The organism is Bacillus cereus group sp. BfR-BA-01311 (genome assembly GCF_022664295.1).
In the GTDB taxonomy this organism is placed as follows: domain Bacteria; phylum Bacillota; class Bacilli; order Bacillales; family Bacillaceae_G; genus Bacillus_A; species Bacillus_A cereus.
In genome coordinates, this window is record NZ_JAKUHC010000009.1 from 1 (window position 1) to 57671 (window position 57671).

Genomic DNA, 57671 nt, shown 5'->3' on the forward strand with positions numbered 1-57671 from the left:
ATGATTGTCCTTTTCTTGCCATAAAAAAATCCCCTCCAGATAAAACAGTATTGAGTCCATCATATCAGATGGACTCTTTTTTTACTGTCTACCTATAGGGGATAATACCAAGTTGGTCCTCTTTTTTAATGTAAATTCGTAATGTTTTGCAATTGCTCTTGCATTTCACGGAGCTGAACTTTTTCAGCAGTTGAAGAGTTTGCGTAAGCGGATTGCAAAGCATTTTTTGCTCTATACACGAGATCTTGTTGCTCAGTACCGCTTGAACAAGATACGGCATTTTCAACAGCGTCTCTAGCTTGTTGGAATAGTAAGTTCCCCATTTAAACCCCTCCAAAAGAAGAGTTACTTCTTGCTTTTTCTGCCTCAGCTAATGTACCTCTGTACGGGAATCTTGCATCATGCTTCATAACAGCATCGGCTCCTTGTTGGATAAAACGTTTTGATTTGTTCTTTTTACCCATTCGAAAAACCCCCTTTATTTAGCTGAAAACAATCGACGCAATGTCTCATGCGTCTACTTATAGTATGGACATTTGGCAGGAAACTATAAGTAGGGAATTTTTAGATTACAACCCAAGAACCTCTTCTAAATATAAAGCAATACCATCTTCTTCGTTCGTTAACGTCGTATGGTTTGCGAGTGATTTTAATTCAGGGATGGCATTTCCCATTGCGATGCCGTGACCAGCAAATTCAATCATTTCAAAATCATTATCTTCATCACCGAAAGCGATAATGCGCTCTTGTGGAATGTTGTAATGACTAGAAATTTTTTGTAATCCAACTGCTTTATTTAATCCGCTTTTCACAATTTCAATAATCGGCCAAGGTGCGCCCCATTTTCTATGGTCGATTACTTCCGCATGCATATCGGTTAAATGTTGACGAATTGCAGTAGAATGCTCGTCATGTGCGTCAATTAATAAGCAAGTTGGATGATCGTTTAAAATATTTAATAAGTCTCCCGTAAAAATCTTAGGAGAGCCGAATTCGAAAATATGTTTTTTATCTTCATCAATTTCACGAACATACACATCGTCCATTACTTCCGCGTATATATTTTTTACGCCAAAATCAAAGCAAGCTCGGACAATTTCTTGCGCTGTTGCTAGCTCAAGAGGAGAGTGATGTGTTCCCCAGTTTGAATCAAGAGGATGATGTACGTAAGCGCCGTTAAAGTTTACGATAGGTGTGTTAAGATCAAGTTCTTTATAGTAATCATAACTAGCACGGAATGGACGTCCTGTTGAAATAACGACAATATGTCCCTGTTCCTTTGCTTTTGCAATTGTATGTTTCGTTCGAGTGGAAATTATTTTGTTGTCTGTTAATAAAGTGCCGTCTAAGTCTAATGCGATTAAATGTTGTTTGTTCATAATTTCACCTCTTATAATAATTTTTTTGTATCTATCTGTATTTCCGTTTTTAATATGCAGAAATAAGAGGTTAGACTCGGTGAAATCACCATAGATGGAAATTTCACTATATATCCATCTTACGTCTCAAAGTGCTGTGGTGTCTACTATTTATCGTTGGAAATTAAGAAAAGTCAACATCTTTTTAGAAAGTTCAAACAATGTTTCTTTCATTATGTACAAATTGTGAAAAGGGTTACATTGCTCGTGTGATGAGGCATATAATGAACATGTAATCTTCTCGTATATGTTTGACTCTCCTTTGAAACTAGCCTAGAGTAGGTTGGTTTCTTTTTTTTCTACAGGTAGGAAAGAAATCCCTGCTTACGCTTGTGTCATTCATATATATGTACAAGAATGAGATGTAGTACTGTTTCCTAAACATGACAGAAAAGCTTTCTTTTAAAATGGATATACTAATGAGGCAAGACGTCATGGAAGGAGAATGAAGATGGGACAAAATCGCAGGTTTCGTTCTGGACAAAAAGCGCCGAATGATGGCATTTACGTAGAAATTGGTGAAACGGGAAGTATGGTGAAAGATCCGCAAATGGTGAAATTAACTGCCGGTGAAAAGTTTCCGGATAACACGAATCATAACCGCCAGTGGACATATAAAAGAAAACCGTAACAGAAGCCGCAATCATTATTGCGGCTTTTTTGTCGTTACACATTGTAATTTCATTTACCGTATTTTTTAGCAGTATAATGAATGCTCTCTTTTTCTTTTTCAAATAATAAGTTTGAAAATACATAGGCAAAATTATTGTATAAAAAAGTCAGTTGGCGTATAATCAAATAAAAGGTCAAAGAAAGTCAAACTTTTGGAGGGCTGTAAAGATGGACTTAAATCAAATGACAACAAAAACACAAGAGGCGATTATGAGTGCCCAATCTTTAGCGGTATCTCATCATCACCAAGAGGTGGATACTGTTCATCTATTACTTGCATTATTAGAAGAGCAGGATGGATTAGCAGTACGTATATTTCAAAAAATGAATGTTGATATAGAAGCATTAAAGCAAGGTGCTGAAAGTTTAATTAAAAAGAAACCTTCTGTAACGGGGAGCGGTGCAGAAGTTGGAAAATTGTATGTAACGAGCGCTCTGCAACAACTTCTTGTAAGAGCAGGAAAAGAAGCAGAAAAACTGCAGGATGATTACATTTCAGTAGAACATGTATTGCTTGCTTTTTCTGAAGAAAAAGGCGATATAAATCAATTGTTTACAAGATTGCATATTACGAAAGATAACTTATTACAGTCTTTAATGACAGTTCGGGGGAATCAAAGAGTGACGAGTCAAAATCCAGAAGCAACTTATGAAGCGTTAGAAAAATATGGTCGTGATTTAGTGGCGGAAGTGAGAGCAGGGAAAATTGATCCTGTAATCGGCCGTGATAGTGAAATACGACGTGTAATCCGTATTCTTTCACGTAAAACGAAAAACAATCCTGTTTTAATTGGGGAGCCAGGTGTTGGTAAAACAGCAATCGTTGAAGGGCTAGCACAGCGTATCGTGAAAAAGGATGTACCTGAAGGATTGAAAGATAGAACGATTTTTGCGTTAGATATGAGTGCACTCGTAGCTGGTGCGAAATTCCGTGGTGAGTTCGAAGAGCGTCTGCAAGCTGTATTAAATGAAATTAAAAAGAGTGAAGGACGCATTTTATTATTCATTGATGAACTTCATACAATAGTTGGAGCTGGTAAAACAGAAGGAGCCATGGATGCAGGAAATATGTTAAAACCGATGCTTGCGCGCGGTGAACTGCATTGTATCGGGGCGACGACGCTCGATGAATATCGCAAATATATTGAGAAAGATCCAGCGCTAGAAAGACGTTTCCAACAAGTATTAGCAGAAGAACCAACTGTTGAAGATACAATTTCCATTTTACGTGGATTAAAAGAACGCTTTGAAATTTATCACGGTGTAAATATTCATGACCGTGCGATTGTAGCAGCGTCAGTTTTATCAGATCGATATATTTCAGATCGCTTCTTACCTGATAAAGCAATTGACCTTGTTGATGAAGCGTGTGCAACAATTCGTACAGAAATTGATTCTATGCCAACAGAATTAGATGAAGTAACGCGCCGCATTATGCAGCTGGAAATTGAAGAAGCGGCTCTTGGGAAAGAAACGGATCGTGGTAGCCAAGAGCGTCTAAAAACATTGCAACGTGAATTATCGGATTTAAAAGAAGTTGCAAGTGGCATGAGAGCGAAATGGGAGAAAGAAAAAGAAGACATTCACAAAGTTCGTGACTTACGTGAACATTTAGAACGTTTGCGTCGTGAATTAGAAGAAGCAGAAGGCAATTACGATTTAAATAAAGCAGCCGAACTTCGTCACGGGAAAATTCCCGCAATTGAAAAAGAGTTAAAAGAAGCGGAAGAAATGGGCGCGCATAATAAACAAGAAACTCGTTTATTACGTGAGGAAGTAAGTGAAGAAGAAATTGCAGATATTGTTTCACGCTGGACTGGTATTCCTGTTGCGAAACTCGTGGAAGGTGAACGCGAGAAATTATTACGCTTAGAGCAAATCTTATCAGAGCGTGTCATCGGACAAGAGGAAGCAGTAAGCTTAGTGTCAGACGCAGTTCTTCGTGCTCGCGCTGGTATTAAAGATCCGAACCGCCCGATTGGTTCTTTCATCTTCTTAGGACCAACAGGTGTTGGTAAAACAGAACTTGCAAAAACGTTAGCCCAGTCTTTATTCGATAGTGAAGAGCAAATGATTCGCATTGACATGTCTGAGTATATGGAAAAACACGCCGTGTCACGCTTAATTGGTGCACCTCCTGGATATGTAGGATATGAAGAAGGCGGTCAATTAACAGAAGCGGTAAGACGTAAACCATATTCCGTTGTTTTATTAGATGAAATTGAAAAAGCACATCCAGAAGTATTCAACATTTTATTACAAATGTTAGATGATGGACGCATTACAGATTCACAGGGCCGTACAGTGGACTTTAAAAATACAGTTATTATTATGACTTCAAATATTGGATCTGCTCATTTACTAGATGGATTAGAAGAAGATGGTTCCATTAAAGAGGAATCAAGAGACCTTGTAATGGGGCAATTAAGAGGACATTTCCGCCCTGAATTTTTAAACCGTGTGGATGAAATTATTTTATTCAAACCTCTTACAACGAATGAAATTAAAGGCATTGTTGATAAAATTGTAAAAGAACTACAAGGTCGTCTAGCTGACCGTCACATTACAGTAGAATTAACAGATGCAGCAAAAGAATTTGTTGTGGAAGCCGGTTTCGACCCAATGTACGGAGCTCGTCCATTAAAACGATACGTACAGCGTCAAGTGGAAACGAAATTAGCACGAGAATTAATTGCAGGAACAATTACTGATAATAGTCACGTAGTTGTTGATGTAGAAAATAACGAATTAGTCGTTCATGTGAAATAAAAATAAAAAAGAGTTCGGATAAAATCCGGACTCTTTTTTTAGTGTTGTTCTACTGGCTCGTTTGGAATTGCAGCTGAAATTGCTAGTACTAACACAGCAAGAACAACTGAGAAAATAGACGCTTGGTTAAAGTCGTATGTACCGCCAGTCATAGAGCCGATTACATAGCTCATCATATGTACAAGTAAGAACGACCAAATTAATGCCCAAATGAAACGCATATTTTACACCTCTATTCGTTCAATCTGTCCTTATTGTAACACAATTGAAAAAAGAATATAGAAAAATATTTGTAGATTTTTCAACGCAAATTTGCATTCCGTTCATACATTATAAAAGAGTGGTTTTATATGTTTAGAAAATAAGGCGGGGGAAAAATGAGTATTACGGAACGTTTTTTTTACTTAGAAAAAGAACCATGTGTCATTTATTTACCGGAGAAGCCAAATGGATTTTCTGTTATGCTCCTCGGTGATTATAACTACTTTATTGAGAATGGTACAAGTTTATGGACACAGCATGCGGGTAGATCTTATTTTTTACATGGCCTTATTGAGCAAGGCTACACAGTCTTTTCTTCTAATTTATACGGAAGACATTGGGGAAACGACCAATCTGTTCGTCTAGCGAAACGTTTATATGACGTTGTGTTGAGAAAAGAGACATTGAATGCGAAAATGCACATTATGGCAGATGGTATGGGAGCACTTGTAGCACTCGAAATGATGAACAAATACCCTGAGTGTATACGCTCTGTCATTATGTTAAATCCGTGTTTAGATTTACCAGAATATGTGGAGTTTGAGAAAGAGCATAAGTTTTTTTACAAGAGACTCGTGAAGGAATTAAGTTTGGCGTATGATGCCAAAGAAGAAGAATTAGAATCAAAAATAAATAAGAAATCATTTACGCTTCTTCCATCTTGTGTACCTGTTAAAATTTTCGTATCAACACAAGAAAAAAGAGGAAGAAAACAGCAGTTGCGTAGATATGAGAAAATGAGGCAACTAAATCAATGTGATACTTCTGTCTTGTTCCATCTGCAAGATGTGAAATATAAAATGGTTAGGCAAACGACCGATTTCTTTAAAAAATATGAAGAAGAATTATGAAGCTCCCATATACATAAATGAGGAGCTATTTGTTTCAGAGGGAAAGGGTTGGTGGTATGGAACGCGTGCTAATTGTAGGTGCACTTACGTTTGTAGGTTATCACCTTGTAAATAAAATGATTGAAGAAGAAGTGGAAGTGTATGGTCTTGATTTTGATGAATTCGATAGTATGACGAAAATTAATGAAGAGAAGTTATTATTAATTGGGCGAAATGCGTTATTTACGTATTATTCGATAAGAGATGAAGATGGATGGAGATCGGTTGAGGAAGAGAGATTCGATACTGTTTACTTTTGCTTATATGAGCCAAATCAGCAAAGTGGATTTCGGAATGAAAGAGTCATATTACAATATTTAAAGCGAATTATAAGAATGTGTGAAGAACAAAAAGTGAAGTTAAACTTAATTTCTTCTATTGAGGTAGGCAGTACAGATGAATCCGAAAATAAGCGCCTATTTTTGAAAGTAGAAGAAGGATTGAAAAAAGGGAGTTTACAATATAGTGTATTTCGAGTTCCAACATTATATGGACCGTGGCAACCGTCCTTTATGATGTTTCATCAGCTTATTTTATCAGAATTAGGTGAAAAAGAGTGCCGTTGTACGATTGAGGAAAAGGGGAATGATTTACTTTACGTTGAAGATGTATGTGAATACTTATGGGAAAATGGAAAGAACGGGGCGCATCTTGGTATATACAATTTACTTAGTGGTAAACAGTCATTATGGGAGAAAGGTATGAATCTTTTACGCGCGGATGATAAAGTAAATAAAAATAATAACGAAGTAAGAGATGAGGCTATCGAGGTAATTTCAATAAAAAGAAATACTCCGTTAGAATACGGTTTAAATAAGCAACTGGCACACATGAAAAAATATAAAGAGTTATACGAAGGGTAGTACGCGTGTTACACTATTGTATGTGAAAGTTTTAATGGAGAGGAAGAGCATAATATGAACGAAAAAAGCATGCAGTTTTTACAAATCGCAATGAAGCATTTACCGGAAGCAAAGGCAATTTTAGATGATAATGGAATTGCACTTGATATGGAGAAGGCACAGCCGGTGTTAGAGTTGTTAATGAAAGTTATGAACGAGGCCTATGAGCTCGGGAAAGCAGATAAAGAATAAAAAGAATAAAAAGAATAAAAAGCATCTTTTTAAGATGGAAGAGAGGCCCGAACCGTGGATAGAAGCGGTCAGGGCCTTTTTTATTCTCGCCTGGGGGAAAACCAGAGATATGAAGAGGATAAAGGAAAAGTAGTGAGGAGAACTCTCTAGTTTAGAAGGAAAGCAGATGAAGAATAAAAAGCATCTTTTAAGATGGAAGAGAGGCCCGAACCGTGGATAGAAGCGGTCAGGGCCTTTTTTATTCTTGCCTGGGGGAAAACCAGAGATATGAAGAGGATAAAGGAAAAGTAGTGAGGAGAACTCTCTAGTTTAGAAGGAGAGCAGATAAAGAATAAAAAGCATCTTTTTAGATGAAAGAGAGGATCGAACCGTAAATAGAAGCGGTTTGAGTCTTTTTATATTTGAGAGGTATGTTTCTGTTTCTTTTAATGAAAAATAACGTGAATAATGCGTTAGCTTTCTGTTTTATGCGAAATATATTCTAGACAAAAATACATTTATGTTTTAAAATTAGTACCAAGTCATAATAATTGATATAAAACGGAGGGCTGCGATGTGAACGTGGGCATTTTAGGGATCGGAAGATATGTGCCAGAAAAAGTAGTCACAAATCACGATTTAGAGAAAATAATGGAAACATCCGATGAATGGATTCGTACGAGAACGGGAATTGCAGAAAGACGCATTGCCGATGATACAATAGATACTTCATATATGGCCGTAGAGGCTTCTAAAAAAGCACTTGAAGATGCAGGAATTAGCGGAGAGGATATCGATCTTATTTTAGTAGCAACAGTAACACCAGATCGTGCTTTTCCAGCAGTTGCTTGTGTAATTCAAGAAGCAATAGGAGCGAAACATGCAGCTGCAATGGATTTAAGTGCAGCATGTGCTGGTTTTATGTACGGAATGATTACAGCGCAGCAATTTATTCAAACAGGAACGTATAAAAATGTATTAGTAGTTGGTAGTGATAAACTATCTAAAATTGTAGACTGGAACGATCGAAATACAGCAGTACTATTTGGAGACGGAGCCGGTGCTGTCGTAATGGGAGCTGTTTCAGAAGGTAAAGGCGTTCTATCTTTTGAATTAGGAGCAGACGGAAGTGGCGGCAAGCACCTTTATCAAGACGAGTATGTTATGATGAATGGCAGAGAAGTGTTTAAATTTGCCGTTCGTCAACTTGGTGATTCTTGTCTTCGCGTTTTAGATAAAGCTGGTCTTACGAAAGAAGATGTGGATTTCTTAGTACCGCATCAAGCAAACATTCGTATTATGGAATCTGCAAGAGAGAGGTTAAATTTACCACAAGAAAAAATGAGTATGACGATTGAGAAGTTCGGTAATACATCAGCTTCTTCCATTCCGATTGCAATGGTAGAGGAATTGCAAAACGGACGTATTCAAGACGGTGATTTAATTATACTTGTTGGTTTTGGCGGCGGATTAACATGGGGAGCAGTCGCTCTTCGTTGGGGTAAATAAGGACTGAGAGAAAAAAAGGAGTGTATTTTGTATGGAAAAAAAGAGGGTCGTAATTACAGGACTAGGAGCTGTTACACCGGTCGGAACAGATGTTGAAACAGCGTGGGAAAACATTAAAAAGGGTGTATCTGGAATCGGGCGACTTACAAGAATTGATCCAGAACTATTTCCAGCAAAAGTAGCAGCGGAAATTAACGACTTTGAAGTCGAGAAATATATTGATAAAAAAGAAGCGCGCCGTATGGATCGCTTTACACAATATGCAGTAGCGGCAGCGAAAATGGCAGTTGCAGATGCAAAGCTTGAAATTACAGAAGAAAACGGACCTCGAATTGGTGTATGGATTGGATCTGGTATTGGCGGTATGGAAACATACGAAGAACAATTTAAGATTTTTACTGAGAAAGGCCCACGCCGCGTGAGCCCATTCTTCGTGCCGATGATGATTCCAGATATGGCAGCAGGTCAAGTATCGATCGCAACAGGAGCAAAAGGAATTAACACTTGTTCTGTAACGGCTTGTGCATCTGGTGCAAACTCAATTGGTGATGCATTTAAAGCAATTCAGCGTGGTGATGCTGATGCAATGATTACAGGCGGAGCAGAAGCACCGCTAACAAGTATGGCATTCGCAGGATTTAGCTCAGCGAAAGCATTAACATTTAATGAAGACCCAGCAACGGCTTGCCGTCCATTTGATAAAAACCGTAGCGGTTTCGTAATGGGTGAAGGTTCAGGTATTCTAATTCTTGAAGAATTAGAGCACGCATTAGCACGCGGTGCTCACATTTACGCGGAAATTGCTGGTTATGGTGCAACTGGAGATGCGTTCCATATTACAATGCCTGCTCCTGGTGGGGAAGGCGGAGTGCGTGCAATGCGTCAAGCTTTAGCTGATGCAGGCCTACAGCCAGAAGATATTGATTACATTAATGCGCACGGTACAAGTACTGATGCGAATGAAAAATATGAAACGATGGCAATTAAAGAAACTTTCGGCGAGCACGCGTATAAAGTAGCGATTAGCTCAACCAAATCAATGACAGGTCACTTATTAGGAGCAGCTGGTGCTGTTGAAGCGATTTTCTCTATTAAATCAATTACAGACGGAGTAATTCCTCCAACAATTAACTATGAGACACCAGATCCAGAATGTGACTTAGATTACGTACCAAATCAAGCGAGACACCAAGAAGTAAATGCAGTATTAAGTAACTCATTAGGATTCGGTGGTCATAACGCAGTGTTAGTATTTAAATCGTATAAATAATCGATGAAATAAGGAGTTTTTTCGCAATAGATTGCGAAAAAACTCCTTATTTATTTTTACGCCTTTTTCTCCTGTAGCATATACATAAGAAAAAGGAGGGATAAAGATGGGGATTGTTGAAACAGCTGAATGGCTACATTTATATTATGGACGGCCAGAAAAACTTTGTGAGAAATTTACGAAGTATATTCCGTTGCCAAAAGAAAGGTTGTATCGCTTTTTAATTTCAAAAGGGATGTATCGCCCGATCATGCGCGGAGAAAAGGAAATTAAAGAATTAGAGGAAAAGGAAATTTGGAAAGAATTGAGCCTGGAGTATGATAAACTGAAAAATTGGTTAAAAGGTCCAGATGTCCCTGTCTTTATTTTATTATCAGATTCCTATAATCGAACTGTACAAGAAGAGTATAACGGTAGGGCTGGATTATCTATGCGTCATGTTATTTTCTTATTCGTATGTGGGCGGAATTCGGTAGAAGAATTAAAAGTGTTATTGGCGCATGAATATCATCACATATGCAGGTTACATCAAATTGAGACGAAAGAAACAGAATATACATTACTTGATACGATGATTATGGAAGGGCTAGCGGAACAAGCAGTAACAGAAAGGTATACAGAAAAAAACAATGCACCGTGGACGGCGTATCTTTCAAAAGAAGAGGCTGTTTATTATTGGAAAAATGTTGTACATGAAAGAATAAGTATAAAACGAGGAACAAGGGAACATGACATCTTATTAAATGGCTTTCACTCTTATCCGAAGATGCTTGGCTATGCGCTTGGATTTCATATTGTCAAAGATTGTGTAACTTTGGAAGGAGAAGATACACTTTCTTTATTATCTATAGATGCAAAAGAAATATTGAATAAAGCAAATACATTTCATATATAAAAAAACAGGAATTCTATTTCCTGTTTTTTTAGTATTAATAGAAGAAAAAATAATAATTAGAATATATTTCCTCAAGTGGAATAAAGTTAAGCAAAAATGAACATAATGATTGGTACAAACAGTAGTGAAGTGAGGGGTAGTGAATGTTATATCTACATGATGTATGGGTAAATTGGTTTGAAGGTGAAGAAAATGGGTATAACGTTTGTCATTTTTACGAATGGCGGAAAGATGATACGATTGAGCTATTAGATCAAGTGCCATTATTAAAAGTAGATGCCACATTATATCATTACATCGAGAACGAATTGTTAGAGCTTCCGCAAAAAATGCTGGAAGACGTACATCATAAGGCTTATATTCGTAAAAATCATGAACGTTTGCAGCAAGAGTATTGCTTTGTTGTTACAGATGGGAAAGGCATTATTGCCATTGACACAATTGGTTACAATGTACCAATTCGCAAAAGTAGACTTATACCACGCCAAGAGCAAATGGTATATGAGATGGTAGAAAACGTACAAGCAGAAAAGTATGAGTTCCAAGTAGAAGAAACAGAAAAAGAACATCACATTTTATCACCATCGCCTTTCATTATGAATGGCTTGACTCGTAAAGAAAGACAGCTAAAACAATTATTATTTATGGCGTTAGATCAATTACATACAACGAAAAATACAGCAGAAATTCGCTATTGGTTCACAGAGTGGGATCCATCAGCATATGGAATGGTTCAACATATGGAATTTGAAGATATTTGGGCTAAGCTGTATGATGAAGCGAAAACAGGCTGGTCTGATAAGCACGAACAATTATGCGAGCGTCTCGTAAAAGGACAGCCATTTTTTGAAAAGTTATGGGAAATGGAAAATGAGCAAAAGGTAAATTAAAAAACCGCCAATTGGCGGTTTTTTAATTTTGTAGTAATCTAGTTCCAGCGGCAAGCTCTTCTTGTCTAAGAACCTTCCGCATAAGAAGACAAAAAGCGTCTTCTATGCGAAAGAACCTTATCCAGTCAGAGCTGAACGAGCCGCCTCCGCTTTTTGTAGAAATCCAGCTCCGGCAGCGAGCTCTTCTTGTCTAAGAACCTTCCGCATAAGAAGACAAAAAGCGTCTTCTATGCGAAAGAACCTTATCCAGTCAGAGCTGAACGAGCCGCCTCCGCTTTTTGTAGAAATCCAGCTCCGGCAGCGAGCTCTTCTTGTCTAAGAACCTTCCGCATAAGAAGACAAAAAGCGTCTTCTATGCGAAAGAACCTTATCCAGTCAGAGCTGAACGAGCTGCCTCCGCTTTATATGTAATCTAGCTCCGGCTCCTAACCCTTCGCGTCTAAGAACCTTCCCCACAAGAAGGTAAAAAGCACCTTCTGTGGGAAAGAACCTTAGCCGTCAGGGCTAAGCAGTCGCCTCCGCTTTATATGTTACCTACGTTTTCTGCTTAGTCCCATTGCGTTTTCTACTTTGCGTAGTTGTTTGAATGCAACGCGGTTTGCTTTTTCTGCACCTTTGTCTAGGATTTCGTCTAGTTCTGGTGAGTTGATTAGTTCGTTATATTTGTCTTGGATTGGACGAATTGCTTCTACGACTACTTGCGCTAGGTCGCCTTTGAAGTCGCCGTATCCTTTTCCTTCGTACATTGCTTCGATTTCTTCAACTGTTTTTCCAGAGAATGAAGAGTAGATTGTTAATAAATTAGAGATACCAGGTTTGTTTTCCTTATCAAATTTCACAATACCTTCAGAGTCAGTTACAGCACTCTTAATTTTCTTTTCGATTGTTTTTGGCTCATCAAGCATACTAATCATTGATTTTGGATTCGGATCAGATTTACTCATTTTTTTCGTAGGCTCTGTTAATGACATAACGCGAGCTCCTACTTTTGGAATGCGAATTTCAGGCATTGTGAAGATTTCGCGGTAACGTTTGTTGAAACGCTCTGCTAAATCACGTGTTAATTCGATATGTTGCTTTTGGTCATCACCAACCGGCACGATTTCAGTGTTGTAAAGTAAAATATCAGCAGCCATTAATGGTGGATACGTAAGTAATCCAGCTGGAACTGAATCTCTACCAGAAGCTTTATCTTTATATTGCGTCATACGTTCTAATTCTCCAACGTAAGCAACAGATTGCATGATCCATCCTAGTTGAGCGTGTGCTGGTACTTCTGATTGTACAAATAAAGTAGCTTTTTCAGGATCGATGCCGCATGCTACATAAAGTGCAGCAAGACTGCGGATGTTTTTACGAAGCCCGACGGGATCTTGAGGTACTGTAATCGCATGTTGGTTTACAATACAGAAATAACAGTCGTGTTCATTTTGAAGCTCTGTAAACTGCTTCATTGCTCCTAAATAGTTTCCAAGTGTAATCGTTCCACTTGGTTGAATACCAGAAAAGATAACTGACATAAGTAATTCCTCCTAAAATAGAATGCGTGATGTGGGGAAGAGAAGGCAAACAAAAAAGCCCATTCATCCCAAAAACTATAGGGACGAATGGACCGTGGTACCACCCTAATTATTTCACTACTGTGAAATCTCTCTAATCCATAATAACGTTTGGATATAACGCCAAAGCCTACTACTTTCGGTTCGGTTTGGTGCTCAAAAGCCCATTCCATACTGTACAATTACTTGTTCACACCAACCACAAGCTCTCTGAAATTGCCTCAATATGTACTCTTCTTTATCATCGCATACATATAAATTTATTTATTGTTACTTGAGCTCTTTTAATATGAAAGAACTAAAGTTTTATAACAAAATGTTTTGCTGATTATTATATCATATGGGATAGTGTTTGCAAACTACATCAAAATAGTAAAGCTAATGAGGGTCGAGAACAACCCAAGGAAGATACCTGTAATACAAATTGGATATGTCCATTTGAATGAATATGTTTTATAAATACGTTCTTTCTTATCTGTAGGTTCCTCGACTTCTTCAATTAAAGAGTCAATCTTTTTGTTCGTACCAAATACTCTTTGGAATGCGTAAATGGTTACATTGAAAAAACCATTTTGAAATATGTATAAAAACCCGCCGATCAGAATAAAAAACAGTGCAATATAAAACAAAATGTTGACAAAGTTCAACAAAAATTGAGATGAAATGAGGAATGCACCAATACTAGAAGCAATCATCGCTATAAAAATTAGTATACAAGTATGAAAAAAAACTTTATTCAAAATATTCCCCTCCGTCAAAATATTACTAGAATTATTATACTATAAAAGCTATAATAAGTACTAGGATTAATTTTTTGAAAATTATACGCAATTAAAGGTCTGATTTTAAGATGATGGTAGCAATGTTAATGTATCCCTTTACGAAAAATTAAAAATATAAATATTTTATTAAAAATTTTAACAAAAAAACAAAAAACTATATTCACAATTGTTATATTATATGTATAATGAAAATTGTAGAAACTTGGAGATTATTCTTTCAATTCTACTTTTTAACAAGTGAGGGTACAGGAAGTGCAATTAGGGGAGGCAACACAACATGAAGAAAAAGATACCGTTATTACTTGCATCAACTTTAACTGCAAGTATGTTGCTTAGCGCGTGTAGCTACCAAAAAGATGACGCAAAAGCAAAAGGGAAAGAGAACGCTACGAGTAGTAGTAACGGAAAACAGATTCTTAATTTAACAGAGTTATCTGAAATTCCGTCAATGGATGCATCATTAGCATCTGATTCTTCATCTTCTACAGCATTAAATAATACGATGGAAGGTTTATATCGTATTGGCAAAGATCAAAAGAGAATGCCTGGAGTTGCAGAAGATGTCGAAAAGCTAGATGATGGGAAGAAATACATATTTAAATTAAGAAAAGATGCGAAATGGTCGAATGGGGAACCTGTAACAGCTAAAGATTTTGTGTATTCATGGAAAAGAGCAGTAAATCCAGATACAAAAGCAACGTATTCGTACATTATGTTCGATATTAAAAATGCAGAGAAAATTCATAAAAAAGAATTACCTGCTGACCAATTAGGTGTAAAAGCGATTGATGATTATACATTAGAAGTAGAATTAGACAATCCCGTTCCTTACTTTATCGATTTAACAGTTTATCCAGTATTTTACCCACTAAATGAAAACTTTGTAAAAGCACAAGGTGATAAATTTGGTTTAGAGGCAAATACAACATTATATAACGGTCCATTCGTTATGAGTGATTGGAAACATGAACAAAGTTTCCAATTCAAGAAGAATCCTTCATATTGGGATAATAAAACGGTTAAAATCGAAGAAATCAACTTTAATATTGTAAAAAATACAGCAACTGATGTAAATTTATATGAGACAAACGCGATTGACCGGGCGGCTTTAACGTCTGAATTTGTTGATAAGTTTAGAAAAAGCCCAGAGTTCCAAACAAGAAAAGAAGCAGGGGTTGCTTACTTAAGATTTAATCAAAGTAATCAGTACTTAAGTAATAAAAACTTAAGAAAAGCAATTTCAATGTCCTTTGACCGTGATAACATTGCAAAAGTTATTTTAAATAACGGTGCAATTGGAGCTTACGGATTTGTTGGAAAAGATTTCGCTGAAGGTCCGAATAAAAAAGATTTCCGAGCTGAAAATGGAAAGCTAGTTGAAACAAATCCAAAAGAAGCGAAAAAGCTTTGGGAAACAGCGAAGAAAGAGCTTGGAACTGATAAAATCGAACTAGAATTCTTAAACTTTGATAATGAAGATGCTAAAAAAGTTGGGGAATTCTTAAAAGGTGAGATGGAAAAGAACTTACCAGGTTTATCAATTAAAATTAAACAGCAACCATTCGCACAAAAAAATAAATTAGAAGATTCTCAGCAATATGATATTGCGTTTGGTATTTGGGGACCAGATTTCCCAGATCCAATCTCATATTTAGATATGTTTGTTACGAATGGTTCTCAAAATAAAACAGGGTATTCTAATCAGAAATATGATGAGTTAATCCTAAAAGCTAAAACAGATACAAAAGATTTACAAGCTCGCTGGGACAACCTTCTAGAAGTAGAGAAGATGTTAATTAAAGAGGATGCAGTTATCACTCCAATCTTCCAAAAAGGTTCAGCGTATGTAGTAAAAGGTGCCGTAAAAGATATTATCCCAATTAACTATGGTGGTAAATTAACTTACAAATGGGCATCTGTTGAACAAAAATAATCTTTTTTTTCCATCGTTTACAAGGGTATATGCCTATGATGGGCATATGCTCTTATTTTAAAAAAATAAAAGTAAGAATATTTTAAACTATCTTATTGCTTTTGAGAAAAACGGGGAGGTGCTTGATATGGGACGTTATGTATTAAAACGTTTCGTGTACATGGCTTTGACATTATTTTTAATTACTACACTGACTTTCTTTTTGATGAAATTACTTCCGGGTTCTCCGCTTAAAAACCAGGAGAAGCTATCACCGGCACAAAAAGAAATCATTCTTGAAAAATACGGATTGAATGATCCGGTACCAGTTCAATACGCACGTTACTTAGGTAACCTAGCAAAAGGTGATTTAGGGGTATCATTCCAATATGATAACCGCCCAGTAACAGACATGATTGTGGATCGTATTGGACCATCAGCCCAATTAGGTTTACAAGCGATTATATTAGGAACATTTATCGGTTTAATTTTAGGTATTGTTGCCGCACTTCGTAATAATACGTGGGTAGATTATAGTGCAACAGTTATTTCGGTACTCGGAATGTCGGTACCATCATTCGTATTCGCCGCATTACTGCAATATTTCGTAGGGGTAAAACTTGGCTGGTTCCCAGTAGCATTCTGGAAAGGACCAGAGTTTACTGTAATGCCTACAATTGCATTATCGATGGGAGTTATCGCAACAATCGCACGTTTCTCTCGTGCAGAATTAATTGAAGTTATGCAAGCCGATTACATTTTAACAGCGAAAGCGAAAGGAATTAGCCAAGGCGTTATTATTGTCAAACATGCACTTCGTAACGCGTTAATTCCAGTTGTAACAATTTTAGGACCAATGGTTGCGGCATTAATTACAGGAACACTTGTTATCGAGCAAATTTATGCTGTACCAGGACTTGGGGAACAATTCGTTAAATCGATTACTTTAAATGACTATACAGTTATTATGGGAACTACGATTTTCTATAGTGCAATCTTCATTTTAGTTATTTTCATTGTCGATATTTTATACGGAATTATTGATCCTCGTATTCGTTTAGCGGGAGGGAAAAAATGATGAAAGATGTACAAAAATTATCTCCAGATTTATTTCAACAAGCCAATCAAAATAATGTTGATAATGAAGTCATTGCCCGTCCAAGCCTAACGTTTTGGCAAGATGTAAGAAGACGTTTATTCCAACATAAAGGTGCGATGCTTGGCCTTGTATTATTAGTTATCATTGCACTATTAGCGATTTTTGGACCGATGGTAAGTAAACACTCGTATAAAGAGCAAGATTTAGGTCGAGCGAAATTACCACCAAAAATTCCAGTTATTGAAAATGTTCATTGGTTACCATTTGACGGTACAGATCAATATGGTGTTGACCAATATGAAAAACGTGATATTAAAGAGTACTTCTGGTTTGGTACAGATGATCTTGGCCGTGACTTATGGACAAGAACATGGGAAGGTACACGCGTATCATTATATATCGCTCTTTTAGCGGCAGCAATTGACTTAGTAATTGGGGTTGCATACGGAGGTATTTCAGCATTCTACGGCGGTAGAGTAGATAATATTATGCAACGTATTATGGAGATTATTAACGGTATTCCATACTTAATCATCGTTATTTTAATGGTAATCATTATGGGATCTGGTATTTGGTCAATTACACTCGCGATGGCGATTACAGGTTGGATAGGGATGTCGCGAATTGTTCGTGGACAAATCTTAAAGTTAAAAAACCAAGAATATGTATTAGCATCTCGTACATTAGGTGCAACAAATACACAATTAATTGTGAAACATTTAATTCCAAACGTAATGGGACCTATTATCGTAATGACAATGTTTACAATTCCATCAGCGGTGTTTGGTGAAGCGTTCTTAAGTTTCATCGGTTTAGGAATTCAGCCACCATTTGCGTCACTTGGTTCTCTTGTAAATGATGGTTATAAATCTATTCAAACGTATCCGCATATGATGTTCATCCCTGCGGTTGTCATCAGTATATTAATTTTAGCGTTTAACTTAATGGCAGACGGATTACGCGACGCGTTAGATCCAAAAATGCGTAAGTAAAAGAGGGGAGAGGCAAAGATGAAAACATTGTTAGAGGTAAAAGATTTACAAGTCTCCTTTGATACACATGCAGGTGAAGTACAAGCTGTACGCGGCGTTACTTTTGATTTGAAAAAAGGAGAAACATTGGCGATTGTAGGAGAATCTGGTTCAGGGAAATCAGTTACTTCTAAAGCGTTAATGGGATTAATTCCGAATCCTCCTGGACGCATTAAAAATGGTGAAATCGTATTTGAAGGTCGTGACTTAACGAAATTAACAGAAAAAGAAATGCAGCAAGTACGCGGTAAAGATATTGCGATGATTTTCCAAGATCCAATGACATCATTAAATCCAACGATGACAATTGGAAATCAAATTATGGAAGGTCTAATTAAACACCAAGGGATGAGTAAAGCAGATGCACGTAAAGTTGCTTTAGAATTAATTGACCTTGTAGGTATTCCAAATCCAGAAGCTCGTTTAAAACAATATCCTCACCAATTCTCAGGTGGTATGAGACAGCGTGTAGTTATTGCGATGGCGTTAGCTTGTAACCCAAAATTATTAATTGCCGATGAGCCGACAACAGCGCTAGACGTTACGATTCAGGCGCAAATTTTAGAACTTATGAAAGACATTCAGCAAAAAACAGAAGCAGCAATCATTTTCATTACGCATGACTTAGGTGTAGTAGCAAACGTTGCGGACCGAGTGGCAGTTATGTACGCTGGTAAAGTTGTTGAAATTGGAACTGTAGATGAAATTTTCTACAATCCGAAACATCCATATACTTGGGGTTTAATCGCATCTATGCCAAGTTTAGATGGTTCAGAAGAAGAGTTATATGCAATCCCTGGAACGCCTCCAGATTTATTGAAGCCGCCGAAGGGAGATGCTTTTGCACCACGTAACCCACAGGCACTGAAAATTGACTTTGAAATGGACCCACCTTTATTTAAAGTAAGTGATACGCACTATGCGGCAACTTGGTTACTTCACGAGCAAGCTCCAGAAGTAAAACCGCCGGCAGTCGTTGAAAGACGCATTCTTCAAATGAAAGCAGGTGAACAACATGACTAAACAACGTGAGAAATTAATTGAAGTAAAAAATGTAAAGCAACACTTCGACGTGAGTGGTGGTGTTGTCAAAGCGGTTAATGATATTTCATTTGATATTTACCGCGGAGAAACATTTGGTCTTGTAGGAGAATCGGGTTGTGGTAAATCGACAACTGGAAGAACGATTATTCGTTTATATGATGCAACTGCTGGTGAAGTATTGTTCGATGGTGAAAATGTACATGGTAAGAAATCACGCGCAGAACTGAAGAAATTCAACCGTAAAATGCAAATGATTTTCCAAGATCCATACGCATCATTAAATCCTCGTATGACAGTAGGGGATATTATCGCAGAAGGTATTGATATTCACGGATTAGCGAAAAGTAAAAAAGAGCGCATGGACCGTGTTCATGAACTATTAAACACAGTTGGTTTAAATAAAGAGCACGCAAACCGTTTCCCACACGAATTCTCAGGTGGACAACGTCAGCGTATCGGTATCGCTCGAGCGCTTGCTGTAGACCCAGAATTTATCATTGCCGATGAGCCGATCTCAGCACTTGACGTATCGATTCAGGCGCAAGTTGTAAACTTACTGAAAAAGTTACAAAAAGAAAAAGGTTTAACATACTTATTCATCGCCCATGATTTATCAATGGTAAAATACATTAGTGATCGTATTGGTGTAATGTACCGTGGCCAAATCGTTGAGTTAACAACAAGTGATGAATTATATGCGAATCCAATTCATCCATATACGAAATCACTATTATCAGCGATTCCACTTCCAGATCCAGATTATGAGCGCAATCGTAAACGTATCGTATATGATCCATCACAGCATAATTATGGTAGTGAGGCACCAACAATGCGTGAAATTCGCCCAGGACATTTCGTACTATGTTCGGAAGCGGAGTACAAGAAATATAAAGAGATTTATCAATAAGAAAAAGAGCCATTCTTCTGTTATGGAAGGATGGCTCTTTTTCTACTATATAAAAGAATTGTATACATTTGTCGGTCAGTCGATATATTTAAAGAATCGCCGATATAAATCTCATGTATCATTAGTGATATCCATATGCAAAATTACTGAACTTGAACAGAAACATTCTCCTCTTGTTCTTCAGGTTTAACAAGTGCATAACGCTCCCATGCTCTACTTTTCCAGCGGAAGAACATAATAATGGCACGTGTCCATTCGTCGATGGCGATTGCTAGCCAAATACCAACGAGCCCCATATCTAAATGAAAGGCGAAAAAGTAACCTAGTGGTAAACTCATTAACACCATAGAGAATGCACCGATTAAAACAGGATATTTTGCATCACCAGCTGCACGAAGCGAATTAATGATGACGATATTCATCGTACGTCCCGTTTCAAGTAGTACACTTAGTAAAAGAACACTTGCGCCTAACCCGATAATGTACGGATTATCTGTAAACAGTCCCATTAATTGTGTACGGAATGTAATAACGAGAGCGACCATACATAAAGTTACACCAATCGCCCATTTTACACTTTTCCACAAGCGTTCGTATGCTTCATCTTTTTCGCCACCACCAACGAGGCGGCCAATAATAATAGCTGTTCCCATACCAATTGCAATAGCGAATAAATAAGTGAACATAGAAATGTTCGTAGCGTATTGTCTAGCCGCTAACGATTCCGTTCCTAAATATGTTGCATAGTATAAGAAGACAATTTGACAAGCTTGATACATAACTTGCTCAAAAGCAGATGGAATCCCGATTTTTAAAATTTTCCCGATATATTCTTTTGATAAGGTGAAATAATATTGTAATTTTACACGATATTCCATAACGCGGTATAGTAACCAGAAGAAAACAATAAGCGCTATAAGTCGGCTGACAGCAGAAGAAATGGCAGCCCCTTGTACACCGAGCTCAGGGAAACCAAATTTCCCGAAAATGAGTACATAGTTTCCAGCGATATGAATCATATTCATTCCGAGTGAAATAAACATCGCTTGCTTTGTAAAACCGTGTACACGGATAATTGCGGCTAATGAGTTAATAATAGCTTGTAGGAAGATGGCTCCTCCGACGATAGATAAGTAGTTTTGCGCATACGTTAGTACATCGCCTTGTAAGTTCATTGCGAGCATCATATGTTTCGAAAATAAAAGAAAACCAGCGCTTATAACGAGCCCAACTATTAAATTTAATGTGACGGCTAATGCTGATATTTTAGATGCTTCCATAAAGCGTTTGGAACCGAGGTATTGAGATACGACGATAGCTGCGCCGTTCCCGATGACTTCTAGTACCAAAATAGCGATATGGAGGTATTGATTCGCTGCACCAACCCCAGATACAGCATCGTCTGATAATGCACTTAACATGAAAGTATCAGCGATCCCCATTAACATAAAAAGAAAAACTTCTAGAAAAATAGGCCATGTTAATAAGAATAAACTTAATTTCTTAGTAGGCCCGTTTTTTGCCTGAATTGCTGCCATGTCCGTCCCCTCTTTACCGATATCTATTTTTAGCAAAATGTATCGTAACATACTTTCTTAACCTTTGCACTCATTTTAGCCTACATATTTTTATTATGAAGAGAGTGCTATTTTATGATAAAAACAAAAGGATAATTATACATAAAGTATTATGAGATATAAAATTCATTTTTCTCTGATAATTTAGAAAAGTATAAAAAATATTGTTTTTAACACTTTAGTAAGAATAATCAGCAATATGAAACGTTTACAAAGATTTATTTTTTAACAGGAAATTTTAATGAAATAGAAATATAAATATACAAAAAATATATTTGTGTGTATAATATGAATTATTAGAACATATATATATTTCTTTCTGTTTGAAAATGAAAGGGCTAACATTTTTGTGGAGGGTGGAAGTATGAAAAAAAAGATGCCAGTTTTTGTAGTATCAACAGTAGCAATGAGCATGATGTTAGGGGCATGTAGCTACCAAAAAGATGAACCGCAAGCGAACGCAAAAGGGGATAGCGGGAAAAGCGGTGCGAAGCAAGTTATTAACTTAATTGAAACGCAAGAAATTCCAACGATGGATCCAGCGTTATCAGCTGATGCAGTTTCTTCAAGAGTAATGGGTAATACGATGGAAGGCTTATACAGTTTAGGAAAAGATGATAAGCTAGTTCCTGGTGTAGCGAAGGAATTCCAAAAATCAGAAGATGGTAAAAAATATACATTTAAATTACGTGAAGACGCAAAATGGTCAAATGGTGATCCTGTGACGGCAAAAGATTTCGTATACGCATGGCAAAGAGCGATTAACCCAGATACAGCTGCGAAATCAGCGTACATTATGTATGATATAAAAAATGCAGAGAAAATTAATAAAAAAGAGATGAGTCCGGATCAATTAGGGGTAAAGGCGATTGATGATTATACATTAGAAGTGGAATTAGATAATTCAATTCCATACCTTGTAGATTTAATGGTATATCCAATCTTCTATCCTGTGAATGAAAAGTTTGTGAAAGAGCAAGGTACGAAGTTTGGTTTGGAAGCGAATACAACGCTTTATAACGGCCCATTTACATTAAGTGATTGGCAACATGAACGTAGCTTTAAAATGACAAAGAGCGCGTCATATTGGGACAATAAAGAAGTGAAGATTGAAGAAGTAAACTTTAATATTGTAAAAGATACATCTACGCCAATTAACTTATATGAAACAAATGCAATTGATCGAGCGTCGTTATTAGCGGAGTTTATTGATAAATATAAAGGAAAACCAGATTTCCAAACAGTAGAAGATACATCTGTATTCTTCCTTCGTTTAAATCAAAAAGATCCAGCTTTAGCAAATAAAAATATTCGTAAAGCAATTTCACTTGCTTTTGACCGTAAGCCATTCGTGGATACATTATTAAATAACGGTTCTAAGCCAGCAACAGGATTAATTCCTGATAACTTCATTAAAGGACCAGATAAAAAAGATTTCCGTGCTGTAAACGGGGATATTGTAAAACCAAACGTGAAAGAAGCGAAGAAATATTGGGAAGCTGGTAAAAAAGAACTTGGTAAAAATGAAATCGAATTAGAATTATTAAATGAGGATGTAGAGTTATCAAAGAAAACTGGTGAATATTTAAAAGGTGAATTAGAAAAGAATTTACCAGGTTTAACAGTAAAAATTAAACAACAACCATTCGCACAAAAACTAAAATTAGAAGATGCGGGCGATTATGTCATGTCATTCTCTGGATGGAGTGCGGACTTCCCAGATCCAATTACATATCTTGATATGTTTGTAACAGATGGGTCACAAAATAAGATGAAGTACTCTAATCCAAAATACGATGAAATCATTATGAAGGCGAAAAAAGATGGAAGCGATGTAAATGCTCGTTGGAAGAACTTATTAGAAGCTGAAAAAATGTTACTTGATGATGCTGCGATCGTTCCAGTATATCAACGTGGTAGAGCATATTTACAAAGAGATTCAATTAAAAATATGTATAACCATAAATATGGCGGCGATTTAAGCTTTAAATGGGCGTCAGTAGAGAAATAAGAAAAAAAGCAGGTGATCGCCTGCTTTTTTTTAATACGTTCGTTTCTTATAAATGCCTTTTCCGCCAACTTGGTTCCAGCCAGATTGTACACCCAAACTTTTGTTAACAAACTTCATTTTTTCTTTTCCACCAAAGAGCTTTTCGCCGATGCTATTTGTAATGACACCAATCAATGCTGTTATTCCGATGATGAGGGCAGCAACCGTAATAAAATCAATAAAAAAAGCAATCATTTGAAAACTCCCCCTTTGCCTGTCTGTATGTTTATTGTATGAGATAAAAAATGAAAAAGAAAGAAATGTCAGAAAAATATTTAATTTACTTTAGAAATCGTGTAGACAGGAGGGAGGATATTTGTTAAAATAAGAACAAACGTTCCTTTTTATTCTCATTTGTATAGTCTTACATTTCTTAATTGATTTATCAAGAAAAAGTAAGAAAACGTTCTCTTTTTCATAGGGAAGATTATAGATAAATAACTATATATTATATGAAAAATCTATGAGAAGTGAGTAGTAAAAGGATTGAAAGTTATTGTTAAAGTACAGCTGAAGTGAGCGTAATCATGTTACATAGCAGTGAAATGCACGGAAGAGTTTTCTCAACTAGCAGGAAATTTACTGTATATTTCTTGCAAAATCTATTGTATAATGATTATAGAAGTTACTTATTAAAAGTAATTGTTGTTTATTATAAGTTGTTGCTTACATGAAATGCGATTTTTGTACTTTTCAATAAGACAAGTTATCGCGAAAAATTGCTGAAGTTAGAAATTAAAACTGTATTTAGTACAGAATTTGTACTCTTTAAGGAGAGTGAGCTTTGTATGGTAACATTATATAGTTCTCCAAGCTGTACGTCTTGTAGAAAGGCGAAATTATGGCTAGAGGAAAATCATATTCCCTATACAGAACGTAATATTTTCTCAGATCCATTAACGATTGAGGAAATTAAAGAGATTTTACGTATGACAGAAAGCGGAACGGATGAGATTATTTCTACTCGTTCGAAAGTTTTCCAAGAATTGAATGTAAACTTAGAGTCTTTACCACTTCAAGATTTATATAAGATGATTCGTGACTATCCAGGGATTTTACGTCGTCCAATTATGATTGACGAGAAACGCCTTCAAGTTGGTTACAACGAAGACGAAATTCGTCGTTTCTTACCACGTACAGTAAGAACGTTCCAATTACGTGAAGCACAACGTCTTGTAAATTAATTATAATAATATGAAAACCTTCTACCTATTATATAGTAGAAGGTTTTTTTTAATGTTTCACATTGCGTAATCGAACTTGTTGTACGATAAAGCCGATGCATAAAATAGTGAAAATGAACAAATAAGGAATGCTTGTAGTGAAACTTGGATTGTTATGAAAAAAGGTTGCAAGTCTGTCTTCATGTGTAACCATTTTTCCTGCAGTATAGGCAAGAATCGCTGCACCGCAATAAATGAGGAATGGAAATCGTTCCATAAGTATTAAAATAAGTTTGCTGCCCCAAATAATAATCGGGATAGAAATGAGTAAGCCGATTATGACGAGTAAAAATCTCCCGTGAGCTGCACCTGCAATGGCAATAACATTATCAAACCCCATAACGAGATCCGCGAAAACAATTGTCCGCACAGCTTGAAATAAAGTTGTTTTTCCTTGAATAGAAGAAAGATCGTTGCTATTATCGGTTAATAAATTGACTGCAATTAATGTAAGTAAAACCCCGCCAATCAATTGTAGAAATGGAATGTCGAGTAAATAGACAGCTAGTATAGTAAGGATGATTCTTAGTACAATCGCTAAAAGAGTACCGATCAAAATAGCCTTATTTCGTTTCGATTCAGGTAAATTTCGGCTAGCTAGTGCGATGACGATTGCATTGTCACCACCTAATACAACATCGATACCGACAATCATTAGTACGGATGTTAAAAACTCTAAGTCCATTCGTCTGCCTCCATTTATGATGTTTTAATAAGCGAACTATATGTATGTGATGAAGAAAGTTGTTGTTAAATAATCTCTTCTAATAGAAGTTTCACTTTATTACAGTGTACGGGGGAATGTGGAAATGTATGTCCAAATTTTTTGTAAGTAAGAAATCGCTATAATAATATATTTATGTAGTTTATCGAGTAAAGATAGGCATATAACTATTTTTGTAAAATAAATCGATTTTATTTCCATTCTGGAGAATCTTATCATAAAATGAGAGTACAAGAATCTATTGATTTGTCATATGAGTGGGGAATCCCTTCATAACAATTCTAAGCAGGAAGGGAGAGTTGTATTTTGGATATTGAAAGAATTAATGATCATACGATGAAATTTTTTATTACGTACATTGATATAGAGGATAGAGGATTTAATCGTGAAGAAATTTGGTATGATCGCGAACGAAGTGAAGAGCTCTTTTGGGAGATGATGGACGAAGCTCGTGATCATGACGATTTCTTTATTGATGGACCGTTATGGATTCAAGTGCAAGCAGTCGATAAAGGGATTGAAGTACTTGTCACGAAAGCAGAGCTTTCAAAGGACGGACAAAAGCTGGAACTACCGATAGGGGTAGACAAAATTATAGATATTCCTCTAGATGAAGGCATCGAATCATTATTCCAACAAGAATTAGTCGAAGAGGTAGAAGAACAAACAGGAACAAACTTTAATGAAGATGGTACGTTTGGCTTTTTAATTAAATTTAATGATTTTGAAGATGTCATTTCATTAAGTCATCGTCTTATCTTTGAAGATATAAAAGATGAGCTGTATTCATTTGAGGACCGCTATTATGTATATGTGGAATTCGATGAAGTGCTACATGATGAAGAAGAAATCGATCGTATTTTAAGTATTATTTTAGAATATGGAGAAGAATCAACTTTAACAATTCATCGTGTAAGTGAGTATGGAAAACAAATTGTGAAAGAGCATGCGCTTGAAACGGTTCGCAATAATTTTCCTGCTAAAACGTAGGCCGATTTCTGTAGTATGAAATCGGCTTTTTATATGAAGAATAGGAAAGCTTTCTTAGTTAGGAGGTAAGAGATGAAAAATACGTTAAAGCTGATTTTCTTTATACTGCTATTGTTCGCATTATTTGTTTCGTTACGTATGTTTATTGATGTAGCATTTTATTCAGATGTGATTGGGATAAAAGATGTTTCGATTTTAGGTATTATTAGTATTTTATTTACAGTATCTGCGTTTTTAATTGGTTGCGTTATTTTCTTAGAAAATCGACATCCATCTAAAACACTTACATGGTTAATTGTTTTAGGAATTTTTCCGGTATTTGGTTTCTTTGCTTATTTATTATTTGGACAAAATTTTCGAAGAAAAAGAATGTTCCAAAAGAAGGCGTTACTTGATGAACAGGCGTTTTTACAATATAAAGGGCATGAAGATTACGAAGAACGAATTTTACGCAATCATAAGCATCAAGAACTGTTATTTCGTTTAGCGGATCGATTAGGAGCTTTAAATATTTCATTTCAAACTGAAACGAGGACATTAACAAATGGAGATGAAACGTTTCGGGCTATTTTAAATGGGTTAAAACGAGCGAAACATCACATTCATATGGAATATTACATTGTGCGTGATGATAAATTAGGAACAGAAATTAAAGATATTTTAATACAAAAATCGAAAGAAGGCGTTGTTGTTCGCTTTTTATATGATGCGGTTGGAAGTTTTAAGTTATCGAAATCGTATATTGAAGAATTAAACGATGCAGGTGTAGAAATGATTCCATTCTTTCCTGTGCGCTTTCCGATTTTAAACGATAAGATTAATTATCGAAATCATAGGAAAATTGTTGTGATTGATGGGAACGAAGGGTTTGTAGGCGGATTAAATATCGGTGATGAGTATTTAGGGAAAAATAAATATTTTGGCTTTTGGCGAGATACGCATTTGTATTTACGTGGTGAAGCGGTTCAAAGTTTACAACTTATTTTCCTTCAAGACTGGTTTTATATGACTGGAGAGGCTGTGCTAGCCCCTGAATATTTACAAGCAAAAGCAGTTGAGGGTGATCATTGGGGAGGAGTGCAGCTAGTTGCAGGTGGCCCCGATAATAAGTGGGAAACGATTAAGCATTTATATTTCGCAATGATCGCTTCTGCTCGGAAATCTATTTGGATTGCAACGCCGTATTTTATTCCGGATGATGATATTTTATCCGCATTAAAGGTTGCTGCACTTGCTGGTATTGATGTTCGTTTATTAATGCCGAGTAAACCGGATAAGCGTACTGTCTTTTACGCATCGAGATCGTACTTCCCAGAGCTTTTAGATGCAGGAGTAAAGATATATGAATACGAAAAAGGTTTTCTTCATAGTAAAATTGTCATCGTTGATTCTGATTTAGCTTCAATTGGGACAGCTAATATGGATATGAGAAGTTTTCATTTGAATTTTGAAGTAAATGCCTTTTTATATGATACAGATAGCATTCGAAAACTTGTTCAAGACTTTAAAGATGATTTAGAAGAATCAAGTGAAATTCATGGTGATCATTTTCATAAAAGACGTCTTCATAGACGAATTGTTGAATCAACGTACCGATTATTATCACCTTTATTATAAAAAGAGATGTCCGAAATTGGGACATCTCTTTTTTAAAAGGAATTTGTAACAAATTGTAGAATATAAGGAGCTGAAAGGGTGTGATTACGATATTTATCGCTAAAAGAGAAAACGGTGAAAAAATTCATTTACTCTATAATTGTAATGAAGAGCTTTTGCGCCGTATGCGTCAACAAGAACGATTCTTTTGTGTAGCTTGCGGAAAGGAAGTGCAAATGAAATTAGGGAAACAAAAAAGTTGGCATTTTGCTCATAAAAAAGTGGATTCATGTCTTGCCTTTTATGAAGCGGAATCAAAGTATCATATGCATGGTAAAGAATTGTTATATAGATGGTTCAAACGTCAAAACTTTCAGGTGGATATAGAGTACTACCTCCCAGAAATTAAGCAACGACCAGATGTTTTTGTAGAGAGGGCGGGTAGAAAAATTGCAATTGAATACCAATGTGCAAACCTCGCTATAGAGCAGCTGTACAAAAGAACATATTCGTATTGGCAAGCTGGTATACAGGTCATTTGGATCGTTGGTGGAAATCAATTGAAAAAGCAATCTGCATATTGGATGAAATTTTCCTCACTTATGGCTTTCTCCTTACAATCTTATCCTCAGCCACTTCTTATTTTCTTCTGTCCGAAACAAAAATCATTTATGAAATGTGCATTTGTCACTCCCTTTTCCACAAATGTTTTTTTTTCACATACTATATATTTACCAACTGATGCGACTACTTTTGAAATGCTTTTTTCTCCTGTTCCTTTCGGGAAAGAAAGATTGGGTGAAGAGTGGAAGAAGAGAAAGAAAAACTTTCGCCAAAATGCCTTGCCGATTTGGAATTATAATTATAAGTCATTATTACGCCTCTTATATCAATTTAAATGTACCCCAGCGAGCTTTCCTTCTGAAATTGGTGTTCCACTCCCTTCTGCATTTGCTTTTCAAACAAACCCATTTATATGGCAAGCTTTTCTATATATGAAGTGTATAGGGGAGCTTGCAGTGGGAGAGTGTATTTCTCTTCAATACGTGTGTAGTTATGTAAAAAGGTATACGAAAAGGCGGATACTTCCGTACTTTTCGCAGCACATATGGAAAATGGCAGTTACGGAATATATGACATTTTTATGCTATATAGGTGTTTTACGTAAAGTGGGAACTTATACGTACCGAAAAATAAGGGATGCCGTGATGTTAAAAACAGAGGAGGAAATTATGAAACATGATGAGATTTGCTTAATACATGCGCTATCTTTATTTGAGGCAAATTTTAACATGAGAGGAGGAAAAGCGGATATAATAAAGAATGATTGTGAAGGAATTACATAAGAAAAAAACGAATTGTACTTAAGTAGAGATATTTAAAGGAGGGCTTAAAGAATGTCTGAACAAAACAAAGCGAAAGCATTACCAGATCGCAACGAGATTGAAGAAGCAAGTACGTGGCGATTAGAAGATATTTTCCAAACGGATGCAGAATGGGAAAAAGAATTCCAAGCTATTAAAGAGCTATTACCGAAGTTAACTGAATTTAAAGGGAAACTTGGTGACTCTGCGGACAATTTACTTGAGGCATTGCAATATGAAGATGAAATATCAATGCGATTAGGTAAGTTATATACATATGCTCATATGCGTTACGATCAAGATACAACAAACTCTGTATATCAAGCATTAAATGATCGTGCAACAAATTTATATTCACAAGTATCTAGTAGCACAGCGTATATTGTGCCTGAAATTTTATCGATTTCAGAAGATACATTGCAAACATTCTTGAAAGAAAATAGAGATTTAAGTGTATATGAACATGCATTAGAAGAAATTACACGTCAACGCCCGCACGTATTATCAGAAGCTGAGGAAGCTTTATTAGCGGAAGCATCTGAAGTAATGAGTTCATCAAGCAATACATTCGGTATGTTGAATAACGCGGATTTAAAATTCCCATCTATTAAAGGGGAAGACGGAGAAGAAATAGAAATTACACATGGCCGTTACATTCAGTTTTTAGAAAGTGATGATCCTCGTGTTCGCAAAGATGCATTTAAAGCTGTATATGAAACGTACGGAAAATTTAAAAACACATTCGCAAGTACGTTAAGCGGAGCAGTAAAACGTAATAATTTCAATGCGCGTGTTCGTAAATATGATTCTGCTCGCCAAGCTGCACTGAGCAATAATAATATTCCGGAAGCAGTATACGATCAACTCGTTGAAACAGTAAATGACAACTTACATTTATTACACCGTTACATCGATATTCGTAAGCGTGCACTAGGACTTGATGAGCTTCATATGTATGATTTATATACACCACTTGTACCAGAAGTGAAAATGAATGTGAAATACGAAGAAGCGCAAGACCTTTTATTAAAATCTTTAAACGTACTTGGTGATGAATATGTTGATATTTTGAAAGAGGCATATGAAAATCGCTGGGTAGATGTGTATGAGAATAAAGGAAAACGAAGCGGGGCATATTCATCTGGTGCATATGGAACAAATCCGTATATTTTAATGAACTGGCATGATAATGTAAATAATTTATTTACACTTGCTCATGAGTTTGGTCATTCGGTGCATAGTTACTATACAAGAAAAACACAACCGCACGTATATGGTGATTATTCCATCTTCGTAGCAGAAGTGGCATCTACTTGTAATGAAGCGCTTCTAAATGATTATTTATTAAAAACGACAGAAGATAAGAAAGAGCGTCTATATTTATTAAATCATTATTTAGAAGGGTTCCGTGGTACTGTATTCCGTCAAACGATGTTTGCAGAGTTTGAACATATTATTCATAAGAAAGTACAAGAAGGACATGCTGTTACGCCAGACATGTTAACGGAAATTTACTATGATTTAAATAAGAAATATTTCGGTGACGCTTTAGTAATCGACGAAGAAATTGGTTTAGAATGGTCTCGTATTCCACACTTCTACTACAACTATTACGTATATCAATACGCAACAGGATTTAGTGCAGCGACAGCTCTATCTAAACAGATTTTAGAAGAAGGACAACCAGCAGTAGAACGTTATATTAATGAGTTCTTAAAAGCAGGAAGCTCTGATTATCCAATTGAAGTGCTGAAAAAAGCAGGAGTAGATATGGCATCTTCTGAACCAGTAAAAGAGGCGCTACAAGTATTTGAAGAGAAATTAAATGAATTAGAAGCATTATTATTTGAAGAAAAGTAATGAAAAAAGACGAGGGATTGTATCCTCGTCTTTTTGTTGAATAGATTCAATGTCGATATTTGTCGAAGAGAAAGGTGAATTTCTTTGTTTTTTTTACTGAAAGGATAGTTTTACGGCTGATTTTTGAAATTAAAACCCTTTGAATCGTTTTTTATAATTGAAATAAGAGAGAGTGATAACGATGATTCCGAATAAAAGAGGTAAGGCAATAATTTTAGGAAAAGCTTGTAGTAGAGAGAGGATGTACAAGAAAAAAGAAACGATGACAGCTAGAAAGAGAAGAGCAATATAAGATTTTTTCATAAATAAACCCCCTAAATGACCTTTTTTATAGCTTATTCAAAAATGAAAACGTTTAGAATGTGACAAAAGTGTGAAATTCGACAAAAGGGGTTGTCATCTGACGTCGAATCTTGTAATATAATAAGCGTGAACGAATTCACATACAAACATATACCCCTTTGTTTGAACGTGAAAATTTCTCCCATCCCCTTTAATATTTTTATAAGCCGTAAGGAAAAAGACCTGGTGTTTACACCAGGTCTTTTTCTTTTGCTATCCATTTCCAATAACGTTCGCATTTTACTTCTATCATTTGTACTTTTCGTTTCAGTTGTAATTTTTTTAGTTCGCGTTCAATTTCTTGTTGCGGACAATCATAAATAAATGCTACTTCTTTTGAAGATATAAATTGTGTTGCTTCTAGTAGCACTTCTAAAGGTGGTAATGGTTCTGGCTCAATTTCACATTTTACAAGTTCTTTCAATAATTGTACGTATACATCGTAGGAATAATTTCCAGCGATTTTAATACCTTCTTCATCTGAGTTCGCATGAAAAAAGACGAGGGAAGGTATTTCTGTAATATGCATTTCATTTGTGAATTTCAAGTCACATTGGAAAGCTTTTTTTGCACTAGCAGAATGTAGATCTTTTTTAAATTCTTCTACATCAATATTGCTATCTTTCGCACATGCAAGTAATAGTTCGCAGTCAGGGTTTGATACATTTTCAAGGAAAATGTATTCTTGGAGTTTTCGCAAAAACTTCGAACCTGCTTTTCGGCCTTGCAACTCCGCTGCCTTAATTGCCATCGAAACTAAATATGGTGTTGACGATGCTTCTTGCATATGTACCTTTCCATCACATGAAAAACCTTGTAAACTGGTTGTCTTTTCCCACACAAATCGAATATTAGCAGGTTTATTCCATTTGTGTGAGGAAGCGTTCGTTCCATCCACTTTTCCTGTTACGATATGACGAATAGAGAAGTATTTCCCGTATTCAAGCCATAGTTTAATAATAAAAGGCTCAATTTCCCAGCAATCTTTACAAAGTGGATCAATAAATAAATATGCTTCTACAGACTTATGCTCGCATGCGGAAGGAGATGGCATATTTATATGCTTTGCTTCCTGCTTATCCATTACACTTCACCTGTTTCGTTTGGAGTATTAACCATATGCTGAGCGGTTAATGCTAAACGTTCAAAAACAAACTCTCTTATAGGACCATGAACTCCAGTATCATCCATTGCTTGCTCCATACATGATAGCCAAGCCTCTGCTCTTTTTGGAGTAATCTCAAACGGAAGATGGCGTGCCCTTAACATAGGATGACCATGTTCTTCAGTGTACAAATTAGGACCACCTAAATATTGTGTTAAAAATTGCTTCTGCTTCCTAGCGGTTTCTGTTAAATCTTCCGGGAAGATGGGAGATAAGTCAGGGTGTTTACTGACATAGGAATAAAATGTATCTACTAATATTGCAATGCATTGTTCACCGCCAATTCCTTCAAATGGTGTCATCGGTTGCTTGCTCATCCTTTATAAACTCCTTTTTCCATGAAATGTATATCTATTGTAGCAATGGAATGTTCGAGAGGGCAAATAAACAGCTTTCTCAAAGATTCTTTGCTTATTCTACGGGTGTAAACTTTTTTAGTGAGATGTATCCACTAGTGAAACATATTCACTAGTGGAATTTTCACTTTAGCGTGCTTTTTTTTGTTTGGCAAGGAAAAAGCGTTTTACTTTGTTATTTGTATGGCGAACAGGTATGTTATGTTGCGTTAATAAATGAATAAATGCAGCTTTTCCTGTTTCTTCATCTTGTACTTCAAATTCAATTTCATAATCATCGTGATTGTAATAGAAACTATGATCAAAGACAAGCATTCCGCCTTTAAATAATGTTTCTGCTCTTTCTGTTGTTAAACTACCCATATATGTTAAAGCAGAAACAGGAATTTGTAATTTGTGTAATTGATCTACTACTGCTCCTTGAATGATTGTGTTTGTTTCCATCATCATTTTTGCTTCGTCTTCTGTTACGACTTGATGCGTTTCTAATAAACCGATTTCTGCAGGTTGTTTCAACGTTAACGTATAAGTTGCTCCTTTATGACGAATACGAAGTGCAGAGCCAGCTTCTTTTAACGAGAAGTCAGGTGTTTCAAAGTAGTGATTCACTTGTTTTGTAAATGCTTCAATAGAAAACGATTTACATAATGTATCGAATTCTTCTTTTGTAACGATATTTTTGAATTCAATTTCAATTTCTTGTGTCATTGTATAATCTCCTTTTGAAAAATAATTCTTTACACATTATCGCTTTTTCATAAATTTGGTTCAATGTTTTATTTGTTTGCGTCCATGTTATGATACAATAATACTGTTAAGTAAGACAGGAAGTTGAGATGGAGGAGTTAGAGCATGCAAAATAAAATCCAAGTTAAGAGCGTAGAAAAGAGAGAGAATGCTCTTATTTTTTGTGCGGAAAATAGTGAAATAGAGGTAAAGGAGTTAAGTGCGCGTAATCACGTACTTGTAGACTCAGACAATTTATCATTTTTATATATCTTAGAAAATGAATCATCTTTCATTTATGTAAGTATTCCGCACACATGCTGGGAAGCAATGCATGAAGCGATGAATAACGATGTGGTTATGTTCGTTCGCGTGAATGACATTGAAATGGAATTAGAAGGATTAAAAGAAGAAGTAGAATATTTAGTTGAAAATATTGAAGGTAATGCAAATTACGGAGAAGAACTAGTAACTGCTGTAGAAAAAGTATTTCTATAAGCAAATGGATTGATTTTGGTGGTGGTTGAAATGAATCGAAATTGGGAAGAATTTTTAGCACCTTACCACCAAGCGGTGGCAGAGCTGAAAGTGAAACTAAAAGGAATGCGTACTCAATTTGCAATGTTAACAGAGCATTCTCCAATTGAGTTTGTAACAGGAAGGGTAAAGTCGGTTGCAAGTATTATTGATAAAGCGGAGAAGAGAAATGTACCGTTAGACCGATTGAGAGAAGATATGCAGGATATTGCTGGGCTTAGAATGATGTGTCAATTTGTTGATGAGATTAAGCCTGTTGTAGAATATCTTCGAAAACGAAATGACTTTGAAATCGTGGAAGAACGTGATTATGTCACGCAAAAGAAAGATAGTGGTTATCGTTCTTATCATGTTGTCATTAGTTATCCTGTTCAAACGATTCAAGGTGAACAAAAAGTATTGGTAGAAATCCAAATACGCACGCTAGCAATGAACTTTTGGGCAACAATTGAGCATTCTTTAAATTATAAATATAGTGGACGTTTTCCTGAAGATATTAAAATACGCTTGCAACGTGCAGCTGAAGCGGCGTTTTTATTAGATGAAGAAATGTCTTCTATTCGTCTTGAAATTCAAGAAGCGCAAAAGGCTTTTTCAAGAAAGCAAGAAACCAAAGATTCCGAATCATAAACTAAAGGGTGTTGGGCGATGAAATTTACAATTATGTCAAAGGGAGATCAATCATCAGATACACTGGCAAGCACGATGAAAGAGTACTTGCTAGATTTTGGATTTATAATGGATGAACAGGAACCCGATATTGTAATTTCTGTTGGGGGAGATGGAACGCTTTTATATGCGTTTCATCGTTATTATAATCGATTGGATGAAACAGCATTTGTTGGTGTACATACAGGACATTTAGGTTTCTATGCAGATTGGTTACCGACAGAAGTAGAGAAATTAGTAATTGCAATTGCGAAAACACCATTCCAAGTGGTGGAATATCCGCTTTTAGAAGTGATTATTCGCTATGTGAATGGAAGTAAAGAGTCACAGTATTTAGCGATGAATGAGGCGACTGTAAAAAGTGCAGAAGGTACATTAGTAACAGAAGTAGAAATACGCGGAGAATATTTTGAAACATTCCGTGGAGACGGCCTTTGTATCTCTACTCCTTCAGGAAGTACCGCGTATAATAAAGCACTTGGCGGAGCAATTATTCACCCATCTATTGAAGCGATTCAAATTGCAGAAATGGCGTCCATTAACAATCGTGTGTTTCGTACTGTAGGATCGCCACTCGTATTGCCGAAGCATCATACATGTGTGTTAAAGCCGGCTGCAGGAATGAACTTACAAATTACAGTGGATCATTTAACGATGGTTCATCAAGATGTGAAATCAATCCAGTATCGCGTTGCAAACGAGAAAGTACGATTTGTTCGTTTCCGCCCGTTCCCGTTCTGGAAACGAGTTCGTGACTCGTTTGTTGCAGATAAATAGAAAGGGTTATATATTTGAACAGATTTACATTGAAATGGGATATAGGGCCGGCTGAAGAGGGAACTTTAGTTAGGGAATTTTTGAAAACGAAAGGTATTTCTAAAGCCGCTTTAACGGATATAAAGTTTCACGGCGGGGCGATTGAAGTAAATGGTCAACATGCGAGTGTTCGTCATCAGTTGCGCGCTAGTGAAGAATTACGTATCTTTTTTCCAGTGGAGGAAAGAAGTGAAGGCATGATGGCAGAAGATATCCCTTTATGCATTATATATGAAGATGACGCGGTTCTTATCATTAATAAAGAGGCGAACATGTCAACGATTCCGTCTAGAGAACATCCGACAGGGAGTGTTGCCAATGCGCTTTTATCTCATTATGATAAGCAGCATCTTGCAAGTACAGTGCACATCGTAACACGTTTAGATCGTGATACTTCGGGGCTTATGCTTATTGCAAAAAATCGTTTCGTGCATCATCTTTTATCGAAGCAGCATCAACAAAAAGCTGTGAAACGAACGTATGAAGCAATTGTTCACGGAAAGATTGTAGAACGAGAAGGAATGATTGATGCACCAATTGGTCGAAAACCTGATAGCATTATTGAGCGAACGGTTTGTGAGGATGGACAAAGGGCAGTTACTCATTTTAAAGTAATTGATAGTACATATCATAAGACACATGTAGCGCTTGAGCTTGAAACAGGAAGAACGCATCAAATTCGTGTGCATATGGCTCATATAGGACATCCATTACTTGGTGATAGCTTATATGGAGGGAGAAGGGATGAAATGAAACGGCAAGCACTTCATAGTAAATCTTTGATGTTTTATCATCCTATTTTAGAGAAAGAGATGTCTTTCACTATAAAGCTTCCAAGCGATATGCAAGAAGTGTTGCGGCATACTTAAAAAGGGAACAAAATTCTTATATTATAAAGAATTTTGTTCCCTTTTTTCTTAGCGGAATAATATTAAAATTTGGTTTTCACCCGTACGCTTTATAACGAAAAATCCACTTTCGGCTTTTGTAGCAATGCCATTGTCATTTGGACGACAATACCCATGTGCTTCGCAAGTGCCGTCATCACGTACTAACATTTGTCCAATTAATCCGACAGGAAGCCATTCGGCGCGATCTTTTCTTGCTACATATTTGCAAGTTGGATCCCATTCTGTATTTAAAAGAGGTTGTATTTCTTCTGTTTCCGTCCATACATATTGACGTTTTCCAAAGTTATCTGTTTTATAACGTTTTTGCCAACTTAAAGCCCCGCTATTTCCTATAAGAGCAGGGGTTGCACTAGATATTCCTAAAATGAATGAATCGTGTGAAGTAGCTATCCGAATTTTTTCTTCGCTACTAAATGTAACGAAATAACCGACATCAATAGGGGTAGGATCTTCTGTTTCAAACATTTGTGCAAAATCTGTTCCGCTTGCATTGTAAGACGCGCCCTCAATGTACATTTCTCCATTATGGGCAAGCCATTTAGCACCGATATTATGGTCGGTGTCGTTTAAACCATTTGCAATAAACCAAGAATAAGCTTCTTCTGCAGTGCCGAAGCGCCCCATAATATGGCTACCTGCAAAATGAGCTGTTGATGTATGATGACCTTCCGCATGAGAAGAGGATCCGTTAGCGATAGTTGCGGTTCCTTCTGCGTGTGCTGCTTCGCCTAAAGCGATCGTCTGTTTACCCTCTGCATGAGAATAAGAGCCGCCTGCTGTCGTTTCACTTCCCTCACTATGCGAACTATGTCCAGTTGCTTTTGAGTTTGATCCTTCTGCATGAGAGAAAGAACCTTTTGCATGTGTTAATAAGCCTTCCGCATGTGCTGCCATGCCCTCTGCATGAGAGTGAAGCCCTTCCGCATATGCATATCGGCCGCCTCTTTTAACTTTTGTATTTTCAGGTGTAGGTGTCTCAATTATGAGCGGTTTTTCAATTTGTATATCATTCGATGAAGCTAATGCTTCTTTTATTTTTTTTACTTTGTTTATAATAGCAGCTGGAATTTCTGGTTCCACTTTTTTATTCACTGCTACAGAAATATTTTCTTCCGTCTTTTCTTCTGTTTGGTTAGAATGTAGTATCTGTTCATCTTGATTTGAAAGCTGTTTATTTTTTTGTTGCATCTTTATTTTTCTGCGATTGATTATGCGGCTCATCACAGCATTTTCTAAAGAGACATATGTTGGTTTTACTTTGCTTTTTTTTGATGACTCTTGTTCTTCCAATTCTTCTATCGCTGCAGCCCGAATACTACACCAGTTGTTAATTCCGTACATGGGCAGATATAAAGGGGGAATTTTTCTTTTTTGTTTAGAAGATTTTTTCTTCATTCTGTCACCTCCTGCGACATTATATGTAGGGTAATTAAAAAAAGATGCACTTTATTGCATCTTTTTTTAATTACTTTACCTAGTTTTATATGAAATCTGGTTAAATAATACGATAATCTTTCGCTAAGTAAGGTAGTTATGAAATTGGACGGAATTTCTCAGCGACAAAAGGTAAAGAAGAAGGGACAGAGATAGTCTCCATTTCAGGATAACGTAATCCGGTTAATTTGCCACCAAATACAGCGCCAGTATCAATATTGACTGTCTGATTGATAAATCGAGGTTCTGCCACTGGTGTATGTCCATATACAATCCAAGCTTGTCCCTTGTATTCTTGTGCCCAATCGCGACGGACAGGTGAGCCATCGGCATGCTTTTCTCCTGTAATATCGCCATATAATACAAAGGTTTGTACTTTTTTATCTTGTCTACCTATGTAATCTTGCCGAATTCCAGCGTGACATACGATTACTCTTTTTTCATCTAGAATGTGGTAGAGCGGTGATTGTTCATAAAGAGTGATAAACTTTTCTTTTATAATGTTTTGCTTATGAGAAGGAAGTGCCTCATATTCAGCAACAGTTGTTTCAAGTCCGTGAGCGACTGTTACATTACGCCCAAGGAAAAATCGATATAGTTTATTACAGTGATTTCCAGGAGCGTAATAAGCTTCTTTTTTATGTATGACAAGTTCCCATACAATTTCAATCATACGTAATGAATGAGGACCACGGTCTGTAATATCGCCAACGAATGCAAGTTTACGTTGGTCAGGGTGAACTGGTAGACCGCTACTCCAGTTATATCCTAGCTTCTCCGTTAAATTTTGAAACTCTTGGAAGCATCCATGAATATCTCCTATAATGTCATATTTCATATTTAAACCTCCATCGTATTTTTCATTAGTATATCTAAAAAAGTATAGAGATAAAAATATAGCGGCTTTGTGTTGTTCATTTAAACATAAAGATTTTCGTTCTTGAGCGAACATTTAAAATGAACCCAATTGCAATCATGTATGTAAGTAGTGAACTGCCTCCGTAGCTCATAAGAGGTAATGTTATCCCTGTAATGGGAAGTAATCCAATTGTCATCCCGATATTTTGAAATACTTGGAAAGTGAACATTCCGATTGTACCAGCGCAAATGTAACTACCGAAAGGGTCATTACTTTCTAAAGCAATATGAATCATTCGAAAAATGAGTAAGAAAAAAAGAGAAATAATGACACTTGCGCCTAGAAATCCAAATTGTTCAGCGACATTAGTGAAAATAAAATCTGTATGTGGTTCTGGAAAATATACTTGTCCATTTTCCCACCCTTTTCCTTGCATTTCTCCGGATCCAGTCGCTAAGAATGCTTGTCTTAATTGATAGCCTTGTGCATCATATTTGTAAGGTGCTAACCATCCGTAGAAGCGATTTAATTGATATTCTTTTAAAATGTGTGCTTTAAAGAAATCTGTGTGAGTAAAAAAAATATATATTAATGTAAATCCAGCAACGAAAGTACCTGAAACTAATCCGAAAATAAAACGCCATCGGATGCCAGAAACTAGTATCATTGCTGCAAGCATCGCTGAAATGACCATTGTGTTTCCTAAATCTGGTTCTTTTGCAATAAGTAGTAGTGGTGGCAAGCTTGTCGCAAATATTTTTCCAAGTAGTAAAAAATCGTCATGTATCGTTTTGGAAAAATATTTCTCATTATGATTTGCTATAATTCGTCCAATGACGATAATTAAAAATAATTTCATAATTTCAGAAGGCTGAAAATTTCCGATGCCTGGGAGCCTGTACCAAGCGGTAGCGCCTTTAATTGTAACGGCACCTGGTACTTGAAGTTCTAGTCCAATAAGTAGTACCATTGCAAAGCTGTACAAATACCAAGCAATTTTTTGATAACGATCGAAGTCGATAATCATAATAACACCAATGGCTATAAATCCAATGAAATACCATTGGATTTGCTTTAGTACAAAATTGACGTTTTGTAAAAATGGTGGTAAAGAGGCTTGTGCACTTGCAATAGCACAACAACTAACAATCCCAATGGCAAATAAAATAAATAGTAATACGTAGTCTATTTGATATTGAGAATTTGGATCTTTCAATGTAGGTATTCCTTTCTACTGCTCTTTATAGTAATGGATTTTATCCCGCATTAATGGGCAGTAAGACCCCCACCTCAAAATTCAGGAAAAGCGAAGAAGTTAGGTGGGGGATCAACTGCCCGTAAAAGCCCGATTGGTGAGGGCTGATTAAAGTTTCACTTTATAGTATGAGAAAGAATGTATGAACTATACGAATGATTCACATATAGTCCATACACTTTTAATTTTGCAGAGTAGTTTAATTGTTTAACTCTTTAATAATTATATCCAAACAATGGGAAAGACGTACATGTGCGTCAGGAAAAATATCTAGTTGATGAAGATAGTATTTTAAGGAACTTTTACACCATTGGTAAGCGCTAAGTAGAGCTGCTCTATAATCCAAAGTATTTTGTAAAAAGCCATATTCTTTTGCTGTTATAACAAGGTGTGTGAAATCTTCACAACCTTGAAGGAGCTTATTGTGTATTTGTTGTCCAGCATGGTAGCGAAATTGACTTAAAGGCTCAGAAATGTATATTGCATTTCCTTTAGAAAGTAAAGAAATCCATGAGGCCATATCAACACTACAAGAATAATGTCGCTCTTTAAGGGTACCAAAGGGCTCAGTGAGCAATTCTTTTCGAAACAAAGTAGTCGTAGGCTCACCGATAATATTGTGCCCGCCCTTTAACATCCAATTACCTAAAAATATCCCGTTTAATGGGGTGTCTTCACTATATAACCTTTGTGTTGGATGGGAATCACCTATTAGATTTCCATGATCATCAATACGTACTCGATAAGAAGTAACAAGAGCAAGATTTTTATTGGAATCTTGCTCAAAATAGGCCATCATTTTTTGTATTTTATGCTTATAAAACACGTCATCGTCCATTAAAAAATTTATATACTCACCATTTGATTTTTCTATGAGCATAAGGTCATTGTAAAATTGTCCTAGAGTAGGGATATTTCGAATGTATGTTATATTTTTATAATTTGGTAAGTATTGTTCGCGTATTAAAGTTGCTGTTTCATCATTTGTACTATCATCTCCGATGATGATTTCAATATTTGAATAAGTTTGTGCCAATGCACTTTCTAGAGCAATTTTGAAATAATGGGGCCGATTATAAGTGGGAATAAGGATGGAAACGAGAGGTGGATTTTTTTCATTCATCATACATAACTTCCTTTCAGAAGCTTTTTTTTGTAAGAACAATATCTTGGTAACTTGTATATTCCTGTCTGCCGCACCATAAACCGTAATGCGGCTTATTGATTATTTCTAGGCCGTACTTATTCAATAGATTGCAAATATCTGTCTCAGGATAAGCAACTGCGAAATTCGGAATATCTTTATTTACAACGTAGCAATTTTCGATTCGATGATAAAAACCTAATGTACTTTGTCCTGCATTTAAATAATAAGACGATTCAGGGTTTATAAGAAAGAATGTAATGAAACATCTCCCGTCTTTTTTTAATACACGTACAATTTCAGATACGTAATGTTCTAATTCTTTTGGGAGAAGATGCGTAAATACAGAAGTTAAAAAGATAAAATCGAATGTTCCGTCTTCATAGGGAAAACGATATTGAGAGGCATCTTCTTTTCCTTCCGGATTATAGAATTGATTGTATATGTCAACATGTTCAAAGTGAAAATTATTACGCATAGTTGAAATGTTATTTTGACACCAAGTAATTCCATCTTTAAACAAATCAAATCCATAATACGCTCCATCATCATTTAAGTAATTCATTAATGGTACAGCCATTCGGCCGACGCCGCAGCCTACATCTAATACTTTTTCATTTGATTTTAAAGCGCCAATTTGAATGAAATGCTTTAGGAACTCTTTTCCAACCTTTTTAAAGTCGCCACCTACATATTGGACGAGTTCAGGAGGGGGGAGTAAAGTCATTTCTTTGTTAAATTCGCTCATGAGTATACCCCTTTCTTATGTGAGAATATGCAGTAACTCTATTAATGAAATTTTCAATTTGTAGTGAGAGAACACAGGAAAACAATTGTTATATGTAAGGAGATTCCGAAAAAGAATACTTAATTGGATTAAAAGTAAGAGAAGAATGAGTGAAAATGGAATCTCCTATAGATTAAATCTTTTTTATTCTTTTCTCCAATAAACGCCAAATACATCAATTTTAGTAATAGGGGCTTTTAAATTCCGTTGATTTCTAAAGTCTGTCACAGCCTCAGCGCATGGTGGTAGCCCGTAGTCATCGATAATTATATAGCCACCTTTAGAAACTTTATCATATAAGTTCACGAGACCATCCATGGTGGATTCATACATATCACCATCAAGCCGTGCAATTGCTATTTTTTCAATTGGTGCTGTTGGTAAAGTATCTTTAAACCAACCTTTTAAAAATTTCACTTGATCATTTAGTAAATCATATTTTTTGAAATTCTCTTGTACTTGTTCTAAAGAGACGCGTAAGTAATCGAATGTGTGTAAATAATCACCGTAATCTTTTGGATATTGTTCTAGATTCGGTGCTGGCAAACCTTCAAATGAATCTGCGACCCACACATTACGATCCGTAATGTTGTTTGCTTGTAAAAACCCATTCATAAAAATGCATGAACCTCCGCGCCATACACCTGTTTCAATAAAATCACCTTCTATATTTTCACGAACAACGGTTTCCATCGCCTCTTGTAATTGGTTCATACGTTCTCGACCAATCATGCTATGTGCTGCTCTTGGCCAATCCATTCCATCATGACGTTCACTTTTTGAGACATTTGGTTTTACAATTTTTAAGTTATGGTTTTCGGCATATTGCTTAATGAATAAAGGGAGAGGGACTGTAACTGGTTCGAATTCTAGTTCTTTCGAAATATGTAGAGATGCGGGTAAGTATGCCTCATATTCTAACCATATTTCAAATAAAATTGTCTTCTTTAGCAATTCGAGATAAAGCTGAACAGCAGATTTACTTTCCATATTTGTGCCTCCTGCAAAATGTCATACAACAATATGATTATGTAGGTACTGAATGTTTCATGATTGAATTTGAAATTGAAAAAGCAGTAAAACTGATATCAGTTTTACTGCTAAGTAAAAAATTAAGCAACTTTTTCAATAATAATGGATGCACTCGTGCCAAGAGCTAATGATAGCCCAAGCCCTGTAACAATTACTTCAACTAATGATGGAGTTGTCGTAATTTGCGTAATTGCTTGAATAACGATAGGTGCTCCGAGTGAGATTAAACTTGATCCAGTACCTGGTACAGGTACTCCATTCACTTGGATTGTAAGACCTCCTAATAGACTTGCTGTTGCAGTATTAGCGATAACGGTAATTTTATAGAATCCAGTTTCACTAATTACGAAAGTATCAGCATCTAATTGAGAAATTGCTGTACCAAACTGAGATCCAACAGTATTAAATGGTACTGGATCATTAATTCCTAGATCTAAAGAAATCCCACCGGAGTTAAATGCGTATAGTCCTGCTGGAAGTCCTAGTCCGGATGGTCCAGTCGGTCCCGTAGGTCCAGTAGCCCCAGTCGGCCCCGTAGGTCCAGTAGCCCCAGTGTCACCAGTTGGCCCTGTAGGTCCAGTAGCCCCAGTGTCACCAGTCGGTCCCGTAGGTCCAGTAGCCCCAGTGTCACCAGTTGGCCCCGTAGGTCCAGTAGCCCCAGTGTCACCAGTCGGCCCCGTAGGTCCAGTAGCCCCAGTGTCACCAGTCGGCCCCGTAGGTCCCGTAGGTCCAGTCGGTCCCGTAGGTCCAGTTGGCCCCGTAGGTACAGTCGGCCCAGTCGGTCCCGTAGGTCCAGTCGGCCCGGTCGGCCCAGTTGGAAGGGTAAACGGTGGTATCGGTGGTAATGTTGGTCCTACAAGATTAGGGTCAAATGCACTAGCTGATAAAGATTCATCGGGATTTAATCCATTTGAATAATTATTATTTGACATAAATTCACCTCCATAAAGCGTTCATTATATAGTAGATGCAAAACCGAAAGAAAATGACACGGACATTTGAATTATTGAAAAGAAATATAAAACTACTTGAACAATTTAAAAAAATGGAAAGTTTAGTATATGTATAACATATGATTGATTTGGAAGAGGGTGATTATGTTGAACAAGCAAGGAATTACAATTAGTTTATGTATGATTGTTCGAGATGAGGAGGAGACAATAGCACGTTGTTTAGACACAGTTGAAAAAATTGTGGATGAAATTATAGTAGTTGATACAGGTTCTGTAGATCGAACGAAAGAAATCGTAGAGAAATACACTTCTAACATATATGATTTCCAGTGGATCGATGATTTTGCAGCAGCAAGAAATTATTCTTTTTCAAAAGCGACGCAAGAGTATATATTGTGGCTAGATGCAGATGACGTATTATTAGAAGATGCTCAAGAAGCATTGAAACTTTTAAAAAGAGAATTAGATCCTAAAATTGATGCTGTTTCGATGCCTTATCACCTTGCAATGGATTCTAACGGGAAACCTTTATATTGTACAAAAAGAAATCGACTTGTAAAGCGTGAAAAACAATTTCAATGGTTTGGAAAGGTTCATGAGTATTTAGCTATTTCTGGTGAGGTTTTTAGTAGTAATGTTGCTATTACACACAAAAAAGAAAAAAAAGTAACAGATCGTAATTTGAAAATTTTTCAAAATACTGTAGCTGCAGGTGAAGAATTAAGTCCGAGAGATTTATTTTATTACGCAAATGAATCTACGGATAACCAAAAATATGATGATGCAGTTCTTCTTTATGAAACATTTCTTAATCAAGACGAAGGATGGTATGAAGAAAAAATTTATGCATGTGGTAAGTTAGGAGATTGCTATGCGAAGCTCGGAATGTGGGAGAAGGCAATCGAATCTTGTGTGAAGTCGTTTCGGTATGACGTCCCTAGAGGAGAAAATTGTACAAGAATAGGATATATATATATGGAACAAGAAAAATATAATGAAGCGATATTTTGGTTTAAACTTGCAACAGAAGTACCGATGGCAACGGAAAGTCCTTTCCATAGTCCAGCTAGCTACACATGGCTACCCTATTTACAAATATGTATTTGTTATAGCAGGTTAGGAGAGCAAGATAAAGCGTATTATTACAATGAATTAGCAGCTTCTTATGTTCCGAATAATGCTGCAATTGAATATAACCGTAAATATTTTCGGGGGGTTTTTGATAAACCATATAAAGAGTAATGGGTTTCGTTTTTTAGAAATGATGTATCTTTATTCTAACTCTAATAGATTGGTTATATATTAGAGTATCGGTAACGTAACCAATATAAATAAAAGATTTTATACTGCTATTTGTGGGCTAATAATCAGTAGGGGATGAACAAAATTTGCACTTTATAGAATTCATATGAGATTTATATTTCAAATTCAAATTGCATAAGGAGTGTGTGAAATGAATCGTGAAAAAAGCTCTTTATATGAAGAAAAATCCGAACATTATTATAATGCAGCAAATCCGAATTTATTGAAGCATATAAAAAAGGAATGGAAAGAAGTTCTTGATATTGGTTGCTCGGGTGGTGCATTGGGAGCAGCTATTAAAGAAAACGGCACACGTGTATCAGGAATTGAGGCATTTCCAGAGGCAGCAGAACAAGCGAAAGAAAGACTTGATCATGTTATTTTAGGGGATATAGAAAAAATAGAACTTCCTTATGAGGAGGGGCAATTTGATTGCGTCATATTTGGAGATGTATTAGAGCATTTATTTGATCCGTGGGCTGTGATTGAAAAGGTTAAGCCATATATAAAGCAAAATGGTGTAATTTTAGCAAGTATACCGAATGTTGCTCATATTTCAGTATTAGCGCCTTTACTTGCGGGAAATTGGACGTATACAGAATATGGTTTATTAGATAAAACACATATTCGTTTCTTTACATTTAATGAAATGCTAAGAATGTTTTTAAAAGCAGGATATGTTATTAGTAAAGTAGATCGTGTATATGTTGATCATAAAATGTATGAACCGCTTATTGAGGAGCTATATGGAATTTGTAAAAAATATCGTCTTGGAAGTGGCTTCATGGCTGAGACAGTTGTATTTCAGTATATTATTGAAGCTGAAAAATCACAATTATGAGTGCTGCAGACAAAACAATATTATTTGTTACATGTATAAATGATCGGAAATTGTATGCAAACTGCGTGCGACATATATTGCAATTGTTAGTACCGCCAGGGTATATTGTCCAATTCATGCCGATTCGAAATGCGAAAAGTATGACGAGTGGATACAATCAAGCCATTTCGCATCCAGCGAAGTATAAAGTTTATTTACATCAAGATGTTTTTATTATAAATAGGGCTTTTTTATATGGATTACTTCAATTATTTGAGGAACATGAACACCTTGGGATGATCGGGATGGTTGGAGCGCAATATGTTCCTCCGACTGGTGTATGGAACGAAGGGCGTGGCATTGTAGGAAAAGTCATTGGTTATATGAATGATTTGTTTTATATGGCAAGTTTAGAACAACCGTATCATGAATCAAAAACATTTATTCCTGTAGAATGTATTGATGGTTTATTAATGGCGACACAATATGATGTTCCGTGGCGAGAAGACTTATTTGACGGATTTGATTTTTATGATGTATCTCAATCATTTGAATTTAGAAAAGCAGGATATACAGTCGGTGTACCTGTACAGCGCGATGCTTGGTGTATCCATTATCATTTTGATGTGAATATGACGAACTATGAAAAGTATCGGAAAATATTTGTGGAACACTATATGTCAGATGTAAATAAGGAAGAATAAAAGGGGGGACAAAAATGAAAGATCATACAATATTAGTCGTTGTTTGTGTAAATAATGAGGAGCTTTTCAAACAATGTGAGAGCCAAATAAGAAACATTTTTGTTCCCCCAGGTTATGTCGTGCAAATTTTTCCGATACGAGATGCACAAAGTATGGCAAGTGCATACAACCGAGCCCTTTCATATCCAGCGAAATACAAAGTATATATACATCAAGATACATATCTTATTAATCGAGACATGTTTTCTACACTTATATCTCTTTTTAAAGAAAATGAAAAGCTTGGTTTAATAGGAGTCGCTGGGGCTCAGTTTTTACCGAATAACGGGATATGGTGGGAAGGAAAAAATTTAGTAGGGAAAGTGATTGAGTATAGAAGACGGAATTATCAATTATTAAATTTAGATCAGGTTTTTTATGGTAATCAACCATTTTTGTCAGTTCAGGCAATTGATGGCTTATTCATGGCAACGCAGTATGATATTCCGTGGCGAGAAGATTTGTTTCAAGGGTTTCACTTTTATGATGTGTCACAGTCTTTAGAATTTCAAAGGGCTGGTTATTTAATCGGTATCCCAAATCAAGCAAATTTATGGTGTATTCATTACAACGGGGATGAGTTTGATGCGGATACATATGAGAAGTACCGGAAAGTGTTTGTAGAACATTACAAAGATATATTATCTCCATCATAAAGGAGAGATGCAAAGTGAAAGGGATTATTTTAGCAGGTGGTACTGGATCGAGATTATATCCAATAACGAAAGTAACGAATAAACATTTACTTCCTGTTGGTCGGTATCCGATGATTTATCATGCGGTATATAAGTTAAAACAATGTGATATTACAGATATTATGATTATTACAGGTAAAGAGCATATGGGGGATGTTGTTAGCTTTTTAGGAAGTGGTCATGAATTTGGAGTATCCTTTACGTATCGTGTGCAAGATAAAGCGGGCGGGATCGCACAGGCGTTAGGGCTTTGTGAAGATTTCGTCGGGAATGATCGTATGGTAGTTATATTAGGGGATAATATTTTTTCAGATGATATTCTTCCGTATGTTGAAGAGTTTGCAAATCAAGAAGAAGGTGCGAAAGTGCTATTGCAATCTGTAGAAGATCCCGAAAGATTTGGCGTAGCACATATTCAAAACCGAAAAATAGTTGAAATTGAAGAAAAGCCGAAAGAGCCGAAAAGTTCTTATGCGGTTACGGGAATTTATTTGTATGATTCGAAAGTCTTTTCTTATATTAAAGAATTAAAACCTTCTGCGCGGGGAGAACTTGAAATTACAGATATAAATAATTGGTATTTAAAACGAGGGGTACTTACTTATAATGAAATGAGCGGTTGGTGGACTGATGCGGGAACTCATGCTTCGCTTCAAAAGGCGAATACGTTAGCGCGTGATATTAATTTTGGGAAACAGTTTAACGGAGAATAGGTGAGAATATGAAAGTTGTAGAAACAAATTTTACCGATGCAAAATTGTTAGAACCGAGGTTGTTTGGAGACGAGCGTGGCTTTTTTTCAGAGAGTTATAATAAGCAGGTGCTAGAAACATTAGGGATAACGTATTCATTTGTACAGGATAACGTATCTTATTCGGCTAAGGCAGGAACGATTCGGGGACTACACTTTCAAAAAAAACCGAAAGCACAAACGAAACTCATTCAAGTTATGCAAGGGGCAATTTATGATGTTATCGTTGATTTACGAAAAAAATCACCAACATTTAAACAATGGAAAGGATATATTTTAAGTGCAGATAACCATCGGCAATTACTAGTGCCAAAAGGGTTTGCGCATGGATTTTGCACGCTTGTTCCGCATACTATCGTTATGTATAAAGTAGATGAATATTATAGCGCAGAGCATGACTCAGGATTACTTTGGGAAGATAAAGATTTAGCAATTCCTTGGCCAGTAACCGATCCTATATTGTCCGATAAGGATCAGATATTACCATTATTAGAGGAATATGAAGATAGTTTTTAAGTAGGAGCGTTGTTTATGAATATATTAGTAACAGGTGGGGCTGGATTTATTGGGAGTAATTTCGTTCATTACATGCTACAAAGTTATGAATCATATAAAATTATTAATTACGATGCATTAACATATAGCGGGAATTTAAATAACGTAAAATCTCTTCAGGATCACCCGAATTACTCTTTTGTAAAGGGAGAAATTCAAAATGGAGAGCTATTAGAACACGTTATAAAAGAGCGGGACGTACAAGTGATTGTAAATTTTGCAGCTGAATCACATGTGGACCGTAGTATTGAAAATCCGATTCCTTTTTATGATACAAATGTAATTGGAACGGTCACTTTATTAGAACTAGTTAAAAAATATTCGCATATAAAACTTGTGCAAGTATCAACAGATGAAGTGTATGGCTCTTTAGGAAAAACAGGGAAGTTCACAGAGAAAACGCCGTTAGCTCCAAATAGTCCATATTCTTCAAGTAAGGCGAGCGCGGACATGATAGCTCTATCTTACTATAAAACATATCAATTACCGGTTATAGTAACGCGTTGTTCTAACAATTATGGACCGTACCAGTATCCTGAAAAATTAATTCCATTAATGGTTACGAATGCACTAGAAGGAAAAAAACTACCGTTATATGGTGATGGTTTAAATGTAAGAGATTGGTTACATGTAACGGATCATTGCAGTGCGATTGACGTTGTTTTGCATAAGGGACGTGTCGGAGAAGTATATAATATAGGTGGAAATAATGAAAAAACAAATGTAGAAGTTGTGGAACAAATTATTACTCTTTTAGGAAAAACAAAAAAAGACATTGAATATGTTACAGATCGTTTAGGGCACGATCGTCGTTATGCGATTGATGCAGAGAAAATGAAGAATGAATTTGATTGGGAACCGAAATATACGTTTGAACAAGGATTACAAGAGACGGTGAAATGGTATGAAAAGAATAAGGAATGGTGGAAACCACTAAAAGATTAGTAAGGGGCATGTTAAATGAAAGAGAGGGTTATCATAACAGGAGCAAACGGTCAATTAGGAAAGCAACTATTTGAAGAGTTAGACTCTGAAGAATATGATATATATCCATTTGATAAAAAGTTATTAGATGTGACAAATATATCCCGAATACAACAAGTGGTACAAGAAATAAAACCACATATAATTATTCATTGTGCTGCCTATACGAAAGTAGATCATGCAGAGAAAGAACAGGATCTTGCATATAGAATAAATGCAATCGGAGCTCGAAATGTAGCGGTTGCTTCACAATTAGTAGGGGCGAAGCTAGTTTATATTAGTACTGATTATGTATTTCAAGGCGCCAGACCAGATGGATACGACGAATTTCATAGTCCAGCGCCGATAAATATATATGGGGCCTCTAAGTATACGGGGGAGCAGTTCGTCAAAGAGTTACATAATAAATATTTTATCGTTCGCACATCGTGGCTATATGGTAAATATGGGAATAATTTCGTGAAAACGATGATGCGATTAGGAAAAGAAAGAGATGAAATATCTGTTGTAGCGGATCAAGTTGGCTCTCCTACGTATGTGGCGGATTTGAATATGGTTATTAATAAGCTCATTCATACTTCTTTATACGGTACATACCACGTATCAAACAGAGGCTCATGCTCTTGGTTTGAATTTGCACAAAAGATATTTTCGTACGCCAATATGAAAGTGAATGTATTACCTGTTTCAACGGAAGAATTCGGGGCTGCGGCTGCGAGGCCCAAATATTCTATTTTTCAACATAACATGCTAAGATTAAATGGTTTTTCACAAATGCCGTCTTGGGAAGAAGGATTAGAGCGGTTTTTTATAGAAACCAAAAGTCATTAACAAATTTCTGTTAATGACTTTTTTGTTTGCCTTTAAGCGGTTTTATGGTACTATAATTATAGTATCAGGTACTAATAACAAGTATAAGTATTTCTGGGAGGATATATCATGGAACTATTACAAGGGAAAACATTTGTTGTTATGGGCGTTGCGAACCAAAGAAGTATTGCATGGGGAATAGCTCGCTCTTTGCATAATGCAGGTGCAAAATTAATATTCACATATGCAGGAGAACGTTTAGAAAGAAACGTTCGTGAATTAGCGGACACATTAGAAGGACAAGAATCACTTGTATTACCTTGTGATGTAACGAATGATGAGGAACTTACAGCTTGCTTTGAAACAATTAAACAAGAAGTAGGTACTATTCACGGTGTAGCACATTGTATTGCTTTTGCAAATCGCGATGACTTAAAAGGTGAATTTGTAGATACTTCTCGCGATGGATTTTTACTTGCACAAAATATTAGTGCATTCTCTTTAACAGCTGTAGCAAGAGAAGCAAAAAAAGTAATGACAGAAGGCGGAAATATTTTAACGTTAACATACCTTGGCGGCGAGCGCGTTGTGAAAAATTATAACGTTATGGGGGTTGCGAAAGCTTCATTAGAAGCGAGCGTGAAATATTTAGCGAACGATTTAGGTCAACACGGTATTCGTGTTAACGCTATTTCTGCAGGACCAATTCGTACGTTATCTGCAAAAGGTGTAGGCGATTTCAATTCAATCTTAAGAGAAATTGAGGAGCGCGCACCACTTCGTCGTACAACAACGCAAGAAGAAGTTGGCGATACAGCAGTATTCCTATTCAGTGATTTAGCACGCGGTGTAACAGGAGAAAACATTCATGTTGATTCAGGGTATCATATCCTAGGATAAATATAATATTAATTTTTAAAGGACAATCTCTAAATGCTGAGATTGTCCTTTTATTTGTTCTGAGAAAGAACGATTTTTAACGAAAGTTCTTGCCACGTGATGAATATAACTATAATAGTACACGATTTATTCAGCTACGTATGGAAGTGGGAGGGACGAGTGTGAAGAATAAAAATAAAAGTTCAACAGTTGGAAAACCGTTGTTATATATTGCGCAAGTAAGTTTAGAACTTGCTGCACCAAAAATAAAAAGGATTATCCTGACAAACTTTGAAAATGAAGATCAAAAAGAGCAAAGTAATAAACAAGAAAATATTGTAAGCGGTGCTGTGGAAGAGGTAATAGAACAAGAACAACAAGAAGAGCAGCAAGTGGAAGAAAAAATAGAAGAAGAGGAAAAAGAAGAACACGCAGAACAAGAAGAGCAAGAACCAGAACCAGTAAGAACCGTCCCACATAATAAATCATTTAAGGATATGAATAATGATGAAAAAATTCATTTTTTATTAAACCGCCCTCATTATATTCCGAAAGTAAGGTGCAGAATAAAAACAGCTACAGTTTCTTATGTTGGATCAATCATATCGTATCGTAATGGCATCGTATCTATTATGCCGCAAAATAGTATGAGAGATATTAGGTTGTCTATAGATGATATCCAATCAATTAGTATGGCCGGCTTTTAAATATGTAAAGGTGGTAGAAAGCTTCTACCACCCCAATAGTTTTTTAGTTTACTTCACTTATTAGATAGTAACGTCGCGTAAGCACTGAATCGCACAGAAACAGCTTAAATCAACAGTAATGCAAGTAGATGTCGATACTAGTCTTGCATTTGGTACAGCTAAAAACGTACAAATTGGGTCATCAGTAGGTGGTACAGGAGAGCTATCACCTAATACTACACTTAATACACGTAGTACAGCACAGCTATCATCATCTACACTTTCCACACGGAAAATTGGAGATCGGCAGCCAACAAGGCTTGCAGATGGCGCAAATGCTTCAAATGGTGCTCCAGCTTTTGTGTATAAAATAAAAGGACGTGTATTTGCTACTGATGCAGTGTTATGTGCACCTAAAAATGGGATTTCACAACCAGATCCACACGTTGTTGTAGAACAATCTTGTAATTCATTGATGAATTTAACAACGTCAACTACACAATGAGAAGAGCCATGGTGTTTATTTTCGTTACAACTCATTAATGTCACTCCTTATCTTCTTGTTTGTATTTACATTAATAAGATATTGGAGTCGAGGAGATTTGGTCACAATCTCAAGACCTTTTTTTTTAAATAGGCGAAAGAGGATAAGGGAAGGTGGAATTATGCTGTTTACAAGCTGGCTTTTATTTTTTATTTTCGCGTTAGCAGCCTTTAGGCTCACTCGTTTAATTGTTTATGATAAAATTACAGCCTTTTTGCGAAGACCATTTATTGATGAATTAGAGATTACGGAGCCAGATGGAAGTGTATCAACGTTTACAAAAGTGAAAGGTAAAGGATTAAGAAAGTGGATTGGCGAATTATTAAGCTGTTATTGGTGTACAGGTGTATGGGTTAGTGCTTTTTTATTAGTTTTATATAATTGGATTCCTATTGTTGCGGAGCCGTTACTTGCATTATTAGCTATTGCAGGAGCAGCAGCAATCATTGAAACGATTACAGGATATTTTATGGGAGAATAATATATTTTCATAATAAGAGAAAAAGCGGAGTTTAAAAGAATGAGGGAACGGAAATAAAGAGTTGTTCATATAGTAAATAGACAGAATTGACAGTAGAGGAGATGTTTGCTGTGAGCAATAATCCAAGGCAAAATTCATATGACCTGCAGCAGTGGTATCAAATACAGCAACAGCACCATGCACAACAACAGGCATATCAAGAACAATTGCAACAACAAGGATTTGTGAAGAAAAAGGGATGTAATTGTGGGAAAAAGAAGAACACAATAAAACACTATGAAGAATGAAACACTCATGTTACTGTGAGTGTTTTTATTATATATAAAAAGCGGTATTTCTGTATTAGAAATACCGCTTTTTACTAGCTAATTTGTGCAACTGTTAATGCTGCTGCACGGATGTCTACAGTTCCAATTAACTCAACTGGTACAATTTGAATTAAGTCACCAGGGTTTAAGTTAATAAGAATAACACCGCTGGATACGTCTACTTCACCAGTACCAATAACGTTAGAACGAACCGCTGTACCTGATCCAGGAATAATGTTAGCTGGCGCATTTAATGATAAGAAGAAACGACCAGCTTCTGGTGCTACAGGTGCGTTATCAAGACTAATCGTTAATGTATAACTGATTTGATAAATACCAGCTCGTAGAATTCGAATGCCATCTCCAACACTTACTGTATCATTTATTACAGGAACAGTAATATTTGGGTTTGGACTTACGCTAGGTAATAATAGTGGTGTAAATAGTGAAGCGAACTGAGGTGCAGACGCGTTGAAAGCAAAACCGAAGGCAGGTAGTGTACTAGCTGGTTTTGCCTCGCAATCAATTTTAGTAAATTCGCAATCAGAAGAGAACATGTTTTTCACTCCTTTATCTGTTTCTACTTTCAGTTAATGAAAAGGACAGGTTCTATGTTCTAGACAAGTTCCCAATTTTAAGAAATTTACATAAGAATACTCTTTAAGCATGGATTGGGTGGCAGAATTATCTGCCACCCAATCCATACTTAACTCATTATTTAGTTTTAAATTGTAACATCGCGTAAGCATTGAATAGCGCAGAAGCAACTTAAATCAACAGTAATGCAAGTGGAGGTTGATATTAGTCTTGCATTTGGTACAGCTAAAAATGTACAAATTGGGTCATCAGTAGGTGGTACGGGTGAGTTATCACCTAATACTACAGTTAATACACGTAATACAGCACAGTCATCATCATCTATACTTTCTACGCGGAAAATTGGAGATCGGCAACTAGTAAGGCTTGAAGATGGTGCAAATGCTTCAAAAGGTGCTCCGGCTTTTGTGTATAAAATAAAAGGACGTGTATTCGCTACTGATGCAGTGTTATGTGCTCCTAAAAATGGAACTTCGCAACCAGATCCACATGTTGTCGTTGCACATTCTTGCAGTTCATGTATAAAGCGAACGACATTAGATACACAGTTGAAATCACAATCATGTTCATGATGGTCTTCGTTACAATTGCAGCTCATTATGTTCACTCCTTCTCGTGAGTTCTGACATACACTATTACAATATGAGTGGGATATGGCTGATATTACGTTAATTCTCACGATAAAAACAAGGAATTTATATAGGAGGGATGTACATAACGTGATATAAAAAAAGACATCCTTATTTAGTGGATGTCTTTTCAGGTAAATCTTTTCGCACAGTATATAAAAAACGAGATATGTCTAATTTCTTTCCTCTGAAAAATTGCGGAGAAGAAATGTAAAGTTCTTCTTTCGCACGTGTAATGGCGACATACAGTAATCGGCGTTCTTCTTCTAGCGCTTCAGAAGTTTCCGTAATACGATCATTTGCATCTTTTAAAGAAGAAGTATGGGGCAGGATTCCATCACTCGCTCCAAGTAAAAAGACACATGGAAATTCAAGGCCTTTTGCATTATGGATTGACATAAGTGAAACGGCATCTTTTTGCGGCATTGTTTTTAATGCTTCCATTTCTTTTTGACCTTGAATCGCCTCGTCGATAAATTGTAAATAAGCTGGAATATCGGTGAAACGAGTTGCAGACTCCATTAATTCTTCCAACATTTCTTCTTGTATGTCTTTATGCATCGTAAAGGAAGAACGATCGTTACTTTGTAAGTACTCTAAATATTTTCCTTTACCATGAATGATTTCTTTTAATGCTTTTTTCGGTTCTAATTCTTTAATAAACTTAATAAAATCGATGCGCTCATTTACCTTTTTCACTTGAAAAGGTTTTAAGCTTGGATTTAATAGTAAGAAATGAAGAAGAGAAGGGAAGCGTCCCTCACCATATTTCCATTGTTCACGTTCAATAAATGAAATACAATCATCACGTCCGATATACATCGTCGGCAATATGTTTGAAAGTGATTCTAGTCGAAACGGCTCAATCACGAGTCTTAAATGATCTAATACAGGCTTAATTAAAGAATGTTCATAAAATGATTGGCTCGCCCCGTGTTTAATAAACGGGATTTTATGAATGGTAAGCTGATCAAGTAACGAACGACTTACAGAATGTGTGCGATACAGTAAACAAAAATCTTTATAGTTTCGTTCACCGCTATCTACTTTTTCTTGAATGAGCTGCAAAATTTGATTTGCTTCATCAAGAGTCGTAGCAGGTCTTGCATAAAAAGGTTGTACACCTTCCTCACGAACGGAGTATAGCTCTTTATCAAAACGTTCTTGATTTAATTTTATAACTTCATTTCCAAGCCCGACGATAAAGGGATTGGATCGATAATTCGTATTTAGTGCAATAATTGTTGTGTTATCAAATTCTTTTGGAAAAGATAAAATAATTTGGTGACTTGCCCCTCGCCAGCCATAAATTGCTTGATCATCATCACCTGCGATGAACAAATTATTTCTTGGCGTGGCTAACAATTTTACAATTTCATATTGTGCATAGGATGTATCTTGAAACTCATCTACTTCAATGTAGTGAAAACGTTGTTGTAATTGAGTTAGTAAAGGAGCATTATTTTCTAACATATAATATGTTTCCAATAAGATGTCATCGAAATCAATATAATTGTATCGTTGTTTTACCTCTTCAAAACGTTCATATACTTCTTTAAATTCTTGTTCCACTGGTGTTTTCGCTTTTACATCTTTCGGACGATTTAATTTGTTTTTCTCAAGTGAAATCATCGCGAGCATCGTTTCCGCATCATAATCGTCTTTTAAACGCAATTCTTTTAAGATTTTCTTTATCATAATTTGTTTATGTTTTTCATTTGCTAAAATTTGCTGATTATACCCTTGACTACGAAGCAATTTTAAGAAAACAGAGTGGAATGTACCAGCAACAACGTAGCTACTTGCTGCATGATTCATACCTGGTAACTTCGCAACACGACTTCGGATTTCTTCAGCTGCTTTTTGTGTAAATGTAAGTAATAAAATATTTCGTGGATGAACTTGTTTTACATTTACTAAATAACCAACGCGAGTTGTTAAAACAGATGTTTTCCCGCTTCCGGCACCAGCTAGTGTAAGAACAGGACCTTCTGTTGTGCGCACAGCTTCTAATTGTTTTTCGTTTAAAAAAACATTTTGTTGTTCTAGAGCGCGGAAATAAGCCGCATCTACATCTTCTTCCATAATTAAATGGGTAGATGTTTTCGGAATATGATATGTCGCACGCGGAATATCAGCGTGTGTTAACGATTTTTGTGAAAATTTTTCTTGTGTCATATGTTCACCTTCAAAACTATAGCATCAACATTTAACTTTAGCGGAAGAAAAAGAAAATAGCAATGTAAAAAAACAGGAGGGGTCACCTCCTGCTTTCAAATTACAATTCTTTTATCATTACGACGTGCGGGATATTTGCTTCCATAAATACATCAGAACTTGTTACATATCCAAGTTTTTTATAGAAATCTTCAGCATGTGTTTGAGCATGAAGTTTCAATTTCGGTAGCGAATTTTCCTTTGCATACGCTTCAAGAGAATCCATAACAATTTTTCCAATCCCTTTTTTGCGATGGGAATTTAGCACGCAAATGCGTTCCATTTTTCCTATACCATCAAGGATGCGAAAACGTCCAGC

61 protein-coding genes and 1 other annotated feature (1 of these 62 running past the window's edge) are annotated in these 57671 nt (G+C 36.2%); of the genes, 36 read left to right on the plus strand and 25 right to left on the minus strand.

What is annotated here, in order from left to right:
* Positions 1–125: 125 nt before the first annotated feature.
* The 3 genes from MR136_RS19460 to MR136_RS19470 form a co-directional block, all read right to left on the minus strand.
* Positions 126–323 carry a DUF3813 domain-containing protein gene (locus MR136_RS19460; RefSeq protein WP_000527407.1) on the minus strand — a complete coding sequence of 66 codons (198 nt, stop codon included), beginning with the start codon at positions 321–323 and terminating at the stop codon, positions 126–128.
* Complete coding sequence (locus MR136_RS19465; protein ID WP_000516816.1) at positions 324–464, minus strand: hypothetical protein; 141 nt, start codon at positions 462–464, stop codon at positions 324–326. It abuts the gene before it with no gap.
* Positions 465–569: 105 nt separating this feature from the next.
* Positions 570–1379, minus strand: coding sequence for a Cof-type HAD-IIB family hydrolase (locus tag MR136_RS19470; protein ID WP_001041232.1), 810 nt, complete (start codon positions 1377–1379; stop codon positions 570–572).
* Positions 1380–1869: 490 nt separating this feature from the next.
* On the opposite strand from MR136_RS19470, the gene MR136_RS19475 reads away from it, so the two are divergent.
* Together MR136_RS19475 and clpB are read left to right on the plus strand one after the other, a co-directional pair.
* A complete protein-coding gene (locus MR136_RS19475; protein WP_000531421.1) occupies positions 1870–2049 on the plus strand; it encodes a YjzC family protein in 180 nt (59 codons plus the stop codon).
* Between the two features lie 209 nt (positions 2050–2258).
* On the plus strand, positions 2259–4859 hold the full coding sequence (gene clpB / locus MR136_RS19480; protein ID WP_000365403.1) for an ATP-dependent chaperone ClpB: 2601 nt from the start codon (positions 2259–2261) through the stop codon (positions 4857–4859).
* 38 nt (positions 4860–4897) lie between these two features.
* Here clpB and MR136_RS19485 read toward each other — a convergent pair whose 3' ends face one another.
* Positions 4898–5080, minus strand: a complete 183-nt coding sequence (locus tag MR136_RS19485; protein WP_001211116.1) for a YjzD family protein — start codon at positions 5078–5080, stop codon at positions 4898–4900.
* A 156-nt stretch (positions 5081–5236) separates the two neighbouring features.
* Between MR136_RS19485 and MR136_RS19490 the strand changes: the two genes are divergently transcribed.
* The 7 genes from MR136_RS19490 (at position 5237) to MR136_RS19520 (ending at position 11647) form a co-directional block, all read left to right on the plus strand.
* On the plus strand, positions 5237–5971 hold the full coding sequence (locus MR136_RS19490) for a lipase family protein (protein ID WP_000028712.1): 735 nt from the start codon (positions 5237–5239) through the stop codon (positions 5969–5971).
* 29 nt (positions 5972–6000) lie between these two features.
* A complete protein-coding gene (locus MR136_RS19495) occupies positions 6001–6873 on the plus strand; it encodes an NAD-dependent epimerase/dehydratase family protein (protein ID WP_031312060.1) in 873 nt (290 codons plus the stop codon).
* A gap of 54 nt (positions 6874–6927) precedes the next feature.
* Entirely contained in the window at positions 6928–7104 is a 177-nt protein-coding gene (locus MR136_RS19500; protein WP_001986215.1) for a ComZ family protein, read from the plus strand.
* A 555-nt stretch (positions 7105–7659) separates the two neighbouring features.
* Positions 7660–8592, plus strand: a complete 933-nt coding sequence (fabH, locus tag MR136_RS19505; protein ID WP_001100547.1) for a beta-ketoacyl-ACP synthase III — start codon at positions 7660–7662, stop codon at positions 8590–8592.
* Positions 8593–8623: 31 nt separating this feature from the next.
* On the plus strand, positions 8624–9862 hold the full coding sequence (fabF, locus tag MR136_RS19510; protein WP_000412656.1) for a beta-ketoacyl-ACP synthase II: 1239 nt from the start codon (positions 8624–8626) through the stop codon (positions 9860–9862).
* Positions 9863–9968: 106 nt separating this feature from the next.
* On the plus strand, positions 9969–10757 hold the full coding sequence (locus tag MR136_RS19515; protein ID WP_000513277.1) for a DUF2268 domain-containing putative Zn-dependent protease: 789 nt from the start codon (positions 9969–9971) through the stop codon (positions 10755–10757).
* A 143-nt stretch (positions 10758–10900) separates the two neighbouring features.
* Positions 10901–11647, plus strand: coding sequence for a YjbA family protein (locus MR136_RS19520; protein WP_000966127.1), 747 nt, complete (start codon positions 10901–10903; stop codon positions 11645–11647).
* Positions 11648–12177: 530 nt separating this feature from the next.
* On the opposite strand, the gene trpS is transcribed toward MR136_RS19520, so the two are convergent.
* Positions 12178–13167 (minus strand): tryptophan--tRNA ligase, encoded by a 990-nt coding sequence (gene trpS, locus MR136_RS19525; RefSeq protein ID WP_000110982.1) that lies wholly within the window; start codon positions 13165–13167, stop codon positions 12178–12180.
* Between the two features lie 76 nt (positions 13168–13243).
* Positions 13244–13460, minus strand: a binding site (T-box leader).
* Between the two features lie 105 nt (positions 13461–13565).
* The gene (locus MR136_RS19530) at positions 13566–13946 is read right to left on the minus strand and encodes a DUF3899 domain-containing protein (RefSeq protein ID WP_001044997.1); all 381 of its coding nucleotides are present in this window, start codon (positions 13944–13946) and stop codon (positions 13566–13568) included.
* 319 nt (positions 13947–14265) lie between these two features.
* Here MR136_RS19530 and MR136_RS19535 point away from each other — a divergent pair, with 319 nt between their 5' ends.
* From MR136_RS19535 to MR136_RS19555, 5 genes are all read left to right on the plus strand, one after another.
* Positions 14266–15921, plus strand: a complete 1656-nt coding sequence (locus tag MR136_RS19535; RefSeq protein WP_000727217.1) for a peptide ABC transporter substrate-binding protein — start codon at positions 14266–14268, stop codon at positions 15919–15921.
* Between the two features lie 127 nt (positions 15922–16048).
* Complete coding sequence (opp3b, locus tag MR136_RS19540; protein WP_000534167.1) at positions 16049–16978, plus strand: oligopeptide ABC transporter permease; 930 nt, start codon at positions 16049–16051, stop codon at positions 16976–16978.
* On the plus strand, positions 16975–17991 hold the full coding sequence (gene opp3C, locus MR136_RS19545; protein ID WP_000974106.1) for an oligopeptide ABC transporter permease: 1017 nt from the start codon (positions 16975–16977) through the stop codon (positions 17989–17991). The genes opp3b and opp3C overlap by 4 nt, the downstream gene beginning before the upstream one ends.
* 18 nt (positions 17992–18009) lie before the next feature.
* The gene (locus MR136_RS19550; protein ID WP_000854347.1) at positions 18010–19053 is read left to right on the plus strand and encodes an ABC transporter ATP-binding protein; all 1044 of its coding nucleotides are present in this window, start codon (positions 18010–18012) and stop codon (positions 19051–19053) included.
* Complete coding sequence (locus MR136_RS19555) at positions 19046–19981, plus strand: ABC transporter ATP-binding protein (protein ID WP_000166348.1); 936 nt, start codon at positions 19046–19048, stop codon at positions 19979–19981. The genes MR136_RS19550 and MR136_RS19555 overlap by 8 nt, the downstream gene beginning before the upstream one ends.
* A gap of 143 nt (positions 19982–20124) precedes the next feature.
* On the opposite strand, the gene MR136_RS19560 is transcribed toward MR136_RS19555, so the two are convergent.
* Positions 20125–21570, minus strand: a complete 1446-nt coding sequence (locus tag MR136_RS19560) for an MATE family efflux transporter (protein WP_031312062.1) — start codon at positions 21568–21570, stop codon at positions 20125–20127.
* A gap of 352 nt (positions 21571–21922) precedes the next feature.
* Here MR136_RS19560 and MR136_RS19565 point away from each other — a divergent pair, with 352 nt between their 5' ends.
* Positions 21923–23569, plus strand: coding sequence for a peptide ABC transporter substrate-binding protein (locus tag MR136_RS19565; protein WP_000728609.1), 1647 nt, complete (start codon positions 21923–21925; stop codon positions 23567–23569).
* 30 nt (positions 23570–23599) lie between these two features.
* On the opposite strand, the gene MR136_RS19570 is transcribed toward MR136_RS19565, so the two are convergent.
* A complete protein-coding gene (locus tag MR136_RS19570; RefSeq protein WP_000559972.1) occupies positions 23600–23803 on the minus strand; it encodes a hypothetical protein in 204 nt (67 codons plus the stop codon).
* Positions 23804–24396: 593 nt separating this feature from the next.
* Between MR136_RS19570 and spx the strand changes: the two genes are divergently transcribed.
* Positions 24397–24792, plus strand: a complete 396-nt coding sequence (gene spx, locus MR136_RS19575; RefSeq protein ID WP_000258267.1) for a transcriptional regulator Spx — start codon at positions 24397–24399, stop codon at positions 24790–24792.
* A 49-nt stretch (positions 24793–24841) separates the two neighbouring features.
* Here the strand turns inward: spx and MR136_RS19580 are convergent, their stop codons facing one another.
* Positions 24842–25516 (minus strand): TerC family protein, encoded by a 675-nt coding sequence (locus tag MR136_RS19580; protein ID WP_000362607.1) that lies wholly within the window; start codon positions 25514–25516, stop codon positions 24842–24844.
* Positions 25517–25861: 345 nt separating this feature from the next.
* On the opposite strand from MR136_RS19580, the gene mecA reads away from it, so the two are divergent.
* The 4 genes from mecA to pepF all read left to right on the plus strand — a co-directional run bounded on the left by mecA (position 25862) and on the right by pepF (position 31365).
* Positions 25862–26545 carry an adaptor protein MecA gene (gene mecA / locus MR136_RS19585; RefSeq protein ID WP_000350714.1) on the plus strand — a complete coding sequence of 228 codons (684 nt, stop codon included), beginning with the start codon at positions 25862–25864 and terminating at the stop codon, positions 26543–26545.
* 72 nt (positions 26546–26617) lie between these two features.
* Positions 26618–28162 carry a cardiolipin synthase gene (locus MR136_RS19590; protein ID WP_000799194.1) on the plus strand — a complete coding sequence of 515 codons (1545 nt, stop codon included), beginning with the start codon at positions 26618–26620 and terminating at the stop codon, positions 28160–28162.
* 80 nt (positions 28163–28242) lie between these two features.
* A complete protein-coding gene (locus tag MR136_RS19595; RefSeq protein WP_000628315.1) occupies positions 28243–29487 on the plus strand; it encodes a competence protein CoiA in 1245 nt (414 codons plus the stop codon).
* Positions 29488–29538: 51 nt separating this feature from the next.
* Positions 29539–31365: an oligoendopeptidase F gene (gene pepF, locus MR136_RS19600; RefSeq protein ID WP_017672793.1), complete on the plus strand. Its 1827-nt coding sequence runs from the start codon at positions 29539–29541 to the stop codon at positions 31363–31365.
* Positions 31366–31494: 129 nt separating this feature from the next.
* On the opposite strand, the gene MR136_RS19605 is transcribed toward pepF, so the two are convergent.
* The 4 genes from MR136_RS19605 to MR136_RS19620 form a co-directional block, all read right to left on the minus strand.
* A complete protein-coding gene (locus MR136_RS19605; protein WP_000750355.1) occupies positions 31495–31668 on the minus strand; it encodes a hypothetical protein in 174 nt (57 codons plus the stop codon).
* Positions 31669–31897: 229 nt separating this feature from the next.
* On the minus strand, positions 31898–32791 hold the full coding sequence (locus MR136_RS19610; protein ID WP_000360645.1) for a ClpXP adapter SpxH family protein: 894 nt from the start codon (positions 32789–32791) through the stop codon (positions 31898–31900).
* Positions 32791–33189 carry a globin domain-containing protein gene (locus MR136_RS19615; RefSeq protein ID WP_000043391.1) on the minus strand — a complete coding sequence of 133 codons (399 nt, stop codon included), beginning with the start codon at positions 33187–33189 and terminating at the stop codon, positions 32791–32793. The genes MR136_RS19610 and MR136_RS19615 overlap by 1 nt, the downstream gene beginning before the upstream one ends.
* 168 nt (positions 33190–33357) lie before the next feature.
* The gene (locus MR136_RS19620) at positions 33358–33936 is read right to left on the minus strand and encodes a CYTH domain-containing protein (protein WP_061456923.1); all 579 of its coding nucleotides are present in this window, start codon (positions 33934–33936) and stop codon (positions 33358–33360) included.
* 144 nt (positions 33937–34080) lie between these two features.
* On the opposite strand from MR136_RS19620, the gene MR136_RS19625 reads away from it, so the two are divergent.
* From MR136_RS19625 to MR136_RS19640, 4 genes are read left to right on the plus strand one after another with little or no spacing between them, the layout of a single operon-like run.
* Positions 34081–34452: a UPF0738 family protein gene (locus tag MR136_RS19625; RefSeq protein ID WP_001180003.1), complete on the plus strand. Its 372-nt coding sequence runs from the start codon at positions 34081–34083 to the stop codon at positions 34450–34452.
* Positions 34453–34482: 30 nt separating this feature from the next.
* A complete protein-coding gene (yjbM, locus tag MR136_RS19630) occupies positions 34483–35121 on the plus strand; it encodes a GTP diphosphokinase (protein ID WP_001081482.1) in 639 nt (212 codons plus the stop codon).
* Positions 35122–35139: 18 nt separating this feature from the next.
* Positions 35140–35937, plus strand: coding sequence for an NAD kinase (locus tag MR136_RS19635; RefSeq protein ID WP_000673195.1), 798 nt, complete (start codon positions 35140–35142; stop codon positions 35935–35937).
* Positions 35938–35951: 14 nt separating this feature from the next.
* Positions 35952–36845 (plus strand): RluA family pseudouridine synthase, encoded by an 894-nt coding sequence (locus MR136_RS19640; protein ID WP_017672795.1) that lies wholly within the window; start codon positions 35952–35954, stop codon positions 36843–36845.
* A 48-nt stretch (positions 36846–36893) separates the two neighbouring features.
* Here the strand turns inward: MR136_RS19640 and MR136_RS19645 are convergent, their stop codons facing one another.
* From MR136_RS19645 to MR136_RS19675, 7 genes are all read right to left on the minus strand, one after another.
* The gene (locus MR136_RS19645; protein WP_063535883.1) at positions 36894–38282 is read right to left on the minus strand and encodes a peptidase G2 autoproteolytic cleavage domain-containing protein; all 1389 of its coding nucleotides are present in this window, start codon (positions 38280–38282) and stop codon (positions 36894–36896) included.
* 136 nt (positions 38283–38418) lie between these two features.
* Positions 38419–39159: a bis(5'-nucleosyl)-tetraphosphatase PrpE gene (gene prpE, locus MR136_RS19650; protein WP_000872696.1), complete on the minus strand. Its 741-nt coding sequence runs from the start codon at positions 39157–39159 to the stop codon at positions 38419–38421.
* 76 nt (positions 39160–39235) lie between these two features.
* Entirely contained in the window at positions 39236–40396 is a 1161-nt protein-coding gene (locus MR136_RS19655; RefSeq protein WP_002179261.1) for an FtsW/RodA/SpoVE family cell cycle protein, read from the minus strand.
* A 238-nt stretch (positions 40397–40634) separates the two neighbouring features.
* Positions 40635–41561 (minus strand): glycosyltransferase family 2 protein, encoded by a 927-nt coding sequence (locus MR136_RS19660; protein WP_000980806.1) that lies wholly within the window; start codon positions 41559–41561, stop codon positions 40635–40637.
* A 13-nt stretch (positions 41562–41574) separates the two neighbouring features.
* The gene (locus tag MR136_RS19665) at positions 41575–42327 is read right to left on the minus strand and encodes a class I SAM-dependent methyltransferase (RefSeq protein WP_001288766.1); all 753 of its coding nucleotides are present in this window, start codon (positions 42325–42327) and stop codon (positions 41575–41577) included.
* 183 nt (positions 42328–42510) lie between these two features.
* Positions 42511–43356: a TylF/MycF family methyltransferase gene (locus tag MR136_RS19670; RefSeq protein ID WP_000444381.1), complete on the minus strand. Its 846-nt coding sequence runs from the start codon at positions 43354–43356 to the stop codon at positions 42511–42513.
* A 122-nt stretch (positions 43357–43478) separates the two neighbouring features.
* Positions 43479–44330, minus strand: coding sequence for a BclA C-terminal domain-containing protein (locus tag MR136_RS19675; RefSeq protein ID WP_045352990.1), 852 nt, complete (start codon positions 44328–44330; stop codon positions 43479–43481).
* A 165-nt stretch (positions 44331–44495) separates the two neighbouring features.
* Between MR136_RS19675 and MR136_RS19680 the strand changes: the two genes are divergently transcribed.
* The 10 genes from MR136_RS19680 to MR136_RS19725 all read left to right on the plus strand — a co-directional run bounded on the left by MR136_RS19680 (position 44496) and on the right by MR136_RS19725 (position 52597).
* A complete protein-coding gene (locus MR136_RS19680) occupies positions 44496–45593 on the plus strand; it encodes a glycosyltransferase (RefSeq protein ID WP_242259562.1) in 1098 nt (365 codons plus the stop codon).
* Positions 45594–45804: 211 nt separating this feature from the next.
* Entirely contained in the window at positions 45805–46494 is a 690-nt protein-coding gene (locus MR136_RS19685) for a class I SAM-dependent methyltransferase (RefSeq protein WP_001078428.1), read from the plus strand.
* Complete coding sequence (locus MR136_RS19690) at positions 46491–47177, plus strand: glycosyltransferase family protein (RefSeq protein WP_001271184.1); 687 nt, start codon at positions 46491–46493, stop codon at positions 47175–47177. The genes MR136_RS19685 and MR136_RS19690 overlap by 4 nt, the downstream gene beginning before the upstream one ends.
* A 14-nt stretch (positions 47178–47191) precedes the next feature.
* Positions 47192–47872, plus strand: coding sequence for a glycosyltransferase family protein (locus MR136_RS19695; protein ID WP_000651527.1), 681 nt, complete (start codon positions 47192–47194; stop codon positions 47870–47872).
* Between the two features lie 14 nt (positions 47873–47886).
* On the plus strand, positions 47887–48624 hold the full coding sequence (locus MR136_RS19700; RefSeq protein ID WP_000676156.1) for a sugar phosphate nucleotidyltransferase: 738 nt from the start codon (positions 47887–47889) through the stop codon (positions 48622–48624).
* A gap of 8 nt (positions 48625–48632) precedes the next feature.
* The gene (gene rfbC / locus MR136_RS19705; RefSeq protein WP_000869415.1) at positions 48633–49178 is read left to right on the plus strand and encodes a dTDP-4-dehydrorhamnose 3,5-epimerase; all 546 of its coding nucleotides are present in this window, start codon (positions 48633–48635) and stop codon (positions 49176–49178) included.
* A 15-nt stretch (positions 49179–49193) separates the two neighbouring features.
* Positions 49194–50162, plus strand: a complete 969-nt coding sequence (gene rfbB, locus MR136_RS19710) for a dTDP-glucose 4,6-dehydratase (RefSeq protein WP_017672796.1) — start codon at positions 49194–49196, stop codon at positions 50160–50162.
* Positions 50163–50177: 15 nt separating this feature from the next.
* Positions 50178–51032 carry a dTDP-4-dehydrorhamnose reductase gene (rfbD, locus tag MR136_RS19715; RefSeq protein WP_000664657.1) on the plus strand — a complete coding sequence of 285 codons (855 nt, stop codon included), beginning with the start codon at positions 50178–50180 and terminating at the stop codon, positions 51030–51032.
* A gap of 108 nt (positions 51033–51140) precedes the next feature.
* On the plus strand, positions 51141–51911 hold the full coding sequence (fabI, locus tag MR136_RS19720) for an enoyl-ACP reductase FabI (protein ID WP_000421886.1): 771 nt from the start codon (positions 51141–51143) through the stop codon (positions 51909–51911).
* Between the two features lie 140 nt (positions 51912–52051).
* Entirely contained in the window at positions 52052–52597 is a 546-nt protein-coding gene (locus tag MR136_RS19725) for a spore coat CotO family protein (protein ID WP_078420635.1), read from the plus strand.
* Between the two features lie 60 nt (positions 52598–52657).
* On the opposite strand, the gene exsY is transcribed toward MR136_RS19725, so the two are convergent.
* Positions 52658–53116: an exosporium assembly protein ExsY gene (gene exsY / locus MR136_RS19730; RefSeq protein ID WP_001277735.1), complete on the minus strand. Its 459-nt coding sequence runs from the start codon at positions 53114–53116 to the stop codon at positions 52658–52660.
* Between the two features lie 125 nt (positions 53117–53241).
* Here exsY and MR136_RS19735 point away from each other — a divergent pair, with 125 nt between their 5' ends.
* Positions 53242–53601, plus strand: a complete 360-nt coding sequence (locus MR136_RS19735) for a DUF1360 domain-containing protein (RefSeq protein ID WP_000899662.1) — start codon at positions 53242–53244, stop codon at positions 53599–53601.
* Between the two features lie 101 nt (positions 53602–53702).
* On the plus strand, positions 53703–53888 hold the full coding sequence (locus tag MR136_RS19740; protein WP_014894818.1) for a hypothetical protein: 186 nt from the start codon (positions 53703–53705) through the stop codon (positions 53886–53888).
* Positions 53889–53962: 74 nt separating this feature from the next.
* Here MR136_RS19740 and exsF read toward each other — a convergent pair whose 3' ends face one another.
* The 4 genes from exsF to MR136_RS19760 form a co-directional block, all read right to left on the minus strand.
* Complete coding sequence (exsF, locus tag MR136_RS19745; protein WP_000492934.1) at positions 53963–54466, minus strand: exosporium protein ExsF; 504 nt, start codon at positions 54464–54466, stop codon at positions 53963–53965.
* Positions 54467–54633: 167 nt separating this feature from the next.
* A complete protein-coding gene (cotY, locus tag MR136_RS19750) occupies positions 54634–55104 on the minus strand; it encodes a spore coat protein CotY (RefSeq protein WP_002179242.1) in 471 nt (156 codons plus the stop codon).
* Positions 55105–55246: 142 nt separating this feature from the next.
* Positions 55247–57313: an ATP-dependent helicase gene (locus MR136_RS19755; RefSeq protein ID WP_000191201.1), complete on the minus strand. Its 2067-nt coding sequence runs from the start codon at positions 57311–57313 to the stop codon at positions 55247–55249.
* Between the two features lie 100 nt (positions 57314–57413).
* Positions 57414–57671 carry the 3' portion of a GNAT family N-acetyltransferase gene (locus MR136_RS19760; protein ID WP_000543295.1) on the minus strand. The gene runs 165 nt beyond the window's last position, so 258 of the gene's 423 nt are visible here — the last part of the coding sequence; the start codon falls outside the window, past its right edge — the gene reads right to left on this strand; it ends in the stop codon at positions 57414–57416.

What these genes read in the sequence shown, in the direction of transcription:
- MR136_RS19665 (WP_001288766.1), bottom strand. Translation starts at nt 42,327, where the DNA reads ATGAGCGAATTTAACAAAGAAATGACTTTACTCCCCCCTCCTGAACTC.
- MR136_RS19590 (WP_000799194.1), top strand. Translation starts at nt 26,618, where the DNA reads ATGAAAAATACGTTAAAGCTGATTTTCTTTATACTGCTATTGTTCGCA.
- pepF (WP_017672793.1), top strand. Translation starts at nt 29,539, where the DNA reads ATGTCTGAACAAAACAAAGCGAAAGCATTACCAGATCGCAACGAGATT.
- exsY (WP_001277735.1), bottom strand. Translation starts at nt 53,116, where the DNA reads ATGAGTTGTAACGAAAATAAACACCATGGCTCTTCTCATTGTGTAGTT.
- MR136_RS19515 (WP_000513277.1), top strand. Translation starts at nt 9,969, where the DNA reads ATGGGGATTGTTGAAACAGCTGAATGGCTACATTTATATTATGGACGG.
- MR136_RS19570 (WP_000559972.1), bottom strand. Translation starts at nt 23,803, where the DNA reads ATGATTGCTTTTTTTATTGATTTTATTACGGTTGCTGCCCTCATCATC.
- MR136_RS19670 (WP_000444381.1), bottom strand. Translation starts at nt 43,356, where the DNA reads ATGGAAAGTAAATCTGCTGTTCAGCTTTATCTCGAATTGCTAAAGAAG.
- MR136_RS19500 (WP_001986215.1), top strand. Translation starts at nt 6,928, where the DNA reads ATGAACGAAAAAAGCATGCAGTTTTTACAAATCGCAATGAAGCATTTA.
- exsF (WP_000492934.1), bottom strand. Translation starts at nt 54,466, where the DNA reads ATGTTCTCTTCTGATTGCGAATTTACTAAAATTGATTGCGAGGCAAAA.
- MR136_RS19470 (WP_001041232.1), bottom strand. Translation starts at nt 1,379, where the DNA reads ATGAACAAACAACATTTAATCGCATTAGACTTAGACGGCACTTTATTA.
- MR136_RS19690 (WP_001271184.1), top strand. Translation starts at nt 46,491, where the DNA reads ATGAGTGCTGCAGACAAAACAATATTATTTGTTACATGTATAAATGAT.
- prpE (WP_000872696.1), bottom strand. Translation starts at nt 39,159, where the DNA reads ATGAAATATGACATTATAGGAGATATTCATGGATGCTTCCAAGAGTTT.
- MR136_RS19485 (WP_001211116.1), bottom strand. Translation starts at nt 5,080, where the DNA reads ATGCGTTTCATTTGGGCATTAATTTGGTCGTTCTTACTTGTACATATG.
- MR136_RS19740 (WP_014894818.1), top strand. Translation starts at nt 53,703, where the DNA reads ATGTTTGCTGTGAGCAATAATCCAAGGCAAAATTCATATGACCTGCAG.
- MR136_RS19625 (WP_001180003.1), top strand. Translation starts at nt 34,081, where the DNA reads ATGCAAAATAAAATCCAAGTTAAGAGCGTAGAAAAGAGAGAGAATGCT.
- MR136_RS19635 (WP_000673195.1), top strand. Translation starts at nt 35,140, where the DNA reads ATGAAATTTACAATTATGTCAAAGGGAGATCAATCATCAGATACACTG.
- clpB (WP_000365403.1), top strand. Translation starts at nt 2,259, where the DNA reads ATGGACTTAAATCAAATGACAACAAAAACACAAGAGGCGATTATGAGT.
- MR136_RS19605 (WP_000750355.1), bottom strand. Translation starts at nt 31,668, where the DNA reads ATGAAAAAATCTTATATTGCTCTTCTCTTTCTAGCTGTCATCGTTTCT.
- MR136_RS19725 (WP_078420635.1), top strand. Translation starts at nt 52,052, where the DNA reads ATGGAAGTGGGAGGGACGAGTGTGAAGAATAAAAATAAAAGTTCAACA.
- fabF (WP_000412656.1), top strand. Translation starts at nt 8,624, where the DNA reads ATGGAAAAAAAGAGGGTCGTAATTACAGGACTAGGAGCTGTTACACCG.
- MR136_RS19660 (WP_000980806.1), bottom strand. Translation starts at nt 41,561, where the DNA reads ATGATGAATGAAAAAAATCCACCTCTCGTTTCCATCCTTATTCCCACT.
- opp3C (WP_000974106.1), top strand. Translation starts at nt 16,975, where the DNA reads ATGATGAAAGATGTACAAAAATTATCTCCAGATTTATTTCAACAAGCC.
- MR136_RS19675 (WP_045352990.1), bottom strand. Translation starts at nt 44,330, where the DNA reads ATGTCAAATAATAATTATTCAAATGGATTAAATCCCGATGAATCTTTA.
- MR136_RS19535 (WP_000727217.1), top strand. Translation starts at nt 14,266, where the DNA reads ATGAAGAAAAAGATACCGTTATTACTTGCATCAACTTTAACTGCAAGT.
- MR136_RS19555 (WP_000166348.1), top strand. Translation starts at nt 19,046, where the DNA reads ATGACTAAACAACGTGAGAAATTAATTGAAGTAAAAAATGTAAAGCAA.
- MR136_RS19680 (WP_242259562.1), top strand. Translation starts at nt 44,496, where the DNA reads ATGTTGAACAAGCAAGGAATTACAATTAGTTTATGTATGATTGTTCGA.
- MR136_RS19565 (WP_000728609.1), top strand. Translation starts at nt 21,923, where the DNA reads ATGAAAAAAAAGATGCCAGTTTTTGTAGTATCAACAGTAGCAATGAGC.
- rfbB (WP_017672796.1), top strand. Translation starts at nt 49,194, where the DNA reads ATGAATATATTAGTAACAGGTGGGGCTGGATTTATTGGGAGTAATTTC.
- MR136_RS19735 (WP_000899662.1), top strand. Translation starts at nt 53,242, where the DNA reads ATGCTGTTTACAAGCTGGCTTTTATTTTTTATTTTCGCGTTAGCAGCC.
- yjbM (WP_001081482.1), top strand. Translation starts at nt 34,483, where the DNA reads ATGAATCGAAATTGGGAAGAATTTTTAGCACCTTACCACCAAGCGGTG.
- fabI (WP_000421886.1), top strand. Translation starts at nt 51,141, where the DNA reads ATGGAACTATTACAAGGGAAAACATTTGTTGTTATGGGCGTTGCGAAC.
- MR136_RS19560 (WP_031312062.1), bottom strand. Translation starts at nt 21,570, where the DNA reads ATGTTACGATACATTTTGCTAAAAATAGATATCGGTAAAGAGGGGACG.
- rfbD (WP_000664657.1), top strand. Translation starts at nt 50,178, where the DNA reads ATGAAAGAGAGGGTTATCATAACAGGAGCAAACGGTCAATTAGGAAAG.
- rfbC (WP_000869415.1), top strand. Translation starts at nt 48,633, where the DNA reads ATGAAAGTTGTAGAAACAAATTTTACCGATGCAAAATTGTTAGAACCG.
- MR136_RS19580 (WP_000362607.1), bottom strand. Translation starts at nt 25,516, where the DNA reads ATGGACTTAGAGTTTTTAACATCCGTACTAATGATTGTCGGTATCGAT.
- MR136_RS19490 (WP_000028712.1), top strand. Translation starts at nt 5,237, where the DNA reads ATGAGTATTACGGAACGTTTTTTTTACTTAGAAAAAGAACCATGTGTC.
- MR136_RS19755 (WP_000191201.1), bottom strand. Translation starts at nt 57,313, where the DNA reads ATGACACAAGAAAAATTTTCACAAAAATCGTTAACACACGCTGATATT.
- MR136_RS19610 (WP_000360645.1), bottom strand. Translation starts at nt 32,791, where the DNA reads ATGGATAAGCAGGAAGCAAAGCATATAAATATGCCATCTCCTTCCGCA.
- MR136_RS19695 (WP_000651527.1), top strand. Translation starts at nt 47,192, where the DNA reads ATGAAAGATCATACAATATTAGTCGTTGTTTGTGTAAATAATGAGGAG.
- MR136_RS19620 (WP_061456923.1), bottom strand. Translation starts at nt 33,936, where the DNA reads ATGACACAAGAAATTGAAATTGAATTCAAAAATATCGTTACAAAAGAA.
- MR136_RS19615 (WP_000043391.1), bottom strand. Translation starts at nt 33,189, where the DNA reads ATGAGCAAGCAACCGATGACACCATTTGAAGGAATTGGCGGTGAACAA.
- MR136_RS19475 (WP_000531421.1), top strand. Translation starts at nt 1,870, where the DNA reads ATGGGACAAAATCGCAGGTTTCGTTCTGGACAAAAAGCGCCGAATGAT.
- opp3b (WP_000534167.1), top strand. Translation starts at nt 16,049, where the DNA reads ATGGGACGTTATGTATTAAAACGTTTCGTGTACATGGCTTTGACATTA.
- trpS (WP_000110982.1), bottom strand. Translation starts at nt 13,167, where the DNA reads ATGTCAGTTATCTTTTCTGGTATTCAACCAAGTGGAACGATTACACTT.
- MR136_RS19520 (WP_000966127.1), top strand. Translation starts at nt 10,901, where the DNA reads ATGTTATATCTACATGATGTATGGGTAAATTGGTTTGAAGGTGAAGAA.
- MR136_RS19685 (WP_001078428.1), top strand. Translation starts at nt 45,805, where the DNA reads ATGAATCGTGAAAAAAGCTCTTTATATGAAGAAAAATCCGAACATTAT.
- MR136_RS19645 (WP_063535883.1), bottom strand. Translation starts at nt 38,282, where the DNA reads ATGAAGAAAAAATCTTCTAAACAAAAAAGAAAAATTCCCCCTTTATAT.
- MR136_RS19465 (WP_000516816.1), bottom strand. Translation starts at nt 464, where the DNA reads ATGGGTAAAAAGAACAAATCAAAACGTTTTATCCAACAAGGAGCCGAT.
- spx (WP_000258267.1), top strand. Translation starts at nt 24,397, where the DNA reads ATGGTAACATTATATAGTTCTCCAAGCTGTACGTCTTGTAGAAAGGCG.
- MR136_RS19460 (WP_000527407.1), bottom strand. Translation starts at nt 323, where the DNA reads ATGGGGAACTTACTATTCCAACAAGCTAGAGACGCTGTTGAAAATGCC.
- cotY (WP_002179242.1), bottom strand. Translation starts at nt 55,104, where the DNA reads ATGAGCTGCAATTGTAACGAAGACCATCATGAACATGATTGTGATTTC.
- MR136_RS19550 (WP_000854347.1), top strand. Translation starts at nt 18,010, where the DNA reads ATGAAAACATTGTTAGAGGTAAAAGATTTACAAGTCTCCTTTGATACA.